Consider the following 55,928-nt stretch of genomic DNA (forward strand, 5'->3'; position numbering starts at 1 on the left):
GGCCTGCACACGGCGGCCGGGCTGCTGCCGGAGGGACGGCCGACCGAGCTGGTACGGGACCGGGTGGCGGCCCTGTGCCGTCTCACCGAGGACCTCCTGGAGGTCGCCCGGCTCGACGCGAAGGCCGAGCGTCCCGATCTCGACGTCCATCCGCTGGGGCTGCTGACCGACGGCATCCTGCGACGCGCCGGGTTCGCGGCGGGCGCCACACGGCCGCGGGCCGAGGGCATCCACGACGGCGTCGACGACGGCACGGGCGACAACGCGCCGGGAGAGCTCGTACGCACCGACGCCCGCCGACTGGAGCGCGTTCTCGTCAACCTCCTGGCCAACGCCCGCCGGCACGGCGGCGATCCGGTGGAGGTGGTGGAGGTGACGGTCACGGGGACCTCGCTGACGGTCCGCGACCACGGCCCCGGCTTCCCGGAGCATGTGCTGCGGGACGGTCCGCAGCGCTTCGTCACGGGAGCGGCGGAGCGCGGCCAGGGCACCGGGCTCGGGCTCACCATCGCGCTCGGCCAGGCCCGGGTGATCGGCGCGCAGATCGTGCTCCGCAACGCGGACGAAGGCGGCGCGATGGCCACCGTCGTCCTGCCGGGCGCCCACGACGAGAGGCCGTAGGGGCGCACCACGTGCCGCGCGAGCGTCGTCGTGCGGCGAGTGGCCCCACCGGGCCCGGCCCGATGTCCCGGCCGGGCCCGTCCCGCCGTCAGCCCGCGTAGGGGCGCCGGGACCTGGCGTCCCGCAGCGCGGTGCCCCACCAGGCGAGCTGGTCGAGCATCGTCTTGACGGCGGCCTCGGGCGCGGCCGGGTCCTTGTGCTGTCCGTCGGAGTCGAACTGGCCGCCGGCGTTCGGGAAGGCGACGGTGTCGCGCACGGTGACGGCGTGCAACTCGGCGAAGACCTGGCGCAGTTGTTCGACCGCGCGCAGTCCGCCGGAGATGCCGCCGTAGGAGATGAAGCCGACGGGCTTGGCCTGCCATTCGCCGTAGTGCCAGTCGATGAGGTTCTTCAGGGAGGCAGGGAAGGAGTGGTTGTACTCGGGAGTGAGGACGACGAACGCCTCCGCGTCGGCGAGCCTCGGGGAGACCTTGGCGAGTTCGGCGCGGACGGGGGCGGCGGGGCGGTAGGAGAGCGAGGTGGGCAGGTCCACCTCGGCGACGTCGACGACGTCGACGCTGAAGTCCTCGCGGACGGTCGCCCGGGCGAGGAACCAGTCGGCCACGACCGGTGCGAAGCGGCCCTCGCGGTCGCTGCCGATGACGACGGCGAGCTTCAGCGGATCCGGCGCGGGCGCGCTGCCGGATCCGCCGGATCCGTACGAGGGCGCGGACTCGTGCGTGTCGGCGGTCTTGTGCGTGGTGAGGTCCATACCGAGCAGCCTGATACTTAAACCATGGTTGAGGTCAACCGCTACGCTGGGCGGATGACGCATCTCGCCTGGGACGCCAAGGAAGCCACCGTCGGTGAGCTGGCAGAACGCAGCGGTGTCGCCCCCTCCGCGCTGCGCTTCTACGAGAGCGAGGGGCTGATCACGAGCCGCCGCACGGCCGGCAACCAGCGGCGGTACAGCCGGGACACCCTGCGGAGGGTCGCCTTCATCCGGACCTCGCAGCGGCTCGGCATCCCGCTCGCCACGATCCGTGACGTGCTCGGGCTGCTGCCGGAGGACCGTACGCCCACCCGGGAGGACTGGGCGCGCATCTCGGAGTGCTGGCGGGAGGACCTGGACAAGCGGATCCGTACGCTCCAGCGGCTGCGGGACCATCTCACGGACTGCATCGGCTGCGGCTGTCTCTCGCTGGACCGGTGCGTGCTGTCCAATCCGGGGGACGAGCTGTCCTCGCACGGGCCGGGTCCGCGCCGCCTGATCGAGGACTGAGCACGTCCTAGGCTGGGCGGATGACGACTGGGCCGAACGTGTACATCGAGATCGACGGCAGGCCGGCGACCGAGCTCGATCCGGAGCTGATCCCGGTGCTGCAGAGCGGCTACGGGCACTTCACCGCGATGCAGGTGCGCGACGGCCGCGCCCGTGGGCTCGCGCTGCACCTGGAGAGGCTGGACGCCTCGACGCGCGAGATGTTCGACGCGCCGCTGGACGGGGACCACGTCCGTGCGCTCGTACGCCGGGCCCTCGGCATGGCCGGCCGGCGCGACGCGTCGGTGCGGATCGCCGTGTACTGGGTGCCCGAGGCCGCGGAACCGACGCAGGTGGTGACCGTACGCGAGCCGCAGACCATGCCGGAGCAGCCGCGGAGCCTGATGTCCGTACCGTTCCAGCGGCCGCTCGCGCACCTCAAGCACGCGGGCGGCATCGGCCAGCCGTACTACGGCCGCGCCGCCGTCCGCGCCGGCTTCGACGACGCGCTGCTGACCGGCCCGAACGGGGTGATCTCGGAAGGGAGCATCACCAACGTCGCGTTCTGGGACGGCACTTCCGTCGTCTGGCCGGACGCGCCCGCGCTGTGCGGCATCACGATGGCGCTGCTGGAACCGCTGCTGTCCTCGGTGCGGCGCGAGGTGACGCTGGCGGATCTCGGCTCGTACGCGGCGGCGTTCCTCACGAACTCGCAGGGCTTCGCGCCCGTGCACCGGATCGACTCCACCGTGTTCGCGGTGGACGAGAAGCTGATGCGGCGGGTGCGGGAGGCGTACGCGACGGTGCCGTGGGACGCGATCTGAGGCGCGCTGACGAGGACATTCACCGGTGGCCGCGCGAGGGATCGTCACTCGTTCGGCGCGTCCGGTTCCACAGCCCGGCCAATGGCGCAATCGCACCCGCGTGACCTGCGATGACGCGCTCCGGACAAGGTGACACGCCGTGCGGTCCGAGCGAATCTGATCGCCCATCAGCAGGCGTGGGCGGCGGACTGCCTCTTACCTCTGAGATGTAGGAACGGCCGCCGCGCCCCGCGGTTCGGCCGGCGCAGTTCATCGCCCCGGAGGACGACATGCGCACCATCGCTCGCCTGCCGGCCGGCCCCGCGTCCCTCGCGGCCGTCTGTCTCGGCGTGCTTGCGGCACCCTCGGCGTACGCCCAGGACTCCGAGGCGCTGCAGCTGTCACCCTCGATCGCGGCTCCCGGCGCCACCGTCACCGTGAACACCACCGCCTGCGGCAAGGGCGGCCACGGCACCGGGGACGCCGAGTCGCTCGGCGCGGACGAGTTCGACCTGGCTCCCGGAGCCCGCAAGGAGGTGGCGGTCGGGACGTTCACGGTCCCGGACGACACCGGGCCGGGGAACTACGCGGTCGACGTGCTGTGCGACAACGGAAAAGAGGCCACCGGAGACCTCGTGGTGCAGACCCACGGGCAGTCACCGAGCGGCCATGTGAAGTCGGGTGTCGGCGGCAGCGTCGGCCCCGACACCACCCAGATCGCGGCGGGGGTGGCCGTTCTGGCCGCGGCCGCCGCCGGCGGGACCTGGCTCCTGCGCCGTCGGGCGAGCGGCGCGCAGGGCTGACGGAGAGCGGTATCGCTCGGCCTCCACCGTCCCTCGTACCGCCGTCCCCGCCCCCGTCATGCTTCGTACGGCTGACGGGGGCGGGGAGCAACACTCCCGGATCCCGGACCGGAAGGCTCCCGGCAGACTTCCGGAGGAGCTCATGAAGGCCAAGGGCTGGCTGATGGTCATGGCCGCGTGTGTCGGAATATGGCTGATACAGAACGGCTCGAAGCCCCTCACCCCGCCCGTGCCGTCCGCCGCCGAGGCCTTCGCGAGCGGACAGCACACGGACGCCGCCGCCCCTCCCCTGCCGCCGTCCGCGCCGGTCCGTCTGCGCATCCCGCGGATCGCCGTGGACGCTCCCGTGACCCGCCTCGGGCTGGACCGCGACAACAGCCTCGAAGTCCCGCCCGCCGGGAACGCCAACCTGGCCGGCTGGTACAAGGACGGCACCACGCCGGGCGCCAGGGGCACCGCCGTCGTCGCCGGCCATGTCGACAACTCCCGGGGGCCCGCCGTCTTCTACAAGCTGGGCACGCTGAAGAAGGGCAACCGCGTCGAGGTCCTGCGCGAGGACGGCCGCACCGCGGTCTTCACGGTCGACGCGGTCGAGGTGTACGAGAACGACGCCTTCCCCGACCGGAAGGTCTACGGCGACAGGGGCCGGGCCGAGCTGCGCGTGATCACCTGCGGCGGCCGCTTCGACCCCAGGACCGGGTACCGGGGGAACGTGGTGGCGTACGCGCACCTCGTCGGCGTACGCGGGCCCTCGGCGGCCTGAGCTCCCACTCGCCCCGGCACCCGCGTCAGCCCCGGCCCTGACCCCGGCCCTGACCCCGGCCCGGCGCTAGGCCGACCACTGGTCGAACGCGAGCTTCGCCACCAGCGAGAACACGACCACGAGCAGCACCCCGCGGACGAACTCCGCGCCCTTGCGCAGCGCCATCCGCGCCCCGAACATGCCGCCCGCCAGGTTGAACACCGCCATCACCGCGGCCAGCTGCCAGAGCACGGTGCCCTGGTAGGCGAACATCGCGAGGGCGCCGGCGTTGGTGCAGACGTTGACGATCTTGGCGGTGGCGGAGGCCGTCACCAGGTCCAGATGCAGCACGGCGGTGAGGGCGAGCACCAGGAAGGTGCCGGTGCCCGGTCCGAACAGGCCGTCGTAGAAGCCGATCCCGCCGCCGACCAGGACGATCGCGGTGACGATCCGGGCGCGCGTCACCGGCCCGCGGTCCTCGGCGGTGCCGAAGGACGGGCGCAGCATCACGAACGCCGCGACGCCCAGCAGCACCACCATGATCACCGGGCGGAGCACCTCGCTGCTGATGCCCGCCGCGAAGAAGGCCCCGCCCATGGAACCGGCGAGCGCGGCGAGCCCGATCCGTACCGCGGTCCCCACCTGGACCGGGGCCTTGCGGACGTAGGTCACCGCCGCGCCGGTGGTGCCGACGATGGCCACCGCCTTGTTGGTGCCGAGGATCTGCGCGGCCGGGACCTGCGGCATGCCCAGGAGCAGCGCGGGCAGGAGCAGCAGCCCGCCGCCCCCGACCACCGCGTCGATCCAGCCGGCCACCGCGGCGGCGCAGCAGAGGAGGACGAGTGTGGTGAGCGATATGTCAGGCATGATCGCGACCCTAAGGAGCAGATAGGTGCGCCGTCCATCAATCTCGTGAGAGTTGAGCTACGTCTGAGGTTCCGCCGACGGGTATCCGGTCGGGGGCGGGTGGGGCGGCCGGCTTGCCGGCCACGGTGAACAGGGTCGCGGTGAGCGCGCTCGCGCCGACGAGCGCGACGGCGAGCCGGCGCCGGGCCCCTTCGGGGTGACGCCTTCCGGGGGCGGGGCGGCGGGGTCTGCGATGGCGTGCCACGGGTACGGGCTCCTGGGGACTCGGGCGGGACTCGGGCGGGGCGGGGCGGGGCTGGGCTGGGCTGGACTGTCGGTGCTGCGCTGTCAGGTCGGTGCTGGGCTGTTCAGTGCTGTTCGGTGCTGTGCCGGGGGCTCACGCGAACGTGAAGCATTCGGTGTGGACGCGGCTCTCCGGCACCCCGGCCCGCAGCAGCGCCGCGGTCGCCGCGTCCGTCATTCCGGGCGGCCCGCACAGATACACGTCGTGCTCGACGAGATCGGGTACGAGACCCAGCAGCGCCTGCGGGGCCAGCGGGTCGAAGGCGGCGCCGGACGGGCCCAGCAGGTAGTGCAGCGCGGCGCCGCGCGCCCGGGCGATCTCCTCCAGCTCGGTTCGCAGCACCAGTTGGGCGGCGTTGCCCGCGCGGTAGAGGAGGGTGATGTCCCCCGGGCCGCCGGGCAGCGTCTCGAACAGGGCCCGCATCGGGGTGATCCCGACCCCTCCCGCCAGCAGCAGCACCTTGCGCCGGGTCCGGCGGTGCGCCGTCAGCGCGCCGAACGGCCCGGTCGCCAGCACCCGGGTGCCGGGCCGCAGACGGCGCATCCGGCGGGTGTGGTCACCGAGGGACTTGACCGTGATCCGCAGGGTGTCGTCACGTACCGGCGCGGACAGCGAGAACGGCAGGGCCGTGTGCCACAGCCGGCGGCGCAGGAACCGCCAGCGGAAGAACTGGCCGGCCTCCGCGTGGAGTTCGTCGAGCCCGGTGCCGCGCATCACGACGGAGACGACGTCCGGGCTCTCCCGGCGCACCTCCACGACGCGCAGGCCGTGCCGCAGCGCCTGCCGTACGGGCACGACGGCCCGGTACCAGAGCAGCAGTACGGCGACGGTGGTGTGCAGCATCGCCCACACCCACACGGCGAGGACGCTGCCCGCGATGTCGGGGCCGGACAGCTGGTGCCCGAAGGCGAGGGCCGCGCCGAGGTAGGTGAGCAGATGCACGGCCCGCCAGGTCTCGTGCCGTATCCGGCGCCGTACGGCACGGGCGGACACGGCCCCGACGGAGACGAGCAGGGCAGTGCCCGCGGTGGCGGCCGCGATCCCGCCGTAGCCGAGGAGTGCGGCGGTGGCGGTGAGCAGATCGGTGCCGGCGTGGGCGGCGTATCCGCACAGGGCGAGCAGGGCGTGGCCGAGGCACAGTCCGATGACGTGCCGTCCGCCGCGGGCGTGCAGCCGGGCGAGCCGGTCGGCGCCGACGCCGTGCTCGATCGCGGGCACCCGCGCCATCAGCAGCAGCATGACGAGGACGCCGTACCCGGCGAGCAGCCCGCTGAGATGGGCGCCGGTGGCGAAGAGCGCGTCCAGCCGGGCCGACGGCTCGACCTGTACGGCCCACAGCAGGACGACCAGGGCGGCACCGGCCGCGATCCCGTCCCTGAGGGCCCGGGGCGGGACACGCAGCGGTGGCAGTGGTGGCAGCGGCGCAGGGGTGCGGTGCTGGGCGGCATCGATCGTCACGCCGACAACCTAGGGCCGCCGCCGGCGGGAAAGGGGCTGGTCAGGGGCGTACCGGCGATCCTTAAGGCGGCCTTGAGCAAGCCCTGACCACGGGTTAAGCCTCACACGGCGGCGCGGTGCGCGCTGAGGGCAGTGTTCCGCACGGGAAACAACCGGGATGCCCTCGGGTAACACCCGCGCCGCACGCTGCGTACATGGACTCGAGGATCGTGGTGATCGGCGCCGGGATGGCGGGGGCGCGGCTGGCGCGCCGGCTGGGCCCGGCGTGCGACGTCACGCTGCTCGGCGAAGAGTCGCACGCCCCGTACAACAGGGTGCTGCTGGCCGAGGTGCTGGCGGGCCGGTACGGGCCGGAGGTGATCGCGCTGCCGCCGGTGCCGGGCGGCGCGGACACGGTACGGCGCGGGGTGCGGGCGGTGCGGATCGACCGCGAGGCGCGGACGGTGCACTGCGCGGACGGCTCGGCGGTCGGCTACGACCGGCTGGTGCTGGCGACCGGCTCGAACCCGGTGCTGCCGCCGCTGCGCGGCCTCGACGGGGGGCTGCCGGACGGGGTCCATCCGTTCCGCACCCTCGACGACTGTCTGGCCCTCGCGGCTCTGGCCCGGCGCGGCACCCGTGCCGTGGTCGTCGGCGGCGGACTGCTCGGTGTCTCGGCGTCGCGTGCCTTGGCGGAACGCGGCGCGGACGTGGTCCTGGCCCATCAGGGCCCCACCCCGATGGACCGTCACCTCGATCCGGAGGCGGGCGGCCTGGTCCGGCGCCATCTGGAGGATCTCGGCGTGGAGGTCCACACGGAGTGCCACGCCCGCGGGCTGCGCCACCGCGACGGTACGGTCACCGGCGTCGAACTGGCCGACGGCTTCGTCCTCGACGCCGACTGCGTCGTCCTCGCCTGCGGCGTCCGCCCCCGCACCGGCCTGGCCGCCGACGCGGGCCTGGAGGTCCGTCAGGGCGTCGTCGTCGACGACACCCTGCTGACGTCGGACCCGTACATCCACGCCATCGGCGACTGCGCCGAACACGCGGGCACGGTCTACGGCCTGGCGACGCCGGCCCTGGAACAGGCCGACGTGCTGGCGGCCCTCCTGACCACCGGTGAGCCCGAGGCTCCCCGCTACACCGGCACCCGCGCACTGACCCGCCTCACCCTCTCCGGCAGCGGCACCTTCGACGTCGCCGCCTTCGGGGAGCCCTCACCGCGGCCCGGCGACGACGTCGTGCGGCTCGCCGACGCCACCCGGGGCGCGTACCGGAAGGTCGTCGTCCGAGGGGACCGGCTCGTCGGGGGCGTGCTCCTCGGGGACCTCGGCACCGTCGGCGCGCTCGCCCGGGCCTGGGAGGGCGACGACCCGCTTCCGGACGCCCCGCTGCTCCACCTGCTCACCACCGATGGAGGACTCTGAGATGACCACCCCCACGATCGTGCTCGTCGGCCACGGGATGGTCGGCCAGCACTTCCTGGAGGCCCTCGCGGAGCGCGGCGTCACCGCTCGCGCCCGGGTCGTCGTGCTGTGCGAGGAGCCGCGCCCCGCCTACGACCGGGTCCAGCTCACCTCGTACTTCTCCGGCCGGACCCCCGACGAACTCTCCCTCGTCGAGGACGGCTTCATGGCGCGGCACGGCATCGAGCTCCATCTCGACGACCCGGCCGAGCACATCGACCGCGGCGCCCGCACGGTCACCTCACGCGCCGGGCGGACCTTCACGTACGACACGCTCGTGCTGGCCACCGGCTCGTACCCGTTCGTGCCGCCCGTGCCCGGCCGGGACGCCGAGGGCTGTTTCGTGTACCGCACCATCGAGGACCTCCTCGCGATCGAGGAGTACGCGAAGACCTCCCGCACCGGCGTCGTCGTCGGCGGCGGACTCCTCGGCCTGGAGGCGGCGGGCGCGCTCAAGGGCCTCGGGCTGGACACCCACATCGTGGAGTTCGCGCCCCGGCTGATGCCCGTGCAGGTCGACGACGGCGGCGGCGCGGCGCTGCTGCGCACCATCGAGCGCATGGGCCTGACCGTGCACACCGGCGTCGGCACCCAGGAGATCGTCAGCGCCGACTCCGTCGTCACCGGCATGAACCTCTCCGACGGCTCCTCCCTCGCCACCGACCTGGTCGTCTTCTCGGCCGGCGTGCGGCCCCGTGACCAGCTCGCCCGCGACACGGGCCTGGCGGTCGGCGAGCGCGGCGGCATCGTCGTCGACGAGCGGTGCCGCACGTCCGACCCGGACGTGTACGCGATCGGCGAGTGCGCGCTCGCCGCGGACGGCCGCGTGTACGGGCTCGTCGCGCCCGGCTACGAGATGGCGAAGACCGTCGCGGACGCCCTCGCGGGCGCCACGGAGAGCTCCTTCACCGGCGCCGACCTGTCCACCAAGCTCAAGCTCCTCGGCGTGGACGTGGCGTCCTTCGGCGACGCGCACGGCACGGCCGGCGACTGCCTCGACGTCGTCTACTCCGACTCGCGCTCCGGGATCTACAAGAAGCTCGTCGTCGCCCCGGACGGCACCCTCCTCGGCGGCGTCCTCGTCGGCGACGCCGAGACGTACGGCATGCTCCGCCCGCTCACCGGCTCCGTACCGCCCGTACCGCCCGAGCAGCTCGTGCTGCCCGCCGGCGCCGGCGCGCCCGTCGCGCTGGGCCCGTCCGCGCTCCCCGACGACGCGGTCGTCTGCTCGTGCCACAACGTCACCAAGGGGCAGATCTGCGAGCACACCACGCTCCCCGAGGTGAAGAAGTGCACCAAGGCGGGGACGGGCTGCGGCAGTTGCGTCAAGGTCATCGGCCAGCTGCTGCCGCAGGCCGCGGACAAGGGCCTGTGCGGCTGCTTCCCGTACACGCGCAGCGAGCTGTACGAGATCGTCCGCACCCTGCGGTTCACCTCGTACGCGGAACTGCTCGACTCCCACGGCCGCGAGGACGCACGCGGCGGCGACGGCTGCGAGGTCTGCAAGCCCGCCGTCGGCTCGATCCTGGCGTCCCTGGGCGGCGGCTACATCCTCGACGGCGAACAGGGCGCACTCCAGGACACCAACGACCACTTCCTCGCCAACCTGCAGCGCAACGGCTCGTACTCGATCGTGCCGCGCATCCCGGGCGGCGAGATCACCCCCGACAAGCTCATCGTGATCGGTGAGGTGGCCCGGGACTTCGGCCTCTACACGAAGATCACCGGCGGTCAGCGGATCGACATGTTCGGCGCCCGGGTGGAGCAGCTCCCGGCGATCTGGACACGGCTCGTGGACGCGGGCTTCGAGTCGGGGCACGCGTACGGAAAGGCGCTGCGCACGGTCAAGTCCTGTGTGGGGCAGACCTGGTGCCGCTACGGCGTCCAGGACAGCGTCCGCATGGCCATCGACCTGGAGCTTCGCTACCGGGGCCTGCGCGCCCCGCACAAGCTGAAGTCGGCGGTCTCCGGCTGCGCGCGGGAGTGCGCGGAGGCGCAGTCGAAGGACTTTGGTGTGATCGCCACGGCGAACGGCTGGAACCTGTACGTCGGCGGCAACGGCGGGGCCACTCCCCGGCACGCGGACCTGCTCGCCCAGGACCTCTCCGACGCCGAACTCGTCCGGCTCGTCGACCGGTTCCTGATGTTCTACATCCGCACCGCGGACCGGCTGGAGCGCACCTCGGTGTGGCTGGAGCGGCTGGAGGGCGGGCTCGACCATCTGCGGGACGTCGTGGTGCACGACTCGCTGGGGCTGTGCGACGAGCTGGAGGCGCTGATGGCCGGGCATGTGGCCGGCTACCGCGACGAGTGGGCCCAGACGCTGGACGACCCGGACCGGCTGCGCCGCTTCGTGTCGTTCGTGAACGCGCCCGACGCGCCGGATCCGTCCGTGAGGTTCGTCCCCGAGCGGGACCAGATCAAGCCGGACCTGACCGTGCTGACCACCCTGGAAACCCTGGAAGGGACTCTCACCCGATGACGCTCCAACTGCAGCTGCAGGAGACCTGGTTCCCGGTCTGCGAGGTGTCCCGGCTGACCCCGGGGCGCGGCATGGCCGCCCTGCTCCCCGACGGCCGGCAGGCCGCCGTCTTCCTCGACCGCGCGGGCCGGGCGTACGCGATCGACAACCGCGATCCGTTCACCGGCGCCCAGGTCCTGGCCCGGGGGCTGGTGGGCACGGCCGAGGGGCGGGTGTTCGTCGCCTCTCCGCTGCTGAAACAGCGCTTCGACCTGGAGACCGGCCGGTGCCTGGACGACGACGCGGTGTCGGTGCGCGCGTACCCGGTCCGGGAGGCCGTCTGACGGGGAGGGCCGCTCCGCTCGCGGGGGACGGAGGCCGCTCGACGGAGCCCGCCCGGCAGTCCGGGCGGGTCGCGGCGGGCCGCACGCCGCACGCTGCGCGCTACTCGCCCTCGACGGCCTTGGGGTCCATCCACATGATCTCCCACAGGTGGTGGTCCGGGTCCTGGAAGGAGCGGACGTACATGAAGCCGTGGTCCTGTGCCTCGTTCGCGGGCGACGCACCGGCGCCGAGCGCCGCGTCGACCAGCTCGTCCACCTTCTCCCGGCTCTCGGCGCTGAGCGCGGTGATCACCTCGGTGCTGGTGGCCGCGTCGGCGATCTCCTTCTTCGTGAACCCCTTGAAGTAGGGCTCGGTGAGCAGCATGGCGAAGATGGTGTCGCTGATGACGAGGCAGGCGGCGTTCTCGTCGGTGAACTGCGGGTTGAAGGAGTAGCCGACCGCTTCCCAGAAGGCTTTCGACGTGTCGAGGTCCTTCACCGGCAGGTTCACGAAGATCTGCGTCATTGCGGTTCCCTTGTCTCGTGGCTCGTCGTCGTACGCCGTGGCGTCGCTTGTCGTGGGGGTAGACCCGGGGGCCGCGCAGGACTCATCGCCCGCGGGCGAAGATCTTCCGCCGACCCCCCCGTACCGCAGAGGATGTCTCCAGGTCACCACGCGTTGACGCTATGTCAACTCCGCACTTCTATGGTCCGTTGGCGCGCGACCCCGCTCGCCGCCCGGCGGCGCGGGGAAGTCACGACTCCCCATGGAGTGACAGTGGAACGACGCAGCTTCCTGCGCGGAGCGGTCATCGGCACCTCGGCCGCCGCCTTCGGCGGCACGCTGTGGCAGGGTGCCGCCTCCGCGGCACCGGCACAGCCCGGCCCCGGGCCGTACGGGGCGCTCGGCTCGGCCGACGCGAACGGCATCCAGCTGCCCGCCGGGTTCACCAGCAGGGTGATCGCCCGGTCCGGACAGCAGGTCGGCTCCACCGGCTACGCCTGGCACAGCGCACCGGACGGCGGCGCCTGCTTCGCCGACGGCACGGGCTGGATCTACGTGTCCAACTCGGAGATCAACCCGTCGGGCGGGGCGAGCGCGGTCAGGTTCTCCTCGGCCGGCGCGATCACCGGCGCGTACCGGATCCTGTCGGGCACCCGCACCAACTGCGCGGGCGGAAAGACCCCGTGGAACACCTGGCTGTCCTGTGAGGAGGTCAGCCTCGGCTACGTCTACGAGACCGACCCGTGGGGGGTGAACGCGGCCGTCCGCCGGGACGCCATGGGCCGGTTCAAGCACGAGGCCGCGGCCGCCGACCCCGTCCGCAAGGTCGTCTATCTGACCGAGGACGAGACCAACGGCTGTCTCTACCGCTTCGTCCCCACCACCTGGGGCAGCCTCTCGTCGGGCACGCTCCAGGTCCTGGTCGCCGGAACCGCCACCTCCGGCTCCTTCACCTGGGCGAACGTCCCGGACCCGGACGGGTCCCCGACCGCGACCCGCAGCCAGGTGTCCGGCGCGAAGAAGTTCAACGGCGGCGAGGGCTGCCACTACGCCAATGACACCGTCTGGTTCACCACCAAGGGCGACAACCGCCTGTGGCAGCTCAACCTCACCGCCGGCACCTACGAGCTGGCGTACGACGACTCCCTGGTGACGGGCGGCTCGGCCCCGCTGACCGGGGTGGACAACGTCACCGGCTCGTCCTCCGGCGACCTGTTCGTCGCGGAGGACGGCGGCAACATGGAGATCTGCGTCATCACCCCGGACGACGTCATCGCGCCGTTCCTGCGGATCGGCGGCCAGTCCGGTTCGGAGATCACCGGACCGGCGTTCTCGCCGGACGGGAAGCGGCTGTACTTCTCCAGCCAGCGCGGCACGAGCGGCAGTTCCTCGGGCGGCATCACCTACGAGGTGACGGGGCCGTTCCGGGCGTAGGCACCCCCGGCGGTTCCGGATCCCGCTGGGCACGGCCCCTGAGCAGGGCGGTGCCCAGCGGCGTCATCGTGTGCAGCACCGCGTTGCCGTTGCGCAGGGTGACCACCAGCCCGGCCTCCCGCAGCACGCAGGCGTGCTGACTGGCCGAGGCCAGCGACACCCCGGCCCTGCGGGCCAGTTCGCTCGTCGTGCAGCCGCTGCCGATGGACTGCAGCACCGCCGAGCGGGTGTGACCGACGAGCCGGCCGAGCGACAGCCCGTCCCGCTCGCAGGTGACCGGGGAGCCCGTGTGCGTCACGGGATAGACCAGGGCGGGCGGCAGCTCCGGGTCCCGGCGGACCACGGGGGCGCCCCGGCAGAAGTACGACGGCTGCAGCAGCAGCCCGCGTCCTTCCAGCCGCACCTCCCGGTCGACCGGATAGTCCGCCTCCAGCACCGGGGCCCGCCAGCGCAGCATCGGCGGCAGCGAGGCGAGCAGCTCGTCCGCGCCGCCGTCGAGCAGCGCCCGGCCGCGGACGGCCCGGTCGGCCTCCACGGCGGCCTGGACGTGCGGCCAGTGCGGCTCCACGGCCGCCCGATGGTAGCTGCGCAGCGCCCCGACGAGCCGGTCCATCGACTCCGCCGCGCCGTCGGCGAGCCCGGCAAGCCGTCCGGACAGCACGCTGTGCGGGCGGTCGCCGGCGAGCAGCGCCAGCTCGGCGCGCAGTCTGCGCGCCGGGGTCGCCCGCACCGCTTCGAGGCCCTCCTCCAGACCGTCCAGCGCCTCGGGCGGGGTCAGAAAGTCGGGGAAATATCCGCGCGAGGGGACGAGCGCGGCCAGCAGACGCGTTTCACCGTTCAACCGGGCGCGGGTTAGCGTCCGCCATTCACCGAAGACGTTGGCGCCACGACGGTCCCGTAAACGATGAAAGCTCAGAATCGTTTCCCACAAAACGTCCGGTCTGGCCGCCATCCGAACCCTGGCGAGGTCATCACCGGTGAAGTGGATACGCAGCACGGAACCCCCACTGTTGCATCCGCAATCGCCCCCGTCATTGAGTATGCATGCAATCACAGCACGTTACCACGGTGTTTCGGCCACAGTTGAAACGCATCGCGAAAGGGTGGGGCGAACCGAAAAGCTGTACGACGTCGGGCACGAAACCTTCGGGTACCGAGGGACGAGGCAAAGACCGTGGGGGGCTTTCCCCGTCTGGCGGCGGTCGGCGGAGGTTGCGGCTCCGTGTCCGGCATCGGTAATGGGGCGCGGCCGGCGGGTGGGGATCCGTCGACCGCGCCCCGCCTGTTCTTTGCTCAACGAATGGCGAAAATCAAGCTTCCGTTAAAGCCCGCTACTGGTCCGCCGTTCAACAGGATTCACCGAACCCGGACGCGCTCTCGGCAACAGGACTCAGCAAAAGGAAACGAGCGGGACAGACACCTCCGCACAAGGTGTCCGTCCCGCTCGCTTCTCGGTGCGCCGGGGCCGCCGGCCGGTCGGTGAGGGTCGGGGACCTACCGACGGCCCCGGGGTCTCAACGGCTGTCGCTGCCGGAGGACTGCGCCGCCGCGCGGCCGGCCTCCAGACGCGCCACCGGGATCCGGAACGGCGAGCAGGAGACGTAGTCCAGGCCCACCTCGTGGAAGAAGTGCACCGACTCCGGGTCGCCGCCGTGCTCGCCGCAGACGCCGAGCTTCAGGTCCGGACGGGTGGCCCGGCCGGCCGCCACGGCATTGCGTACGAGCGACCCGACGCCGTCCTTGTCGATGGTCTCGAACGGGCTGACGCCGAAGATGCCCTTCTCCAGGTAGGCCGTGAAGAACGAGGCCTCCACGTCGTCCCGGCTGAAGCCCCACACGGTCTGGGTGAGGTCGTTCGTACCGAAGGAGAAGAACTCGGCGGCCTCGGCGATCTGACCGGCGGTCAGCGCGGCCCGCGGCAGCTCGATCATCGTGCCGAGCGCCAGCTTCAGCTCGATGCCGGTCCTCGCCTCGACCTCGGCGATGACCTGCTCGGCCTCCTCGCGGACGATCTCCAGCTCCTGGACGGTGCCGACGAGCGGGATCATGATCTCGGCACGCGGGTCGCCCTTGGCGTTCTTGCGCTCGGCAGCGGCCTCGGCGATCGCCCGCACCTGCATCGTGAACAGACCGGGGATGACCAGGCCGAGACGGACACCGCGCAGACCCAGCATCGGGTTCTGCTCGTGCAGCCGGTGCACGGCCTGCAGCAGCCGCAGATCGTTCTCGTTGGCGTCCTTGCGGGCCTCGGCGAGGGCGACGCGCACCGACAGCTCGGTGATGTCCGGCAGGAACTCGTGCAGCGGCGGGTCGAGCAGCCGCACCGTCACCGGCAGCCCGTCCATCGCCTCGAACAGCTCGACGAAGTCCTTCTTCTGCAGCGGCAGCAGCGCCTCGAGCGCGGTCTCGCGCTCGTCGTCGGTGTCGGCGAGGATCAGCTTCTCGACCATCTCGCGGCGCTCACCGAGGAACATGTGCTCGGTGCGGCACAGGCCGATGCCCTGCGCACCGAAGCGCCGCGCCCGCAGCGCGTCCTCGGCGTTGTCGGCGTTGGCCCGCACCCGCAGCCGGCGCACCCGGTCCGCGTACGCCATGATCCGGTGCACGGCCGCGACCAGCTCGTCGGCGTCGTCGGCGCCCGCGTGCATCCGGCCCTCGAAGTACTCGACGACCGGGGACGGCACGACCGGGACCTCACCGAGGTACACCTTGCCGGTGGAGCCGTCGATGGAGACGACGTCGCCCTCCTCGACGACGGTGCCGTTCACCGTCATCCGGCGCCGCTTGGTGTCGACCTCCAGCTCCTCGGCGCCACAGACACAGGTCTTGCCCATGCCGCGGGCGACGACGGCGGCGTGCGAGGTCTTGCCGCCGCGGGAGGTCAGGATGCCCTCGGCCGCGATCATGCCGTCGAGGTCGTCCGGGTTGGTCTCACGGCGGATCAGGATGACCTTCTCACCGGAGCGGGACCACTTGACCGCCGTGTACGAGTCGAAGACGGCCTTGCCGACCGCCGCGCCCGGGGAGGCGGCGATACCGCGGCCGATCTTCTCGACCTTCGCCGACTCGTCGAAGCGCGGGAACATCAGCTGCGCGAGCTGGGCGCCGGTGACGCGCTGGAGCGCCTCGGCCTCGTCGATGAGGCCCTGGTCCACGAGCTGGGTCGCGATCCGGAAGGCGGCCCCGGCGGTGCGCTTGCCGACACGGGTCTGCAGCATCCACAGCTGCCCGCGCTCGATGGTGAACTCGATGTCGCACAGGTCCTTGTAGTGCGTCTCCAGCGTCTCCATGATCTGCATCAGCTGGTCGTACGACTTCTTGTCGATCGACTCCAGCTCGGCGAGCGGCACGGTGTTGCGGATACCGGCGACGACGTCCTCGCCCTGCGCGTTCTGCAGGTAGTCGCCGTAGACGCCCTGGTGGCCCGAGGCGGGGTCACGGGTGAAGGCGACACCGGTACCCGAGTCCGGGCCGAGGTTGCCGAAGACCATGGAACAGACGTTGACGGCCGTACCCAGGTCGCCGGGGATGCGCTCCTGGCGGCGGTAGAGCTTGGCGCGGTCGGTGTTCCAGGAGTCGAAGACGGCGCGGACGGCGAGGTCCATCTGCTCGCGCGGGTCCTGCGGGAAGTCCCGGCCCGTCTCGCCCTTGACGATCTTCTTGAACTGCTTGACCAGCTTCTTCCAGTCGGCCGCGTCCAGGTCGGTGTCGACGCTGACCTTCTTGGCGTCCTTGGCCGCCTCCAGGGCGTCCTCGAACAGCTCGCCGTCCACACCGAGGACCGTCTTGCCGAACATCTGGATGAGCCGGCGGTAGGAGTCCCACGCGAAGCGCTCGTCGCCGGCCTGCTTGGCCAGACCCTCCACGGAGACGTCGGAGAGGCCGATGTTCAGGACGGTGTCCATCATGCCCGGCATGGAGAACTTGGCGCCGGAGCGTACGGACACCAGCAGCGGGTTGTCGGCCTGGCCGAGCTTCTTGCCCATGCCCTGCTCCAGCGCGTCGAGGTGCGCACTCACCTCGTCACGCAGTGCCGCGGGCTCCTCGCCGCTGTCGAGGTAGACCTTGCAGGCCTCGGTGGTGATGGTGAAGCCCGGAGGGACGGGCAGACCCAGGTTGGTCATCTCGGCGAGGTTGGCACCCTTGCCACCGAGGAGGTCCTTGAGGTCCTTGTTGCCCTCGGTGAAGTCGTAGACGAACTTCTGATCTTTGTTTTCCGACACGGGTCTCGACTCCTCGAGGACTCGGTGGCTGCCCTGACGGCGAGGAACATACCCAGATCGAAGGCACCTGGGTACGTCCACTTGTCCGTCATTCGGCCGTAACCACCCGTCCGCCAGCAGATCGCAGGTTACCGATGCGTAAAGCAATGTGCCCCAGCATCTTCATCCCTCGAAGGGCGCTTGACTCAAAACAGGGAATCCCTGCTCAGATGAGCGCCCCACGAGGCATCTGAGTTCACTTATTGAACACAGAAGGGGTGGCACTGAGTGCCACCCCTTCTGAAGTCACAGCCACCCCGAGACCGCTCATCTGAGCGCAACCCTTATCAAGGGTGGCGAGAATCACGCCGCTTCCAGGGGCCGAATTCCAGTATCCGGACCCGCGCCTGCCCGGATCCGGACCCTGCCCCGCAGGACCCGGAACCGCCGCCGGGAGCGCCGGCGACCGGTCAGCCCCCCGAAGTGTCCAGCTCCGCATCCTCGCCCACACCTGCACAGTCGTACGGGTCCTTCAGCCAGCCGTCCGGCAGAACGACCCGGTTGTTCCCCGACGTACGCCCACGCGGCCCGTCCGCGCCCACCGGCCACGGCTGGTCCAGGTCCAGCTCGCTCAGCTGAGCACCCAGCTCCTCCAGCGACGAGGTCACCGCCAGCCTCTTGCGCATCTCGGAACCGACCGCGAAACCCTTCAGGTACCAGGCCACGTGCTTACGGAAGTCGATCACGCCACGGGACTCGTCCCCGATCCACTCCCCCAGCAACCGGGCATGCCGCACCATCACGTCCGCGACCTCACGCAGCGACGGACGCGCATAGCCCCCGCCGCCCTCGAAGGCCGCCACGAGATCCCCGAACAGCCACGGCCGCCCCAGGCAGCCACGCCCCACGACCACCCCGTCACAGCCCGTCTCCCGCATCATCCGCAGAGCGTCGTCCGCCGACCAGATGTCGCCGTTGCCGAGCACCGGGATCTCCGGCACATGCTCCTTGAGCCGCGCGATCGCGTCCCAGTCCGCCGTGCCGCCGTAGTGCTGCGCCGCCGTACGCCCGTGCAGCGCGATCGCTGTGACGCCCGCCTGGACCGCGATCCGGCCGGCGTCGAGATACGTGATGTGGTCGTCGTCGATGCCCTTGCGCATCTTCATCGTCACCGGCAGATCCCCGGCGTTGCCGACGGCCTCGTCGAGGATGGCCCGCAACAGGTTCCGCTTGTACGGGAGCGCCGAACCACCGCCCTTGCGGGTCACCTTGGGCACCGGGCAGCCGAAGTTCAGATCGATGTGGTCGGCCAGATCCTCGTCCACGATCATGCGGACCGCCTTGCCGACGGTGACCGGGTCCACTCCGTACAACTGGATCGAGCGCGGCGTCTCGGTCTCGTCGAAATGGATGAGCTGCATCGTCTTCTCATTGCGCTCGACCAGCGCCCGCGTCGTGATCATCTCGCTGACGAACAGCCCCTTGCCGCCCGAGAACTCACGACAAAGGGTGCGGAACGGGGCGTTCGTGATGCCGGCCATGGGCGCGAGCACCACCGGGGGCTGCACGGTGTGCGGACCGATGGACAGCATGGAGGGCTGGGCGAGCGTGGTCATTGGCCCATTGTCGCGCATTCCCCAAGTCGTTAGTTAGACGTACTATGCATGCATGCCAGCGTCAGAGCCCACGCCCGAGCCGAGCCGCCGACGAAGGCTGCTGATCCTGGCCATCTGCTGCATGAGCCTGCTGATCGTCAGCCTGGACAACACCGTCCTCAACGTCGCCCTGCCCTCCATGCGCAGCGATCTGAACGCCACCGTCGCCGGCATGCAGTGGACCATCGACGCCTACACCCTCGTCCTCGCCTCCCTCCTCATGCTCGCCGGATCCACCGCCGACCGCATCGGCCGCCGCAAGGTCTTCAAGACCGGACTCGTCCTCTTCAGCCTCGGCTCCGTCCTCTGCTCCCTCGCGCCGAACCTCGAATCCCTCGTCGCCTTCCGCATGATCCAGGCCATCGGCGGCTCCATGCTCAACCCCGTCGCCATGTCGATCATCACTAACACCTTCACCGACCCCCGCGAACGCGCCCGCGCCATCGGCGCCTGGGGCGCCGTCGTCGGCATATCCATGGCCGCGGGACCGGTCGTCGGCGGCCTCCTCGTCGACACCGTCGGCTGGCGCTCCATCTTCTGGATCAACGTCCCGGTCGGCCTCACCGCCCTGCTCCTCACCTGGCGCTACGTCACCGAGTCCCGCGCCCCCAAGCCACGCCGCCCCGACCCCGTCGGCCAGCTCCTCGTCATCACCCTCCTCGGCTCGGTCACCTACGCGATCATCGAAGCGCCCACCGAAGGACCCGGCGCCGTCCTCCCCTTCACCGCCCTCGCCGCCCTCGCCCTCGCCGCACTCCTCGCCTACGAGCCCCGACGCCCCGAACCCCTCATCGACCTGCGCTTCTTCCGCTCCGCCCCGTTCAGCGGCGCAACCGTCATAGCGATCAGCGCATTCGCCGCACTCAGCGGCTTCCTCTTCCTCAACACCCTCTACCTGCAGGACGTACGCGGACTCTCCGCCCTCCAGGCCGGCCTCTACATGCTCCCCATGGCCGCACTCACCTTCATCTGCGCCCCGCTGTCGGGCCGCATCGTGGGCAACCGCGGCCCACGACTGCCACTGATCGTCGCCGGAATCTCCATGGCCGCGTGCGGACTGCTCTTCGCCGCCTTCGAGGCCGAGACCTCCACCCCGCTCCTCTTCACGGGATACGTCCTCTTCGGCCTCGGCTTCGGCATGGTCAACGCCCCCATCACCAACACCGCCGTCTCCGGCATGCCCCGCTCCCAGGCCGGCGTCGCCGCGGCGGTCGCCTCCACCAGCCGCCAGACCGGCGCGACCCTCGGCGTCGCCGTCATCGGCTCCGTCCTGGCCGCCGGCACGAGCACCGCGAACCCCACGGCCGGCTTCGTCGAGGCCGGCCGCCCCGCCTGGTGGATCATCATGGCCTGCGGCCTGTCCGTCCTGGTCGTGGGCCTCGCGACGAGCGGCCGCTGGGCACGCGAAACGGCACGCCGGACGGCGCAGCGCCTGGAGGCGGTCACTCCACGCACTCCGGCGGACAGCCACGCGTCGTCCTGATCCCTGTCCCGCAGCCCTGCTGAATCCCGCCGACGCCGAGTGCACGTCCGCGACTTTCGCTACTCTGAGTGTCCAGCACAACACGCGTGGCTGTCTGGCCCGCACGGGTGGGGAAGGCGCATCATGACCCTGATGCTTGAGCGACCGACGACGATAGAGGCTGCGGACGGCCCACCGCCCTTCCAGGCGATGTGCCAGACCTTGCTGACCATGGAGGTGCCCGACGGCTACCGGGCAGAGATCGTCGGGGGAAACATCGTCATGTCGCCGTGGTCCAGGGGTTTCTACCTGCCCGTAATGCGCTCGATCCGCGCACAACTGGAGCCGCACGCACGCAAGGACCACGTCGTCGACCACGCCCCGTTCCTGTTCACCTTTCCGGGGGAAGAGCGAGCCTACGGTCCCGACATCTACGCCGCGGCGGCATCCGCCTTCCGGACCGATGCCCGGCACCTCGACGGCGAGGCCCTCTCGTTCGCCTGCGAGCTGACGTCACCCGCCACCCGCCTGGTGGACTGGCAGGACAAGGCCCCTGTCTACGGCAGGGCAGGCGTCCCCGTGTACCTGCTCATCGACATGGAAGAGGCAGCCGCCACGGTCTTCTGGAGCCCGTCCGAGAAGGGCTATCTCTCGCGTACGACGGTTCCGTTCGGCGGCAAGCTCGAGATTCCCGACCCGTTCGGCTGTGAACTCGACACCTCCGGTTTCGAGGTACCCAGCAGGACCACCACCGAGAGCTGAGGCCCGTCCCTCAGCAGCCGTCGGCCCCACGCGCGCGGGCGCCGGCCCTGGTGCGGGAGGCCGAGGTGGCGCGCTGGGGGTGGCGGCGGACGTACTCCGCCTCCAGGGCAGCCATCCGGGCGGTGTGCGTCTCCAGGGCGTCGTCCGATCCATAGAGCAGCGTCTCGTGACGCGTGCGGTGGATGGCCTCCAATTCCTTCAGCAGCAGCCCTTCGTCCAACTGCTCCGGTGCCACTCCGCGGTCCCGCTCGGCCATGACTCACACCTCCGGATCGATACTTCCCTCCATCATGGACCGGATCCGCCGACGGCAGCGGGAAGCAGATCGGGCCCGGATCACGAGAAGTGATCCGGGCCCGACCGAGGTGAGTGAGCGTCAGCTCTGGGCGTCCGTCCCGCTCTGGGACGGCTCGGCGGTCTCGCCGTTCTCGCCCTGCTCGGCACCCTGCGCGCGCTCGCGCATCTTGCGCAGGAGTTCCTGCTTCTGGTCGGCGGTCGCCTGGCGGTCGGCCTGGCGCGCCGGACCGTTGTCGTGCTGGTCGGCGCGGGACAGCTTCTTGCGCTGTCCGCCCACGCCGAGGAGGTTGTTACGGCTCTTGGCCACGGTGTTCTCCCATCGTGGTGAGAAGTGATCCGGATGTCAGCTGGTGGGGGCGGTACGTGGCCGCCGCACTCTCACTCGTAGATCTGGAAGAAGGAGGACATGCGAGTGACGGTACCGCCCGGCGCAGGGCCGGACACCTGATTTTCCCGGTGCGTCGAGGGAGGCGGGACACGGGAGAACAGATGACGACTGACAGATATTGAAATCTGTCAGCTGTCCTGCCATAGTCGTTATCACAACGTCCGCTTTCCCCTCCCCCGAGGAGCTCTTCGCATGACCATCCCCACCCGCCCGCTCGGCACCACCGGCCCCCGCGTCTCCGCCCTGGGTCTCGGCGCCATGGGCATGTCCGCGCTGTACGGCGACGCCGACCGTTCGGAGTCCATCGCGACGGTCCATGCCGCGCTCGACGCCGGCGTCACGTTGATCGACACGGGCGACTTCTACGGCATGGGCCACAACGAGCTGCTGATCGGCGAGGCGCTCCGCGCCGCTCCGGCGGCCGCCCGCGAGAAGGCGCTGATCAGCGTGAAGTTCGGTGCGCTGCGTGATCCGGACGGCGGCTGGTCCGGGTATGACGGCCGCCCTGCCGCGGTGAAGAACTTCGCGGCGTATTCGCTGCAGCGTCTCGGCACCGACCACATCGACGTCTACCGGATCGCCCGGGTCGACCCCGGCGTACCGGTCGAGGAGACGGTCGGGGCCATCGCCGAGCTGGTCGAGGCGGGGCACGTGCGGCACATCGGTATGTCCGAGGTCGGTGCGGAGACCCTGCGCCGGGCGGCCTCGGTCGCGCCGATCTCCGACCTGCAGATCGAGTACTCGCTGATCTCGCGCGGCATCGAGGACGCCATCCTGCCCACGGCCCGTGAGCTGGGCATCGGCGTCACGGCGTACGGCGTGCTGTCGCGCGGCCTGATCAGTGGCCACTTCACCGGCGACCGGAAGCTGGCGGCGAACGACTTCCGTGGCATGAGCCCGCGTTTCCAGGGTGAGAATCTGCGGCACAACCTCGACCTCGTCGAGCAGCTCCGCAAGATCGCCGAGCAGAAGGGTGTCTCGGTCGCCCAGATCGCGATCGCCTGGGTGCTGTCCCGGGGCGAGGACGTCGTGCCGCTGGTCGGTGCCCGTCGCAGGGACCGGCTCTCCGAGGCGCTGGGTGCGCTGGACGTCACGCTCGACGCGGCCGATCTGGAGGCGATCGAGCGGGCCGTGCCGCGTGGCGCGGCGGCCGGTGAGCGCTACCCGGAGGGGCAGATGGCGCATCTCGACAGCGAGCACTGAGAGTGGTCGTCGAGGGGGCGGCGGCCGGCACCGGGTCGTGTCGGTCGTGTCAGTCGTGAAGGGTAACGTCACTGCCATGTCCACCACCGAGGCCTTGACCGCCGACCGCATCCTCGAAGCGACCGAGGAGGTGCTGCGCCGGTTCGGCCCGTCGAAGGCGACGGTCGTCGATGTGGCGCGCGCTCTCGGGGTCAGTCACGGCAGTGTGTACCGGCATTTCCGTACGAAGGCGGCGCTGCGTGAGGCGGTGACGGCGCGCTGGCTCGGCCGGACCGAGGAGCTGCTGTCGGAGATCACGGAGGGGCGGGCCCGGTCGGCGGAGGAGAAGCTGCGTGCGTGGCTGGCGGGTCTCTTCGAGACGAAGCGTCACAAGGCGGGGGACGATCCCGAGCTGTTCGCCACGTACATGGTGTTGATCACCGAGGCGAGCGGGGTCGTGGACGAGCATCTGGTGGTGCTGGTGAGCCAGTTGACGCGGATCGTCGAAGAGGGTGTGCGCAGCGGGGAGTTCGCGGCCGCGTCGCCGGTGTCGGTGGCGCAGGCGGTGTTCGACGCGACGGCGCGTTTCCATGATCCGGTGCATGCGCCGGAGTGGCGGAGGCCGTCGATCGACGACGAGTTCCGTGCGGTGTGCGAGTTGTTGCTGCGCGGTCTGCGGGCCTGAACTGCGCGGGTGGCTCCGGCGCGTTCGGGGTTCAGTCCGTTCAGTCCGTTCAGCCGGTCGGTTCAGTCGTTCAGTCCGTTCAGTCCGTTCAGTCCGCGCGGTCACGGGTGGGGTCGACGGTTGCCTGGTGTGCGTCGGCGAGGTGTTCCTCGGCCTTGAGCCAGGGCAGGAATTGTGCGCCTTTGCGCCAGCCGCAGGTGTCGCAGGTCAACGACCTTTGTACGCCTGCTTTCTGGACCCGGACGATGTGTTCTCGTCCGTGCTGGTCCCATCTGCTGACCTTGCTGCTGGTGGTGGACGGCATGGCGGGGCTCCCCTGTCGAGGGTCGACGAGTGGGCCCAGTGTGCAACGAAGCCCCCGGTTCCGTACCCGGAACCGGGGGCCTTTTGTCGTCGTCCTGGTGAACGTCCTGGTGAAGGTCGTGAGGACGTCAGCAGCCGATGAGGCGGGTGGCGAGGTAGCCCTGGATCTGGTCCAGGGAGACGCGCTCCTGCTTCATGGTGTCGCGCTCGCGCACGGTGACGGCGTTGTCGTCGAGGGTGTCGAAGTCGACGGTGACGCAGAAGGGGGTGCCGATCTCGTCCTGGCGGCGGTAGCGGCGGCCGATGGCGCCGGCGTCGTCGAACTCGATGTTCCAGTTCTGCCGGAGGTCGGCGGCGAGGCCCTTGGCCTTCGGGGAGAGCTGGGGGTTGCGGGAGAGCGGCAGGACGGCGACCTTGACGGGCGCGATGCGCGGGTCGAGGCGCATGACGGTGCGCTTCTCCATGACGCCCTTGGCGTTGGGGGCCTCGTCCTCGTTGTACGCGTCGAGCATGAAGGCGAGCATGGTGCGGCCGACGCCGGCGGCGGGCTCGATGACGTACGGGGTCCAGCGTTCGCCGGCTTCCTGGTCGAAGTACGACAGGTCCTGGCCGGAGGCCTTGGAGTGGGCGTTCAGGTCGTAGTCGGTGCGGTTGGCGACGCCTTCGAGCTCGCCCCATTCGCTGCCGCCGAACTGGAAGCGGTACTCGATGTCGGCGGTGCGCTTGGAGTAGTGGGAGAGCTTCTCCTTGGGGTGCTCGTACCAGCGCATGTTCTCCTCACGCAGGCCCAGGCCGGTGTACCAGTTCCAGCGCTGCTCCATCCAGTACTCGTGCCACTGCTCGTCCTCGCCGGGCTTGACGAAGAACTCCATCTCCATCTGCTCGAACTCGCGGGTGCGGAAGATGAAGTTGCCCGGCGTGATCTCGTTGCGGAAGGACTTGCCGACCTGGGCGATGCCGAACGGGGGCTTCTTGCGCGAGGTCTGCTGGACCTGGCCGAAGTTGGTGAAGATGCCCTGGGCGGTCTCCGGGCGCAGGTAGGCGACGGAGCCGGAGTCCTGGGTGGGGCCGAGGTGGGTGGAGAGCAGGCCGGAGAACTGCTTGGGCTCGGTGAACTGGCCCTTGTTGCCGCAGTGGGGGCAGTTGATGTCGGCGAGGCCGTTCGCGGGAGCGTGGCCGTGCTTCTCCTCGTACGCCTCCTCCAGGTGGTCGGCGCGGAAGCGCTTGTGGCAGGAGGTGCACTCGGTGAGGGGGTCGGTGAAGGTCGCGACGTGGCCGGAGGCTTCCCAGACCTCGGTGGCGAGGATCACCGAGGAGTCGAGTCCGACGACGTCCTCGCGGGCGGTGACCATGTAGCGCCACCACTGGCGCTTGATGTTCTCCTTGAGCTCGGTTCCCAGCGGCCCGTAGTCCCAGGCGGCGCGCTGTCCGCCGTAGATCTCGCTGCACGGGTAGACAAAGCCACGGCGCTTGCTCAGGTTGACGATCGTGTCGATCTTGTCGGCGGCCACGGTGCTCTCTTCACTACGACGACGAATTGGGATGAGGTGGCGCGAAGCGCCTTGGTGAGGGGGGTGATCGGATGACGGGCGGGGCGAATGCTTCAGATTACCGGCGGGCGCACCCCCGGGATCAAATCGGTCCCGGGTACGGGCGCACGCGACCCTTTGTTGACAATCGTTTCCACTTTCATTGAAAATGACTGTCATGAACGTACGACGCCTCATACCCGCCACCGCCGTCGCCGGAGCGAGCGCTCTGGCCCTTGTCACCCTCTCCGCGTGCTCGGGCTCCGAGGCCGCGGGCGGCGGCAAGAACGACGGCAAGGTGGATGTGGTGGCGTCCTTCTACCCCATGCAGTATCTCGCCGAGCAGATCGGCGGTGAACACGTGGCGGTCACCTCTCTCACGAAGCCCGGCGTGGAGCCGCACGACCTGGAGCTGAAGCCCAGGCAGACCTCGGAGCTCCGCCAGGCCGACTACGTCCTGTATCTGAAGGGCATCCAGCCCGCGGTCGACGACGCGATCGCGCAGGCCGGTGTGGAGAACACGGTCGACGCGGCCACGCTGACGCGGCTGGAGAGCCATGGGACCGGCGTCGGCCACGACCACGGCCACGGTCACGAGGGCGAGGAGCACGCGGGCGAGGAGCACGGCGCGCACGAGGGCGAGGAGCACGCGGCCGAGGAGCACGGCGCGCACGAGGGCGAGGAGCACGCGGCCGAGGAGCACGGCGAGGAAGGCGCCGGCGCCGATCCGCACGTCTGGCTCGACCCGGTCAAGTACGCGGAGGTCGCCAAGGGCGTCGGCGCCTCCCTGGCGAAGGCGGACCCGGCCCACGCCGCGGACTACAGGAAGAACACGGACACGCTGGTCGCCAAGCTGAAGGCGCTCGACACCAGGTTCGCCGAGGGCCTGAAGAACACCGGCACCAGGACCTTCATCACCACCCACTCCGCCTTCGGCTATCTCGCCGAGCGCTACGGCCTGGAGCAGGAGGGCGTCGCCGGCATCGACCCCGAGTCCGAGCCCAGCCCCGCCCGGATCAAGGAGCTGCAGGCGGTCGCGAAGAAGGACAAGGTCACCACCGTCTTCTTCGAGACCCTGGCCAGCGACAGGACGGCGAAGACGCTCGCCGGGGACACGGGCCTGAAGACGGACGTCCTGGACCCGCTGGAGGGAATCACGGACAGGTCCAAGGGCGATGACTACATCGAGGTGATGGAGTCCAACCTCGCCGCGCTGCAGAAGGCGCTCGGCGCGAAGTGACACCAGCAGCTGGAGCAACAGCGGAAGCAGCATCGGAGGCGCAGTCCATGGAGCCCGTCATATCCGTCCGCGGAGCCAGGGCCACGCTCGGCTCGCGCCCCGTGCTGCGTGGCGTCGACCTCACCGTGCACCGCGGTGAGGTCGTCGCGCTGCTCGGTGCGAACGGCTCGGGCAAGTCGACGGCCGTGCGGTCGGTGATCGGTCAGGTGCCGCTCACGGACGGTTCGGTGTCGCTGTTCGGTACGGAGCTGCGGCGTTTCCGTCAGTGGTCGCGGGTGGGTTACGTACCGCAGCGGACGACCGCGACGAGTGGTGTGCCCGCGACGGTCCGCGAGGTGGTGGCTTCCGGCCGGCTGTCGCGTACGAAGCTGAGGTGGCCGTCCGGGGAGGACAGGGCCGCCGTGCGGCGGGCGATCGAGCTGGTCGGGCTGGCCGACCGGGCGAAGGACTCGGTGAGCGCCCTGTCCGGCGGCCAGCACCAGCGGGTGCTGATCGCCCGTGCGCTGGCCGCCGACCCCGAACTGCTGATCATGGACGAGCCGATGGCGGGCGTGGACCTCGCCAGCCAGCAGATCCTGGCCGGGACGCTGCGCGAGCAGGTGGCGGCCGGGGCGACGGTGCTGCTCGTGCTCCATGAACTGGGCCCGCTGGAGCCGCTGATCGACCGCGCGGTGGTGCTGCGCGACGGCTGTGTCGTCCATGACGGTCCGCCGCCCGAGGCGGTCGGCCAGCATGCGCTGCCGGGCCACGACCATGTACATCCGCACGCGGCCGACGAGCCGCTCCGCACGGGACTGCTGACCTGATCATGGAACTGCTCCAGGACCCCTTCATGCAGCGGGCGCTGCTGGCCGCCGTGCTGGTCGGCATCACGGCGCCCGCCGTGGGCATTCATCTGGTCCAGCGCCGGCAGGCGCTGATGGGCGACGGCATCGGCCATGTCGCGATGACGGGTGTCGGTCTCGGCTTCCTGCTGTCCACCAACCCGGTGTGGGTGGCGACGCTGGTCGCGGTCGCCGGTTCCGTCGCGATGGAGCTGATCCGGGCCTACGGTCGTACGCGCGGGGACATCGCGCTGGCGATGCTGTTCTACGGCGGCATGGCGGGCGGCGTCCTGCTGATGAACCTCAGCGACACCGGCTCGACGGCCAAGCTCACCTCGTATCTCTTCGGCTCGCTGTCGACGGTCTCGGACGAGGACGTCGTCGCGATCTGTGTGCTGGCGGCCTTCGTGCTGCTGGTGACGGTCGGTCTGCGGCGGCAACTGTTCGCGATCAGCCAGGACGAGGAGTTCGCACGGGTCACGGGTCTTCCGGTGCGGGCGATGAACCTCCTGGTGGCGGTGACGGCCGCGGTGACGGTGACGGTGGCGATGCGTGTGGTGGGTCTGCTGCTGGTGAGCGCGCTGATGGTGGTGCCGGTGGCGGCGGCGCAGCAGATCACCCGGTCGTTCGCGGTGACGTTCGTCGTGGCCGTGGCGATCGGTGTCGCGGTCACGCTGACGGGTACGGTCGCCACGTACTACCAGGATGTGCCGCCGGGTGCGACGATCGTGCTGCTGGCGATCGGGGTCTTCGGGCTGCTGACGGTGCTGGCGGCGCCGCTGGCCAGGCGGCGGGCGAGATCGGCGGAGAGCGCGGCCGGGGCGGCCGGGGCGGAGTGCGATGTGGACGTTCCGTCCGCGGGCCGTGTGACCGGTGATGTCGCGACTGTCCGGTCGGTGGCCGAAAAAGGCTGATCGGCGCTCCGGTCCGGGCCTGGCAGAATGTCCGGCGGAGAGCGGCGCAACGTTAGGAGGCACCTGTGGCGACGGCTGGACCCCCCGTGCGCGGCCGGTCGACCCGTCAGCGGGCCGCGGTGGCGGCGGCGCTGGACGAGGTGGACGAGTTCCGCAGTGCGCAGGAGCTGCACGACATGCTCAAGCACCGCGGCGATTCGGTCGGCCTGACGACGGTCTACCGGACGCTGCAGTCCCTCGCCGACGCCGGTGAGGTGGATGTGCTGCGCACGAGCGACGGTGAGGCGGTGTACCGGCGTTGTGAGTCCGGTGAGCACCACCATCACCTGGTGTGCCGGATGTGCGGCAAGGCGGTCGAGGTCGAGGGCCCCGCGGTGGAGCAGTGGGCGGAGACGATTGCCGCGCAGCACGGTTATGTGAACGTGGCACACACCGTGGAGATCTTCGGTACGTGCGCGGAGTGCGCGCGCAAGTGAATCGACGTCGTCGAGTGAGTCGACGTAGGTGAAAGGGCCTGCACCCGGCGCCGGGTGCAGGCCCTTTCCCGTGCGCCGGGTCAGCCGGCGGGGTCCGGGGCCGGAGCGGGGGCCGGGTCCTTGCCCTGCATGGCGAGGAGTTCCTCGTTGGGGATCGCACCGCCGAAGCGGCGGTCGCGTGAGGCGAACTCCAGGCAGGCCCGCCACAGGTCACGGCGGTCGAAGTCGGGCCAGAGCACGTCCTGGAAGACCATCTCGGCGTAGGCGCTCTGCCAGATCAGGTAGTTGGAGGTGCGCTGCTCGCCGCTCGGCCGCAGGAAGAGGTCGACGTCCGGCATGTCCGGGTAGTACAGGTACTTCTGGAGGGTCTTCTCGTTGACCTTGGACGGGTCGAGCCGCCCGGCCTTCACATCCGCCGCCAGCGCCTGCGCCGCGTCCGCGATCTCCGCGCGCCCGCCGTAGTTCATGCAGAAGTACAGCGTGAGCCTGTCGTTGTCCTTGGTCTGCTCCTGGGCGATCTGGAGCTCCTTGGCGACCGACTTCCACAGCTTGGGCATCCGGCCCACCCAGCGGACCCGGATGCCGAGTGCGTCGAGCTGGTCGCGGGTCTTGCGGATGAAGTCGCGGTTGAAGTTCATCAGGAAGCGCACCTCGTCCGGCGAGCGCTTCCAGTTCTCGGTGGAGAAGGCGTAGAGGGAGATGCTTCCGACGCCCATCTCGATCGCGCCCTGCAGCACGTCCAGCACGCGCTCGGCGCCGACCTTGTGCCCCTCGGTGCGGGGCAGGCCGCGCTCCTTGGCCCAGCGGCCGTTGCCGTCCATGACGATCGCCACGTGCTTCGGCACGAGCTCGCCGGGGATCTTCGGCGGGCGGGCACCGGAGGGGTGCGGTTCGGGGACCTCGTACTCGCGGCGGGAACGTCCCAGGAATCCGCGTCGTGCCATGGGGTCACACTCTCCTAGTTCTTCTCTACGTACCGCAGCGATCGCAGGCCGCGCTCCAGGTGCCAGTGCAGATAGGCGGACACCAGTCCGCCGCCCTCCCTGACGTGGCGCTCCTCGCACGCCTCCGCGGCGTCCCAGTCTCCGGTCAGCAGCGCGCTGAGCAGTGCGACGGCCTCCGCAGAGGGTACGACGCTGCCGGGTACCCGGCAGTCGGCGCATATGACTCCGCCGGCCGCGACGGAGAAGAATCGGTTCGGCCCGTGGATGCCGCACTTCGCGCAGTCCTCGAACGACGGCGCGTAGCCGTTCACGGCGAGGGAGCGCAGCAGGAACGCGTCGAGGATGAGGTGCGGCGGGTGCTCGCCGCGGGAGAGGGAGCGCAGCCCGCCGACGAGCAGCAGGTACTGCTGCACGGCCGGCTCGCCCTCGTGGTCGGTGAACCGCTCCGCGGTCTCCAGCATGGCGGTGCCGGCGGTGTAGCGGGCGTAGTCGGTGACGATCCCGCTGCCGTACGGAGCGATGGTCTCGCTCTGTGTGCACAGCGGGAGCCCGCGGCCGACGAGATCGCTGCCCCGTGCGAAGAACTGCACGTCCACGTGCGAGAACGGTTCGAGCCGCGCCCCGAACTTCGACTTGGTACGGCGCACCCCACGGGCGACGGCGCGGACGCGCCCGTGGGCGCGGGTGAGGATCGTGATGATCCGGTCCGCCTCACCCAGCTTCTGGGTGCGCAGCACGATGCCGTCGTCGCGGAACAGACTCATGGGGTCATTGTCCCGTACGGAGAGGGGCCGCCGGCCCCGGACCCGACAGGCACACCCCAGACGTGATGCACACACTCCGAGGTATACTGATATACGCATGCGTATATCACGAGGAGGGGTTCTCTTGAGCAGAACCGTCATCGACCTGGACGACGAGGCTCTGGAGGCGGCCGCGAAGGAGCTCGGCACCACCACCAAGCGCGACACCGTCAACGCGGCCCTGCGCGAGGTGACAGCGCGGTACCGGCGCCTGCGCTCGCTCGAGAACGCTCGCCGGCTCGTCGCCCAGGGTGCCCTGGATGTGGACATCCTCCTGGACAAGCGCAAGTACCGGGGCGGAGCAGGGGACGAGGAGATCGACGACGTGCCGAGGACCGCGTAAGTGAACGTCGCCGACTACCTCATCGACACCTCGGCCCTCGTCCGGGTACTCCTCGGCAGGACGACGGAAGAGTGGGACAAGAGGATCAGTGCGGGTCTCGTCGCGATCTGCGACTTCACTGAACTGGAGGTTCTGTGTTCGGCCCGTTCCTCCGCGCACCGGGACGAAGTGAAACGCGAGATCAACACGCACTACGCCTGGTGCCCGCTCCCCGACGGCGTCTACCGCCGCGCACGCGTGGTCCAGGACGAGCTCACCGCCAAGGGTGAGCACCGCAGCGCCGGACCGGTCGACCTCCTCGTGGCCGCCGTCGCCGAAGAGGCCGGGCTCACACTCCTCCACTACGACCGGGACTTCGAAACGATTGCCCGCACCACGGGCCAGCCGACCAAAATGATCGACCTCCGGAACTGACTTACGGCACCTCACCGCGGCTGCGGGCGTTCGCGTACGCCGTGGCCGCGCGGAGGCGCTCCATGGCGGTGGCGGCGCGCACCACCTCCGGGGCGCAGTCCCATTCGCGGCCGCCGCCGATCGGTCTGAGCTGTACGTACGGCCCCTCGTACCCCATGACTCTGCCCATCCGGCCGGTGCTCGTGTCGATCACGTACGACCCCACCGCCGGCGGCTTCATCGGTCCGTCTCCGGCCCGGGCAGCGCAGCGGCCATCCTCCGCGCGGTCTCGACATTGCACCGGCCCAGCTCGACCAGGACGCGCGTCTCGCGTCCGTCGTACGACAGGGGGTCGATCCCGAGCGACGGCAACGTCACGCCGATACGTGCGAGCGCGCCCCGCAATTCCGCCACGACCGCTTCCGCGTCCTGGAGGTGTTCCCTTTCCGCCACAGCGCTCCTCTCCTCGTGCTTCCCGTGCTTCCGGATGTCTTGTGTCTTTCCCATCTCGAGTGTGAAGACACGGACCTAGAATCGGCAGACATACGCGCGCTACAACTGCACGGCAGCACAAAGGAGTTAATCCATGGCCAACGCAGGTATGGGGCGGGGAGCCTGGGCACGGCAGGCGGCCTGGGAGTTCTTCGGCCTGGAGCTGAAGCGGAGGCGGGAGGCGGCCGGGCTGACGCAGGGGGAACTGGGGCGGCGGGTATTCGTCTCCGGCGGGTACATCGGCCAATTCGAACAGGCGATTAGGAAGCCGCAGAAGGACGTGGCGGGACGGATCGACGAGGCGCTACAAACCGACGGCTTTTTCGAACGGATGTGGAGGAAGCTGATCGCGGATTCGCCGTACGCGGATTACTTCGCGGCGGTGGCGGAGCTGGAAGTGCCGGCGACGAGGATCTGTCAGTTCGCACCCACGGTCGTGCCGGGCCTGTTGCAGACAGCCGAGTACGCGCGGGCCGTCACGCTCGCGACCAACCCGTTCGTCTCCGAGGACTACGTCGAGGAGAAGGTCACGTCCCGGATGGAACGGGCGCGCATCCTCAAGGACGCTACAAGGCCCGAGTATTGGGCCATCCTGCATGAGAACGTGTTGCGTGTGCCCGTGGGCGGACCGGCCGTGATGGCCTGGCAGCTCGACCACATAGCCGCACTGGCCCGTGAGCGCACAGTGCTTCTGACGGTGGTTCCGTGCGAGGTGGGCGCGTACGCCTCCATGGCCGGGATGCTGCAGCTCATGGAGTTCGACGACGCGCCGCCAACCGCCTATACGGAGACGTCGTTTTCGGGCACCTTGCTGGACGATCCGGCGGTGGTGAAGCGGGTACAACGCGCCTACGATCTGCTCAGGGTCGCCGCGCTGTCGCCGGAGGCGTCCCTCGCCATGGTCGAGTCGGCGGCTGAGGACTACAGACGATGCCCGAGTACGACCTGAGCAACGCCCGCTGGCGCACGAGCAGCTACAGCAACGGCGAGGGCGGCGAGTGCGTCGAAGTAGCGTACGACTTCCCCGGCGCCGCCCCGTGGCGCAAGAGCACCTACAGCAACGGCGAAGGCGGCGACTGCGTCGAGGTCCTCGACGCCCTCCCCGGTGTCGTCCCCGTCAGGGACAGCAAAGTCCCTGACGGGCCCGTCATCGTGCTCCCCGCCGCAGCCTGGGCCGCCTTCGTCGACGGCGTCGTCAGGCGCTGAACGTGCCCTTGCCGCCGGCCAGTGGCCATTCGCGGTGGAGGCTGCCCAGCGGGATGCGGTGCTGGAGGATCGGCGTGCCGAAGACCGCCAGCTGGAGTTGGAGGTTTCCGCTGAGGTCGAAGCCGCCGTGCAGCGCCCAGGTGCCGGACACCTTCGCCGTGCCGTCCGAGGACGCGTCCGCGCGGGCTTCGGCCTCCGCCCGCAGGTAGGGGGCGAAGTCGGCGGTGAGGCCGACCATGCCGTACAAGCCGACGGACGCCTCGGCGCCGAGGGTGGTCTTCGCGTGGCCCGCGGCGGTGACGGTGGTGGTGACCGGGGTGCTCTTCACGTCGGAGGTGCTGACGGGCGTCCAGCCGTCGCCCGGTGCGTAGCTGCCGCCGACGCGGAAGTCGCCTCGTACGTTCTGCCGGACGTCGAGGGTGATGCGGCCGTCGGCCTCGACCTGGAGGTAGCAGGTCAGGTCGAGGTTGACGACGACGGGCACGGGGCCGACCTGGATGACCGGATCGGCGTGGAGCTTGGCGAAGGGGATGCGCTGGGTGGCCTTCGCGGAGGCGCGGCCCTTGAGGGCCCACTGGGCGCTCCAGTCGCCGGTCATGCCGAGGAAGGCGGAGCCGGGCGCGGGGCGGCCGGACTGGCCGTTGGCGCTGCCGTCGTAGGAGAACTCCACCTGCGGCGCGAGCTGGACGAAGCCGGAGACGGAGGCGGCCGCGGACACGGGTGCGTCGTCGGCGGTGGCGAGGGCGGCGCCGACGTCGAGGCGCAGGCTGCCGAGGGGGAGCTTCGCTCCGCTGGGGCCGAAGGTGGCGCCGCCGTTCTTGGCCCAGGAGACCTTGACGCCCTTGACGAGGGGTTCGACGTCGAAGGTCGAGGGGTCGACGGGGACTCGGCCGTCGGCCTTGTCGTCGGCGAGGAGGGTGTTGAGGGTCGCGGGCCCGGTGCGGACCTCGGTGCCCTTGTCGGTGGTGCCGACGACCTCGGTGACCTGGGCCAGCAGTCCGTCGGGGGCGCCGGGCGCGGGGGCGCTGGCGATGACGTCGCCGGTCTTGACCGGGGCGTCGGCCGTCGGGGACGCGGTGGGTGTGGCCGACGGGGTCTCGTCCCGGGGCGGGGTGGCTATGACGGCACGTCGGGTGCGCTTGTCGTAGGAGGCGACCTTCAGGGTGCTTTTCTTCGCGCTGTCGCCGCCGTCGGAGCTGCGGCGGGCCACGGCCGTCGGGGTGGGCTTTCCTTCGGGTGCGGCTTCGACGTCGAGTTGTTCGCTTCCGTCGCCCGCTGTCGCCGTGGCGGCGGCGGGGGTGGGTCCGGCGGCCGAGTGGTCGGCGGTGTCGGGGCCGGCCGAGCAGCCGCTCGCGGCGATCGTGATCGCGAGCGCGGTCAGCGCGGGGGCCAGGAGTCTCCTGGTGGAATGACGCACGGGGGTGTCCTCCGGCGAATGAAGGGTGAGGGGGGTGGTTGCCGCCACTCGTCCTTACTCGCGAGTAACAGCGGAGGCATCATGCCACGCGCGCACGGGCCGTTCACAATCGCCGTAGCCTCAACGCCCCTGTGAAGAAGGATGGTTGAGGGATTGATCAAGTGGTGAGCTTGCGCCGTGTCTCGGCCGCGCGGACGTGGTCGCCGAGTGCGGTGTGGACCGCGGCCGCCCGCCGGTACCACGTGTCGGCGCCCACCTGCTCGCCCTGTGCGAGCAGGTTGTCGCCGATCGCCTCCGCCGCGGCCGCCACGCCCATGGCGTGGCCCGCGCGTTCGAAGGCGGCCAGGGCCGCGTGGTGCAGTTCGGCACCGGCTCCGTACGCGCCGCGGTGCTCCTCCAGGAAGCCCAGCTCGCGCAGGGTCCACCCCTCCCCCACCGCGTCACGGTCGTTGCGCGGCCGGGTGCGGTGGACGGCGAGGGCGGAGTGCAGATGGCGCTCGGCGGGGACGAGACTGCCGGCCTGGACGTAGGCCGAGCCGAGATGCCGTCGGGCGTCGGCGACGTACCCGGGGTCGTCGCCGCGCTGGGCGAGCAGGGGCAGCGCCCGCTCCAGACAGTCGATCGCCTCGTCGGGGCGGCGCCGGTCGAGATGGAGCGCGCCGAGGCCGCACAGGACCTCCGCCTCGCCCGTCGTGTCGCCCGCCTCGCGGCAGCCGTCCAGGGCGGTGCGCAACTCCCGCAGCGCCTCCTCGTATCGGCCCGCGCTGCGCAGGGCGCTGCCCAGGAGGCGGCGGGTCCGGATCTGTTCGGCCCGCTCCGCGCGGGTGGCTGCGCGGCGCTGTACGGCGAGCGCCATCCGCAGATGGTCCACGGCCTGGTCGAGCCGTCCTTCGTGCGCGTACGCGGCGCCCAGGCCGCGCAGGGCGTCGGCCGTCCAGCCCTGTTCGCCGGAGCGGCGGGCGGCGTCCAGGACGGCGGCCCACATGGCGATGCGCGGGAGCTGACCGGGGTGGTCCCCCAGCCGGCGGTCGGCGGCGACGGCGAGCCGGCGGGCGGGGCGGTGCAGGCCTTCGCGGACGCCCGCCCGTACGAGGAGGGAAACGGTGGACTGTTCGGCGCAGCCCCACGGGCGGGCGCCGGGGTCGGAGGCGTCGTCGGTGTACGCGTCCAGGATGCGTTCGAGGGCGGCGCGGCGGTCGCCGGGAGCGGTGTCGTGTTCGAGGCGTTCGGCGGCGAACCGGCGGATCAGGTCGTGCAAGCGGTAGCCGTCCGGGCCTGCGGGGAGGACGAGTTGGGCACCGGTGAGGCGCTCGAGTCCCGTGTGGGCGGCGGGCAGGTCCCAGGCCGCGGCGGCGGCGGCGATGCGCGCGGTGAACCGGGCGCCGGGGTGGGCGCCGAGGCTCCGCAGCAGATGGCGGTCGGCGGTGCCGAGCGCGTCGAAGCCGGTGTCGAAGGCGGCGCGGACGGCGACGTCACCGATGTGCAGCGCGTCGAGGCGGGCGCGTTCGCGGACGATCCGGACGGCCGCTTCGTGCGGCCGGCCGCCTGCCGCGGCGGCGATGCGCAGGGCGAGGGGCACCGCTCCACACGCGCGAACGAGAGCGTCGGCCCGGTGCGGTCCGGGGGCCGGGATCCGCCCGCCACCGCCCCGACTGCGCCCGGGTGAAGCCGCGTTGCCCTGCGGAGCGGCTGTCCGGTCCTCTCCGGCCACGCTCGCGAGGAGGGCGGCCGCGTCCGGCTCGGCGAGGGCGCCCAGGCGGACCGGGATCGCTTCGGGAAGGCCGGTGAGGGCGTCTCGGCTGGTGATCAGGGCGAGGCAGTGCTCCCCGCCGGGAAGCAGCGGGCGGACCTGTGCGGCGTCGGCGGCGTCGTCGAGGAGCAGCAGGACGCGGCGGCCGGCGGTGCGGCTGCGGAGGCGGGCGGCCAGGGCGGCGGGGTCGCCGGTGCGCTCCTCCGCGGGCGCGCCGAGGGCACCGAGGAGGCGGGCCAGTACGGCGGCGGGCGCGGCCGGTTCGCCGCAGCCTGCGCCGAGGTCGGCGTACACCTGGCCGTCCGGGAAGAGGGGCCGCAACTCGTGCGCGAAACGGATCGCGAGCGTGGACTTGCCGAGGCCGGGCGCGCCGGTCACGGCGATGGCGCGCCGGCCTTCGTGGACGAGACGCAGAAGGCTGTCGATCTCGGCGAGGCGGCCGGCGAAGTCGTCTATGGGCATGGGGAGTCGGAACGGTTCGGGCTCCGGGCCCGACGGGCCGGGCACGCTCACCGCCGGGGCCCTCGAGCGCCGTTGCCGTACGGCGACGAGCGTGGTGACGGCGGCGGCGAGCAGCACCGGCAGCAGCGTCGATCCGGTGACCATCGCGGCAGTCGCGTGAGTACGCAGCACAGTTCCCCCGTCCCGGTCCCGCTTCCCCGTTCGCCCTTCCCGCCCGCTCGGCGCCCTGGTCCTCGCTCACGCCGTACGTGTGCGCCCATTCTGCCCCCGCCCCGGGCCCGCGCACCCCGATCGGCAGCCCGGGATCGAAGACCGCGACCCGAAGACCGCGACCCGAAGACCGCGACCCGGAGCGCGGGGCCGGACGACCGGGGCCGGGCGACCGGAGAGCGGCCGGGACCGGGGACCGGGGGCCGGGAGGTCAGGCCAGTGCCGCCGCCAGCAGCTCGGCGGTCCTGGCCACGAGCGGGTCGTCCGCCGGAGCGTCGGGGACGTGCTTGGTCGTCAGGACGGCCAGCACGATCGGCGCGCGGTCCGGGGTCCAGGCGATGCCCACATCGTTGTTGGTGCCGTACGAGCCGCCGCCGGTCTTGTCCGCGAGGGTCCAGTCCTTGGGGAGCCCGGCACGGAAACGTGCCCCGCTGGTCGTGTTGTTCAGCAGCCATCCGGTCAGCCGCTGCCGGTCCCGCCGTACGAGAGCGTCGCCGAGGACGAGACGCGTGTACGTACCGGCGATATGACGCGGGTCGGTGGTGTCCTCGACGCGCCACGGCTCGGCCGAGTTCAGCTCGGGCTCCCACCGGTCGAGCCGGGTCACGCCGTCGCCGAGCGAGCGGGAGAAGCGGGTGATCGCCCTCGGGCCGCCGAGCTCGCGGAGCAGCAGGTTGGCGGCGGCGTTGTCGCTGTAGCGGATGGCGGCGTCGCACAGTGCGTCGACGGTCATGCCGTGGGCGAGGTTCTCGCTCCTGCCGGTGATCGGGGCGTAGCCCGACTTCTCGGTCTCCTCGGCGGTGTACCGCAGGCGCTTGCCGAGGAACTCGCCGTCGCGGTCGAGGTCGCGCAGGACGGCCGCGACGGCGAGCGTCTTGAACACCGAGCACATCGGGAAGCGTTCGTCGGCGCGATGGAGCACGGTCGCGCCCGTTCTCAGGTTGCGCGCGAACACCCCGAGCCGGGCGGAGTGCTCCCGTTCGAGCGCGGACAACTGCTCGCTCAACTGCTCGCTCAGCCCCTCGGTCCGCCCCTCTGTCCGCCCCTCGCCCTGCCGCCGGGAGGCGCCTGCCCGGGCAGCCGCGTCGTCGCCGCGCGCGGACGGGGCCGCCGTCGCGCCCGGAGGCAGCGCGACGGCCAGTGCCGCCCCGGCGCCGGCGGCCAGCAGCGCTCGACGGGTCCGCCGTGCGCGGAGGGCTCGTACGGATTCCATGGGTGTGTTCCCCTTCCCCATTCGTTCTCCTTCCGACGACCTGGTCACTGTTCAGGATGCGGCTGCGGCCCGATCGGTTACACGCCGGGAACGATCAGGCCGGACTCGTAGGCGACGATGACGAGCTGGGCCCTGTCGCGGGCGCCGAGCTTGCCCATGATGCGGCTGACGTGGGTCTTCGCGGTGAGCGGGCTGAGGCCGAGGGACTCGGCGATCTCCGTGTTGCCGAGACCGCGGGCGACCAGGGCGAGGACCTGGCGTTCCCGTCCGGACAGACCGTCCGGGCCGCCCGCCCCCAGGGCGGCCGGGGTGGCCGGGGCGGCGAGGACACGGGCGATGAGACGGGCGGTGGGGCCCGGCGAGAGCAGGGCCTCGCCCGCGGCGACGGTCCGGATCGCGGCGAGCAGATCGGCCGGTCTGATGTCCTTCACGAGGAAGCCGGAGGCGCCCGCGCGCAGGGCCTCCAGGATGTGGTCGTCGGTGTCGTACGTGGTGAGGACGAGGACCTTGACGCCGGCGAGGTCGTCGTCGGCGGCGACGAGGCGGGTGGCCTCGATACCGTCGAGGTCCGGCATGCGGATGTCCATGACGATGACGTCGGCCCGTGCGGAGCGGGCGAGTTCGACGGCCTCGCGGCCGGTCCCGGCCTGGCCGACGACCTCCATGCCGGGGTCGGAGTCGACGAGCATGGCGAACGAGGCGCGGACGAGGTTCTGGTCGTCGGCGAGCAGGACGCGGATCGGGCCGGTCACGCCAGGGCCTCCCGTGCGGTGAGCGGCAGGTCCGCCGCGACCTCGAACCCGCCTCCGTCGCGCGGGCCCGCCGACAGTGTGCCTCCCGCGCTGCGGGCACGCTCCCGCATGCCGGGTACGCCGAAGCCCGAACCGGCGGTGCCGCCCGGCGCGTTGCCGTCGTCGGTGACGCGGACGAGGAGACGGCCGCCGGCCGGGTCCGGTGCGAGGGTGACCGTGACGTTCGCGCCCGGGCCCGCGTGGCGTACGGCGTTGGTGAGGGACTCCTGGACGATGCGGTAGACGGCGGCGCCGGTGGCGGGCGGGACGCCGATGTCCGTGGCGGGCATGGCGAGTTCGGCTCCGGCGGCCCGTACGAGCGCGGGCAGCGCGTCCAGTCCGGGCAGCGGACCGTGCGACGGGTCCTCGTCCTCGTCACCGTCCTCGTTCGCCCGGAGCACCTGGAGTGTGGCGCGCAGTTCACCGCGCGCGGTACGGCAGGTCTCCGCGATCTCGTCGAGCGCGGCGGCGACGGCGTCGCGGTCGAGCCGTTCCGGGTCGACGGTGAGGATGTGCGCGGCGACGGACATGCGCACGCCGATGACGGTGATGCTGTGGGCGAGGAGGTCGTGCAGGTCGCGTGCGATGCGGAGGCGTTCCTCGGCGACGCGGCGGGCGGCCTCCTCCTCACGGGTGCGTTCCGCTCGTTCGGCGCGTTCGACGACGGAGGCGATGTAGCGGCGGTAGACGCGGACGTCCACGCCGAAGATCAGCACGGCGAGGATCCAGCCGGTGGTGCGCAGCGCTTCCAGGCCCTCGTGGGCGCCGACGCCGAACATCACCGTCAGGGTGGTGCCGATGACCGCGGTCCCGACGAGGAACGTGTGCCGGGGGCGGGCGGTGGAGGCGACGGTGTAGAGGGCCAGCAGTGATCCGGGAACGGGTGCGGCATGGGTGTTGTCGAGCGCGTGGTACGGCACGATGCACGCGATCACGGCGAACAGGACGAGCAGCGGACGGCTGCGGCGCCACGCCAGCGGCACGACGCTGCCGGCGAGGAGGGCCCAGCCGAGGGCGTCGGGGGCCCGGCCGTCGCGGACGGCCGGCACGAGCGCGACGGCGAGGGCGCCGGTGGCCGCGGCGATGAGGGCGTCGTTGCGGAGCCGGTGCGGGGCGGTGAGCGGGTCACGGCTGACGGCGGTGAGCACGCGGTACCCGAGCCTCGGTGGGGTGCTCTTCTCGTGCTGGTCCACGGGGTCATCCTCCGGGATGGGGACAGGGGGCGGCTCCGGCGGGGGTGGGCGGCGGCGCGGGCGGGCACGGCCCCCGCCGGAGGCGTTCGTCGTTCCCGGGACGGCTCTGCTTCCGGGACGGCCCTACTTGCGGGACAGCCTTCCCGGCCACCACACCGCGCGGCCGAGCAGCAGGCTCGCGCTCGTCACCAGATAGGTCCGTACGAGGAAGGTGTCCAGCAGGACGCCCACGGCGACGATGAAGCCCATCTCGACGAGCGCGACCAGGGGCAGGTTCATCAGGACGGCGAAGGTGGCCGCGAGCACGAGGCCGGCCGAGGCGATGACGCCGCCCGTCGTCCGCAGCGCGGTCAGGGCCGCGGCCGTGGGGTCCGCGCCGGCGAGGGCTTCCTCCCGCATCCGGTGCATCAGGAAGATGCCGTAGTCGACACCGAGGGCGACGAGGAACACGAAGGACAGCAGCGGCAGGCTGGGGTCGAAGCCCTCGAACCCGAGGAGCGGCCCGAAGACCAGCCCGCCGAGGCCCATGGCCGCGCCCCAGACGGCGACGACCGCGACGATGAGGACCAGCGGGGCGACGATGCTGCGCAGCAGGGCGACGAGGACGATCAGGACGGCCGCGAGGACCAGCGGGACGACGACGATCCGGTCACGCGCGTTGGTGTCCTCCAGATCGAGCTGCTGGGCGCTCGTCCCGCCGACGTACGCGCCGTCCAGTGCGGCCCGCAGGGCCTTGATCGTCGCCGTCTCGCCGGCGGTCTCCGGCGCGTCCTCGGCGAAGACGGACAGCTCCGTCCAGCCTTCGGCGCTGCGTCCGCGCTCGGCCGTCGCCACCCCCTCGGTCGCGCGGGCCTCGGCGAGTGCCCGGTCGGCGGTGCCGGTGGGTGTGACGACGCTGATCGGCTGGCTGCTGCGGTCGGGGAAGGCGCCGGCCAGCTTCTGCATGGCGGAGACGGACTCGGGACGGTCGGTGAAGCCGTCCTCGTTCTTGAGGGTGCCGGGCAGGTTGAACGCGCCGAGCGAGAGTGCCCCGAGGAGCGCCGCGCCGGCGACGAGGACGGCGACCGGGCGGCGGCCGGCGGAGCTGCCCATCACGGCGAACAGGCTGCGGCGCCGCGTGGCCTCGCTCCCGTGGCGAGGGATCAGCGGCCAGAACACCCGGCGGCCGAGGAGGACGAGGACGGCGGGCAGCAGCGTCAGCATCGCGGCGAGCGCGCACACCACACCGACCGCGCCGACGGGACCGAGTCCGCGGGCGCTGTTGAGGTCGGCGGCGAGCAGGCACAGCAGGCCCGCGACGACGGTTCCGCAGGAGGCGAGGACGGCGGGGCCGCAGCCGCGCAGCGCGGCGCGCATGGCGTCGTAGGGGTGGGGGACGCGCCGGAGTTCCTCGCGGTAGCGGGCGACCAGCAGCAGCGCGTAGTCGGTGCCCGCGCCGAAGACGAGGACGGTCATGATGCCGCCGCTCTGGCTGGTGACGGTGAGGCCGAAGCCCTGGACGAGTCCGTGGACGACGGCCCGGCTGGTGACGGCGGCGGCGCCGACGACGAGCAGCGGGACGAGCCACAGGAACGGGCTGCGGTAGGTGAGGACCAGCAGGACGGCGACGACGAGGACGGTCGCGATCATCAGGGTGCCGTCGATGGTCTCGAAGACGTCCTCCATGTCGGTCTGCAGGGCGCTCGGTCCGCCGACCTCGACGGTCAGTCCTGCACCACCGGAGACCTGCGCCCGTACGTCCTCGACGAACGCGGCCCGGGCCTTCTCGTCGTTGCCCGGCTCGGTCGAGGACACGGGGAACATCAGGGTGGCGCCGTCGGCCGCGGGTACGCCCCTGGGTTCGGCCGTCAGTTCGTGCGCCGCGGCGATCCTGGCGGCCTGGTTCCGCGCGGTCCTGCGGTCGGCGTCGGTCAGGCCGCCCTCGCGCTGGTAGACGAGGACGAGTTGGGTGCTCTCGCCGCCGGGCAGGTCCTGCTGGACCCTGGCGACCTGGGTGGAGTCGGCGCCCGCCGGCAGGTAGTCCACGATGTTGTCGCGCTGCACGTCGCCGAGCTTGCCCGCGAAGGGTGCCGCGACGGCGAGGACCGCGATCCACAGGGCGAGGACGGCCCAGGGCAGCACCGGGCGGCCGCGGCGGCGCTCCACCGTCCCGGGAGCGGGCGGCGGCGGCGCGTCGTGCGTGGTGGTCGGGGCCCCCATCTCGGGCCTCCCTCCGGCGAGGTGGTCTGGACGGATCCAGACTCCCGTCGCGGGAGGGGCGAAGCGTCGCGCTGAGGTGCGAGTCGTGCGCTACTGCCGGGGTGGGTGGTGGCGGGCCGTTGCTCCCCGGGGAGTAGCGGCGTACTGCGGCGGTACTACGGCGACGGCGTACGCGCCGCCGCCAGCAGCCGGGCCGTGTCGTCGGCGCGCAGCCGCAGCGCGTTCCCCACCGTGATCAGTACGTCCCGTTCCGCCGGGATGTAGGGCCCGTCGGCCAGCGCGATACCCGCTCCCTGCAGCAGGATCGACTCCCGTCCTGCGGGGGCGAGATGGGGGGTGAGCGGCTCCAGCGCCTCGTGGAGTTCGATGGCGAGGGCGGCGCCGCACGGGCCGGCGTCGGTGATGAAGCGGCCGGTGTCGGCGGCGAGGGCCTCGACCATCGTGGTCAACTGGTCCTCGGTGCAGTCGCTGAACCCGGCGGCGCGGACCGTGGCGACCGCGGTCTGGCGGACCGTACGGGAGGAGGTGCCGCCGGCGGCGAGGACGGCGAGGGCGACCGTGTGCACCGCGTCGCGGAGCATCGCGGAGAAGCGGGCGGTGGTGGGGTGGTCGAGGGCCTCGGTGCCGAAGTGGGTGTGGCAGGCGGCGCATTCGACGACCGGGCCGGCGTGGCCGCGCGGGAGGACGGGGACGCCGAGGAAGGTGAAGCGGCGGCGGCCGGTGCGGCGGCGGTAGTTGCGGTCGCCTCCGCAGTCGGGGCAGAAGAACTCGCCGTCACCGATCGTGCTCCATGACGTGCGTACACCGAAGACACGACGGCGACGATGGCCGTGGATGCGCGGTTTTCGGCCGCTCTGTCCTCGGACTGGCCGCACTTCGCACCTCCGTAGCCTTCGGCACCATTGCCGCGTTGACGTGATGTTAGCCACATCGGTGAGGTGACGTCAGTACCCCGGCGGTACATCACCCGGACATGGCCGAACCCCGCCCCTCGGCAGGGGCGGGGTTCGGTGCCGCGGGCGGCGCGGTCGTCAGCGGGCGGCGCGGTTGACGGCCGAGATGACCGCCTTCAGCGAGGCGCGAGTGGTGTTGGCGTCGATGCCGATGCCCCACAGGACCTTTCCGTCGATGGCGCACTCGATGTACGAGGCGGCCTGCGCGGACGCGCCCTCGCTCATCGTGTGCTCCTGGTAGTCCAGCAGCCGGGCGTCGACGCCGATGGCGTTCAGCGCGTCGAAGAAGGCCGAGATCGGTCCGTTGCCGGAGCCGGTCAGGACGGTGTCGCTGCCGTCGACGACCGCCTCGACGGTCAGTGTGTCGGTGCCGTCGGTGTCGGACGTGGTCTGGCCGGAACGCAGCTGGATGCGGCCCCACGCGTTGTCCGGGTTGGGGAGGTACTCGTCGCGGAAGACCGACCAGATCTCCTTCGGCGTGACCTCGCCGCCCTCGGCGTCGGTCTTGGCCTGAATGATGCGGGAGAACTCGATCTGCATCCGGCGCGGCAGGTCCAGCTTGTGGTCGTTCTTCAGGACGTAGGCGATTCCGCCCTTGCCGGACTGCGAGTTGACGCGGATGACCGCCTCGTAGGAGCGGCCGACGTCCTTGGGGTCGATCGGCAGGTACGGGACGGCCCACTCGATGTCGTCGACCGTCCGGCCCTGGGCGGCCGCGTCGGCCTCCATGGCGTCGAAGCCCTTCTTGATGGCGTCCTGGTGGGAGCCGGAGAAGGAGGTGTAGACCAGATCGCCCGCGTAGGGGTGGCGCGGGTGGATCTCCATCTGGTTGCAGTACTCGCTGGTGCGACGGATCTCGTCGATCTGCGAGAAGTCGATCTGCGGGTCGACGCCCTGGGAGAACAGGTTCATGCCCAGGGTGACCAGGTCGACGTTGCCGGTGCGCTCGCCCTGGCCGAACAGGCAGCCCTCGATACGGTCGGCGCCCGCCATGATCGCCAGCTCGGCGGCGGCCACGGCCGTGCCGCGGTCGTTGTGCGGGTGCACGGACAGGCAGACGTACTCGCGGCGGGTCAGGTTGCGGGCCATCCACTCGAAGCGGTCCGCGTGGGTGGACGGCGTCGAACGCTCCACGGTGGCGGGCAGGTTCAGGATGATCTCGCGGCCGGGTCCGGGCTGCCACACGTCACAGACGGCCTCGCAGACCTCCAGGGCGAAGTCCAGCTCGGTGTCGGTGAAGATCTCCGGGCTGTACTGGTAGCCGAAGACCGTCTCCTCGCCCAGCAGTTTGTCCGCGTACTCCATCACCAGCCGGGTGCCGTCGACGGCGATCTGCTTGATGTCGTCCTTGGAGCCGCGGAAGACGACGCGGCGGAATGTCGGGGCCGTCGCGTTGTACAGGTGCACGGTGGCGCGCTTGGCGCCGACGATCGCCTCGACGGTCCGCTCGATCAGGTCCTCACGGGCCTGGGTCAGCACGGAGATGGTCACGTCGTCCGGGATCGCGCCCTCTTCGATGATCGAGCGGACGAAGGCGAAGTCCGTGTCGCCGGAGGAGGGGAAGCCGACCTCGATCTCCTTGTAGCCCATGCGGACCAGCAGGTCGAACATCTCGCGCTTGCGGGCGGGCGACATGGGGTCGATGAGGGCCTGGTTGCCGTCACGCAGGTCGGTGGACAGCCAGCGCGGCGCACTGGTGATCCGCTTCTCGGGCCAGGTGCGGTCCGCGATGTCCACGGCCTCGTACCTGCCGTACTTGTGGACCGGCATGCCGGACGGCTTCTGGGTGTGCGTCGTGTTCGTGATCGGCGTGGGCCGGCCGATCCACTGCGACTGAGACATTGCGTAGGGCTCCTCGGGGTCCTCTGTGGGGACGGCCGACTGGGTCGCTCTGTGTCGAAGCAGCAGCTGACTCCGCGGGGAGGGGGTCGGCCTACGACTACAGGCCCTCGCCGCGGCAGCTAAGAAGAAGCAGCCCGAAACGCATGATGCGGACGAGCCTAGCTGAGCTTCGGCGTGAGCGCCGGTCCCGTTTCAGTATGCGGGATGACCGATCAGTAACGGTCAAATGTGACAGATCACCCAATTTACCTAATCATCGTCGCTTCCAGTGACAGCCGTATGACTCGGTGCCACATTGCCAGACATGGATTCCTTCATGCCCGTCTTCTGCGGCATCGTGCCTCCGCACCTGCTCGACAAGCTCGCCCGGGCCGGTGATCCGGCCGTCGCCGCCGCGGCCCGCCGCACCCTGGTCGCGGACGCCGCCCACCGCACCGGCCGCCGGCTGACCACCGTCGTCGGCGCCCCCGCCCCCGCGCAGGCCGTCGAGGAGGGGCCGCAGCGGACCGTCTACGACGCACGGCACAGGACGGTGCTGCCCGGCACCAAGGTGCGCTCCGAAGGCGGCGAGCCGGTCCGGGACGCCACGGTCAACCGCGCGTACGCGGGCCTCGGCGCGACGTTCGAGCTCCTGCTGACCGCGTACGGACACGACTCGATCGACGGCAGCGGGCTGCCGCTCGACGCGACCGTCCACTACGACGAGAACTACGGCAACGCCTTCTGGAACGGCGAGCAGATGGTGTTCGGCGACGGGGACGGGGAGATCTTCCTCGACTTCACCGTGGCGGTCGACGTCATCGCCCACGAGCTGGCACACGGCTTCACCCAGTACTCGGCGAACCTCACCTACTTCGGCCAGCCGGGCGCCCTGAACGAGTCCGTCTCCGACGTCTTCGGCTCACTGGTGAAGCAGTACACCCTCGACCAGACCGCCGACGAGGCCGACTGGCTGATCGGCGCCGGGCTGCTCGCACCCCGGGTCAGCGGGGTGGCGCTGCGGTCGATGAAGGCACCGGGCACGGCGTACGACGACGATGTGCTCGGCAAGGACCCGCAGCCCGCGACGATGGACGACTACGTCCGCACCGGCCGGGACAACGGAGGCGTCCACATCAACTCCGGCATCCCCAACCACGCCTTCCACCTGCTCGCCACCCAGCTCGGCGGCAAGGCGTGGGAGCGGGCCGGGCAGATCTGGTACGACACGATGACCTCGGGGAACCTGCAGGTCGACGCGTCGTTCACGGACTTCGCCAAGGAGACGGTCACGGCCGCGGCGGCCCGCTACGGTCAGGGCACGGAGCACGAGGCGGTCGTCAAGGCCTGGTCCCAGGTGGGCGTGGCGACCGGCTGAGGCGGATCGGCCCGGAAGGGGCTGGACAGGACGCATGCGTATTCACGTACGACGCACCGGTGGATTCGCCGGCATCGAGAAGGTCGCCGAGGTGGACACCGCGGACCGGCCCGACGCCCAGGAGTGGCACGCCCTGGCCGAACAGGCCGTGAAGAGCGGCCGGGACACGCCCCCGGTGGGGGTGCCGGACGGATTCCAGTACCAGCTGACGGTCGACGGGAGGACGGTGTACTGCGCCGATCCACGGCTCACCGAGGAGCAGCGCACGCTGATCTCGATGGTGCTGAAGCAGGGCGCGTAGCGGCCCGCCGGGACCCGCGACGCAGCGGTGCCGCCGGGCGGGCCCGGCGGCACCGTGAGGGACGCGGAGAGGGTCAGAAACCGAGCTTGCGCAGCTGCTTCGGGTCCCGCTGCCAGTCCTTCGCTACCTTCACGTGCAGATCGAGGAAGACGGGCGTACCGAGCAGCGCCTCGATGTGCTTGCGGGACTTGGTGCCGACCTCCTTGAGGCGGCTGCCCTTCGGGCCGATGATGATGCCCTTCTGGCTGGGGCGCTCGATGTAGACGTTGGCGTGGATGTCGAGGAGCGGCTTGTCCGCCGGGCGGTCCTCGCGCGGCAGCATCTCCTCGACGACGACCGCGATGGAGTGCGGCAGTTCGTCCCGTACGCCTTCGAGCGCGGCCTCGCGGATCAGCTCGGCGACCATGACCTGCTCGGGCTCGTCGGTGAGATCGCCCTCCGGGTAGAGCGGCGGGCTCTCGGGCATCAGCGGGACGAGGAGGTCAGCGAGCAGCGCGACCTGCTTGTCGCCGACCGCCGAGACCGGGACGATCTCCGCCCATTCGATGCCGACCTCCTTGCCGAGCTGGTCGATGGCGATCAGCTGCTCGGCGAGGGTCTTGGAGTCCACCAGGTCGGTCTTCGTCACGATCGCGACCTTCGGGGTCTTCTTGATCCCCGCCAGCTCCTTGGCGATGAAACGATCCCCCGGGCCGACCTTCTCGTCGGCCGGCAGGCAGAAGCCGATCACGTCGACCTCGGCCCAGGTGGTCCGTACGACGTCGTTGAGCCGCTCACCGAGCAGGGTGCGCGGCTTGTGCAGACCGGGCGTGTCCACGAGCACGAGCTGGGCGTTGAGATCGGGGCGGTGCACGATGCCCCGGACGGTGTGGCGCGTGGTCTGGGGCTTCTTCGAGGTGATCGCCACCTTCTGCCCGACCAGAGCGTTCGTGAGGGTGGACTTGCCCGCGTTGGGACGGCCGACGAAGCAGGCGAAGCCGGCGCGGTGCGGGGCCTCGGATCCAGGGGTGTGAACGCTCATGCGGGACATTCTCCCCGATCCGCGGGGCTCTCACGTACCGCGTGCCGTCCGGGCCCGTAGCCGCAGCCACACGAACGCGCCCGCACCCCCTGTGAGCAGGACGACCGCGACCAGCCAGGGCAGGGCGAAGAAGGACACCGCACCGGATTCGCGGACGTCGCGTGCGCTCGCCGTCAGGGTCACCTCGCCCCAGTCGAGCTGCGGTGCGCCCGCCCATCTCTCGGTGAGCCGGATCTTCTGGCGCGGCAGCAGTTCGCCGGGGATCCGCTTCAGCTCGCGGGCCAGGAGGGTGCGGCCGAACAGGCCTTCGGCGCGGAGGGCGACCTTCGGGTTGAGGGTGACGTTCCCGCGATTGTGCAGCGTGTACGAGACGAGCGCGCTGCTGTCGCCGGCGCCGGGCACGAGCGGTGTGTCCGGGGCGTAGGTCACGTCCTCGACCGACAGTGCGGCCATGGTCGGGCCGTTCACCCGGAGGTAGACGCGCGCGCCGACCGCCCGCCGGACGCCGACCGCGACGGATCCGGATCCCGCCGCGACGCGCTCGTCGAGGGCGACCAGGGCGCCCGGGTGGTCGCCGGGCTCGGCGTTCTCGGGGACGGTGAGGGTGTAGGGGACGGTGACGGAGGAGCGCGCGGGGACGGTGACCCGGTCGCGTTCCGGCTTCGCCCAGGCGCCGACGCCGCGCTGGCGCTCGTCCTGGGTGCGTACGGCGAAGCCGCCGTCCCGTGCCGTGTTGTACGCGTCGGCGGCGTAGAGCAGGAAGGTGAGCGGGGCGGCGGTCTTGTTGGTGACGGTGACCTTGTCGGTGAGCCTGGTGCCGGGGTCGGCGGAGAGATAGAAGTACGGGCGGCCGCCGAGCGCGGAGGCGGCGGGCTCGACGGACCACTCGCCGTTGTCGGCGGCGTGGGAGGTGCCCGGTGCGGCGTACAGGAGCAGGAGCGCGATCACGGCCAGGAGCGGTGCGGACAGTCTGCGCACGGTGCGGAACCCCCGGGGTAGGGGCGGGTCGGCCGGGTGCGGGCCGACCCGCCGTGGCTGTCAGGTGAGGGTGAGGGTCAACACACCGGTGTAGGCGCCGGGGGCCGTGAACGCCGGGACGTCCAGTGCCACCTTCGCGCCGACGGTGAACTCACCGCCGGTCATCGCCCCGTTGGGCGTGGCCGCCAGGGTCGCTCCTGCGCTGCCGACGACGCCCGCGGAGCCCGCCGCGCAGGTGCTGGGACTGCCCGCCTTGGTGCTGCAGGAGGGGGTCCAGCTCAGCTTGCCGGCGTCGATCTTCCCGCCGGGCCCGCTGAAGTCGGTGACCCTGCCGGTCAGGGACCAGCCCGCGGGGCCGCCGCGGAAGTCCTTGACCGTGACCGCGTTCAGGTCCCCGGTCGAGGAGCCGCCCTGGCCGAAGTCGACGGGTGTCAGCTGAACGCTGTCGCCGGCCTGGGTCATGGACAGGGTGCCGCTCGCCACGAGGGTGTTGAGCTGCTGGCTGAGCGGGGGCACGTCCCCGACGAGGGTGTACGCGGCCGGGCCCGCGCCCTTCGCCGGATCCCAGCCCGAGCCCTCGAACGCCACGATGCCGACGGTCGCCGGATCGTTGATCTTCGGCCGGAAGGTGAAGCCGCCCGTGGCCGTCGACTTGGAGGTGAGCTTGTCGGCGGTCGGCGCGGAGCCGTTCCAGCCGGCGACGGTGACATCGGTGTTCGGTGTGAACCCGGCGCCGGTGACGGTCACCCGGTCACCGGGCTTCCCGGAGGCCGTGCCGAGCGTGATGGTGCGCTCGTTCACCGGGCCGCCGTCGTCCGTCGCGACGACCGTCTCGGAGACGGGCGCGGGCGGATTCGTCACCGTGCAGGGGGTGTCCAGCTCGAGGACGTAGCTGGTGTGGATGTTGTAGTCGCCGGGCGACAGCTTGATCTCGCCGGGCGCGGTGACCGTGAAGGTGCCGGTCATGTCGAACGGCGGGAACTCGCCCAGGCCCGGCACGGGCGGGTTCTTCTTGGGCCCGGTGACCGTGACGGAGCCGGACTGGGCGCCGGTCAGGGTCACTTTGCCGGTCGGGGTCATGATGTCGGCGGGCAGCGCGATGTTGACGGGGTTGCCGGCCGCCGGCTTGGTGACCTTGTACGTCACCGTGACGGTGTCGCCCACCTTGGGGGCGGCGTTGTCGACGGTGATCTGGGCGGTGGTGGTGCCGTCGATCGGCGGGATGCCGGCGATGGGCGGCGGCACGCAGTGCGTGGGGAAGTCCACCGACACGGATGCCGTCGCGGACGCCGTCGCCTGGGCGCCGGCCGACGGTGCCGTCACTCCTGCGCCGGCGACCGCGAGCGCGGTCACCCCCAGAGCTGCGGCCCAGCGGCGTCTTCGCCCGGCGGATCCTCGGTCGGCAGATCTTCGGCTCGACGGACCTGCGGTTGCCATGGTTACCCCCTCCTGAAGGTGTGGGCGCGGCGGCTCTTCGGTACGTCCGCGCCTACGGGCGGCCATTGACGGCCGGTGGGCGGAAGAAGTCAATGGAATCGAAATGTCCCAACTGATGGCCCATCAGATACTGTTAACTTCGCCGCGCCTGCGGGACGATGACACTCACCGGATGACAGAAAACCGGCGCGGGGCCGCTGCCGCCGATTGGTGCGGCGGCAGCGGCCGTTGCGTGCCGGCTGTGGATCAGTCGGCGACGAACGGGCCGGGCGACTGCGAGGTGACCGCCTCGCAGGGGACCGTCGTACCGAAGATCTCCAGCGTGAGGCCGGGACCGCCGAAGTACGAGTCCAGGGAGTCACCGGGAGCGAAGCTCGCGGTGCTCGTCAGGGGCCCGCTGTTGAACGGGCTGAACGCCGGGATCGCCGGGTTGGAGCTGCCCGAGAACGTGGCGGTTCCCGAGCCGTTGAGGGACAGGACGAGTGTGGTGGTCGCGTCGCCCGCCCCGATGGGCAGCGGTGTGACGACGGACGTGGCCACGGTGATGGTGATGCTGCCGCCCGACTGCACGGCGTGGAGGTTGGCGTCGCCGCCGCCGAAGCCACCGCAGTCGTATTCCGCCGTGGCGTCCGCCGGCTGCACCGCCATCGCCGCCGGGGCGAACGCCAGGCCGCTCACGGCCAGGGCCCCCACGGCCAGCGCCGTACCGATACCGAACCTGCTGCGTCTCATTCGGATCCCCTTCCCTTGTCAGGGAGTTGTCGTATGCCGCACGAGGGCGCACGGATCCGCGCAGTGGGGTCCCACCGGACCCGCCGACCGGTCGTACGGGCATGCGGGCACGGCTCTGCAGGGGCTGCGTGGAAGGTGTGCGCGGACCGTCCGTGAGCGGGGGTGCGCCGCACGGAGGGGAGGACGGCCGAGGCGGTACGGGACTGCGGCTCGCGCCCCGCACCCGGCCGCCCGGCATATCTGACGGTCCGTCGGATAACTGCTGTTCATTGATACGCAGCTGAGCAGCGATTGCAAGGGAAAGTCCCCTGGTTTCTTCAGGGACTTGAGAGACGTTTGCTACTGACCGGTGGGTAGGCGGGCGCGTCCCGACCGCACCGGCGGCGGCCCGTCAGCCGGCCTGGACCGAGAGCCGCACCGTGCCGTCCGGGCCCGCCAGCACGACCGGGGTGTCCGCGCCGCCCAGGTCGCGCACCGCCGCTCGGTCCGCCTCCGACACGGCCTCGGCCTCGGTGACGACCGCCGCGGCCTCCAGGAACTTCGCGCCGCTCGCCACCGCCATCGCGACCGCGGTCTGCAGGGCGCTGAGCTTCAGCGAGCTGAGGTCCACGGTGCCCGCGACGTACGTACGACCCGTCTCGTCGCGCACGGCGGCGCCCTCGGGCACGCCGTTGCGGGCCCTGGCGGAACGGGCCAGGGTGACGATCTTGCGGTCCTCGGGGCCGAGTCCGGCGCTCTGGGGGTCGGTGCTCTGCGTCATGGCCCGAGCATAGGCCAGGGCACCGGCCCCGCCGCCGGTCAGGGCCGGTCGGCGCCGGTCACCGGCCGCAGGTCAGGGGCGGTCGAGACGGAGCCGCTGGGCCTTCGTCAGGCCCGCCACGACCAGGTCGTACGAGTCCTCGATGAGCTCGCGGACCATACGGGCCGGGAGCTCGCCCACCGTCACCGTGTTCCAGTGGCGCTTGTTGAGGTGGTAGCCGGGGACGATCGCCGGGTGCTCCGCGCGCAGCCGTACCGCCTCGTCCGGATCGCACTTGAGCGAGACCGTCAGCGGCGTGGCCTGAAGGTCGGTGATGGCGAACAGCTTCCCCTCGACCTTGAAGACCGAGTACTCGGGCCCGAACGGGAACTCCTCCACCGCCGCGTTCTGTGCGAGACACAGGGCCTTGAGCCGGTCGGGCCTCACGCGGGCTCCACCAGCACCGTGACGATCTTGTTCCGCCGGCCGGCCGGTGACTCGGCGGTCAGCCGAAGGGTGCGGCCGTCGGGCAGGTCGACCACCGCGCTCGCGCCGGCGATCGGGACGCGGCCGAGGAACTTGGCGAGCAGTCCGCCGACGGTCTCGACGTCCTCGTCGTCGAAGGCGTCGAGACCGAACAGCTCTCCGAGGTCGCCGATGTCGAGCCGGGCGGTGACGCGGTAGCGGGAGTCGCCGAGCTCCTCGACGGGAGGCAGTTCGCGGTCGTACTCGTCGGTGATCTCGCCGACGATCTCCTCCAGGATGTCCTCGATGGTGACGATGCCCGCCGTGCCGCCGTACTCGTCGATGACGACCGCGACATGGTTGCGTTCCTGCTGCATCTCGCGGAGGAGATCGCCCGCGTTCTTGGTGTCGGGGACGAAGGTGGCCGGGCGCATGGCCGTGGAGACCAGCTCGGCCTCGGCGTCCCGCTTGATGTGCGTCTTGCGGACGAGGTCCTTGAGATACACCATGCCGACGATGTCGTCCTCGTTCTCCCCGGTGACGGGGATGCGGGAGAAGCCGGAGCGCAGGGCGAGGGTGAGGGCCTGGCGGATGGTCTTGTAGCGCTCGATGCAGACGAGGTCCGTCCGCGGCACCATGACCTCCCGCACGAGGGTGTCGCCGAGTTCGAAGATGGAGTGCACCATCTTGCGCTCCTCGGCCTCGATCAGCGACTCCTGCTCGGCGAGGTCGACCATGGCGCGCAGCTCGGCCTCGCTCGCGAACGGGCCCTTGGCGAAGCCCTTGCCCGGCGTCAGCGCGTTACCGATGAGGATCAGCAGCTGCGGGACCGGGCCCATGATCCGGGCGAGCGGCAGCAGGACGTACGCGGCGGCGGTCGCCGTGTTCAGCGGGTGCTGGCGGCCGATGGTGCGCGGGGAGACACCCACGGCGACGAAGGACACGAGGACCATCACGCCGATGGCGACGGCCAGCGCCTCCCAGGTCTCGGGGAACTCCTGGAGACAGGCGTAGGTGACGAGCACGCCGGCCGCCATCTCGCAGGAGACCCGCACCAGCAGGGCCACGTTGAGATAGCGGGTGGGGTCGGAGGCGACCTGCACGAGCCGGTCCGCGCCGCGCCGTCCGGAGCGCACCGCCTCGGCGGCGCGGAAGCTGGAGACCCTGGCGATACCGGCCTCGGCGCACGCCGCCAGCCAGGCGACGATGACGAGCGCGACCGCGCCGACGAGGAGTGGGGCGCTCATGAGACGGTCGGCGCCGGGGACGGACCCGTCAGGCCCTTCTCCGCCCGCCAGCCGTCGACGATCGCGGCCTGCAGACCGAACATCTCGGCGCGCTCGTCGGTCTCCTCGTGGTCGTAACCGAGCAGGTGCAGCACTCCATGGACGGTGAGGAGCTGGAGCTCCTCGTCCATGGAGTGCTGGGTGGGTGCTTCCTCGCCCTGCTTCTGGGCCACCTCGGGGCACAGGACGATGTCGCCGAGGAGCCCCTGCGGGGGCTCCTCGTCGTCCTTGACCGGCGGGCGCAGCTCGTCCATGGGAAAGGACATGACATCCGTGGGGCCCGGCAGGTCCATCCACTGGATGTGGAGCTGCTCCATGGCGTCGGTGTCCACAACGATCACCGAGAGCTCGGACAGCGGGTGAATACGCATCCTGGCGAGCGCATAGCGGGCGATGTCGAGGATCGCCCGCTCGTCGATCTCGGTGCCGGACTCGTTGTTGACGTCGATCGACATGGTGCTGACCGGTTCACTTCCCGTTGGTGCCGTTACGGCTGTCGTACTGCTCGTACGCGTCGACGATACGGCCGACGAGCCTGTGCCGGACGACATCCTGTGACGTCAGCAGGGAGAAGTGCACGTCCGGGACCCCGTCCAGGATCTCCCGGACCTGGCGCAGACCGCTCTTGGTGCCGCCGGGCAGGTCGACCTGGGTGACGTCACCGGTGATGACGATCTTCGACTCGAAGCCGAGACGGGTCAGGAACATCTTCATCTGTTCCGGATTCGTGTTCTGCGCCTCGTCGAGGATGATGAACGCGTCGTTGAGCGTGCGGCCTCGCATGTACGCCAGCGGCGCGACCTCGATCGTGCCCGCCGCCATGAGGCGGGGGATCGAGTCCGGGTCGATCATGTCGTGCAGTGCGTCGTAGAGCGGCCGCAGATACGGGTCGATCTTCTCGTAGAGCGTGCCGGGCAGGAAGCCGAGGCGCTCACCGGCCTCGACGGCGGGCCGGGTCAGGATGATCCGGTTGACCTGCTTGGACTGGAGCGCCTGGACGGCCTTGGCCATCGCGAGGTACGTCTTGCCCGTACCGGCGGGGCCGATGCCGAAGACGACGGTGTGCTTGTCGATCGCGTCGACATAGCGCTTCTGGTTGAGGGTCTTGGGGCGGATGGTGCGGCCGCGGCTGGAGAGGATGTTCTGCGTGAGAACTTCGGCCGGGGTCTCGTCCGGCCCGGTCCCGTTCTCGCTCGCCCTGAGCATGGCGATCGAGCGTTCCACTGCGTCCTCCGTCATCGGCTGTCCGGTGCGGAGCACCAGCATCATCTCGTCGAACAGGCGCTGGATGAGGGCGACTTCCCGCTCGTCGCCGACCGCGCTGACCTCATTGCCCCGGACATGGATGTCGGCCGCCGGGAAGGCCTTCTCGATCACGCGCAGCAGGGCGTCGCCCGAACCGAGAACGGTCACCATCGGATGCTTGGCGGGGACGGTGAACTGGGCTCGTGCCTGCCCCGGCGCTGGGGTGGCCTCCACGCCCGCGGGGCGTAGGGGGCGGGTCTGGGCGTTGGGTGTCTGAGTCATGGGCCGGCTCTGTGGCCTGCACATACCTCCCGTTGCAGGGTTCTCGCTGCTCGACAACCTCTGGATACCAGCGTACGACCCCGCACTGACAGTCCTGAAGCGCTTTTCCTCACGCACTCGGGCCCGGGGCCCCCGGGGGTCAGGCGGGGCGGCGGAAGCCGATGGTGGGGAGGGCGCGGCGCAGCGGCCAGGGGCGGTCCGGGGCGGGCAGGAGGCGGGCCAGGAAGCCGTAGCGGGCCAGCGCCTCCGGGTCCTGGTCCGCGCAGGTCCGCACGTACTGCCACCAGGTCGCCACCTCGGACCAGCCGGGCGCGGACAGGGAGCCGCCGAATTCCTGCACGGAGAGCGCGGCGGTCAGCCCGGCGAAGGCGAGCCGGTCCGCGAGGGGCCAGCCGGCGAGGGTGCCCATGACGAAACCGGCCATGAAGACGTCTCCCGCCCCCGTCGGATCCAGCGCCTCCACCTCGATCGCCGGGACCTCCGCGGTCTCGCCGGTGGCGCCGTCCACGGCGTACGCGCCCTCCGCACCGAGCGTGACGACGACGACCGGCACCCGGTCCGCCAGCGCCCGGGCGGCCGCGCGCGGGCAGTCGGTGCGGGTGTAGCGCATCGCCTCCTGCGCATTGGGCAGGAACGCCTCGCACAGCCCCAGGTCGTGCAGCGCCGCAAGATCCCAGCGGCCGGTTTCGTCCCAGCCGACGTCGGCGAAGATCCGGGCGCCGCGGCCCGCGGCCTCCGCGATCCAGGTCTCGCTGCGGTCGGGCACGAGGGAGGCGACGGCGGCCCGGGCGCGCGGCGTTCCCGCCGGGAGCCGGTCGGCGGGCGGCGCCTCGTGGCCGTGCGAGATCATCGTCCGCTCGCCCTCGTACGCCATCGAGACCGTCACCGGGGAGTGCCAGCCCGGTACGGTCCGCGACCGGGACAGGTCGATGCCCTCGCCCTGTTCCAGGGCGTCCCAGCAGTAGTCGCC

At 71.2% G+C, this 55,928-nt stretch carries 56 protein-coding genes (2 of these 56 running past the window's edge); 23 read left to right on the forward strand and 33 right to left on the reverse strand.

The genetic code is table 11. From position 1 onward, the window contains the following. Positions 1 to 621, forward strand: the 3' portion of a protein-coding gene (locus OG766_RS11060) for a sensor histidine kinase (protein WP_328727465.1). Its footprint begins 240 nt before the window's first position; only the last 621 of its 861 coding nucleotides appear in the window; the start codon falls outside the window, past its left edge; its stop codon occupies positions 619 to 621. An 88-nt stretch (positions 622 to 709) separates the two neighbouring features. On the opposite strand, the gene OG766_RS11065 is transcribed toward OG766_RS11060, so the two are convergent. Then, positions 710 to 1,372 carry an NADPH-dependent FMN reductase gene (locus tag OG766_RS11065; RefSeq protein WP_266374354.1) on the reverse strand — a complete coding sequence of 221 codons (663 nt, stop codon included), beginning with the start codon at positions 1,370 to 1,372 and terminating at the stop codon, positions 710 to 712. 54 nt (positions 1,373 to 1,426) lie between these two features. Between OG766_RS11065 and soxR the strand changes: the two genes are divergently transcribed. The 4 genes from soxR to OG766_RS11085 all read left to right on the forward strand — a co-directional run bounded on the left by soxR (position 1,427) and on the right by OG766_RS11085 (position 4,230). Then, positions 1,427 to 1,882 (forward strand): redox-sensitive transcriptional activator SoxR, encoded by a 456-nt coding sequence (gene soxR, locus OG766_RS11070; protein WP_266374353.1) that lies wholly within the window; start codon positions 1,427 to 1,429, stop codon positions 1,880 to 1,882. 20 nt (positions 1,883 to 1,902) lie between these two features. Further along, positions 1,903 to 2,685 carry an aminotransferase class IV gene (locus OG766_RS11075; RefSeq protein ID WP_266374351.1) on the forward strand — a complete coding sequence of 261 codons (783 nt, stop codon included), beginning with the start codon at positions 1,903 to 1,905 and terminating at the stop codon, positions 2,683 to 2,685. Positions 2,686 to 2,954: 269 nt separating this feature from the next. Then, positions 2,955 to 3,467: a hypothetical protein gene (locus tag OG766_RS11080; RefSeq protein ID WP_266374350.1), complete on the forward strand. Its 513-nt coding sequence runs from the start codon at positions 2,955 to 2,957 to the stop codon at positions 3,465 to 3,467. A 142-nt stretch (positions 3,468 to 3,609) separates the two neighbouring features. After that, a complete protein-coding gene (locus OG766_RS11085; RefSeq protein ID WP_328725185.1) occupies positions 3,610 to 4,230 on the forward strand; it encodes a class F sortase in 621 nt (206 codons plus the stop codon). 66 nt (positions 4,231 to 4,296) lie between these two features. On the opposite strand, the gene OG766_RS11090 is transcribed toward OG766_RS11085, so the two are convergent. Together OG766_RS11090 and OG766_RS11095 are read right to left on the reverse strand one after the other, a co-directional pair. Then, positions 4,297 to 5,076, reverse strand: coding sequence for a sulfite exporter TauE/SafE family protein (locus OG766_RS11090; RefSeq protein ID WP_328725186.1), 780 nt, complete (start codon positions 5,074 to 5,076; stop codon positions 4,297 to 4,299). A 376-nt stretch (positions 5,077 to 5,452) separates the two neighbouring features. Then, a complete protein-coding gene (locus OG766_RS11095) occupies positions 5,453 to 6,817 on the reverse strand; it encodes a ferredoxin reductase family protein (RefSeq protein ID WP_328725187.1) in 1,365 nt (454 codons plus the stop codon). A 194-nt stretch (positions 6,818 to 7,011) separates the two neighbouring features. Between OG766_RS11095 and OG766_RS11100 the strand changes: the two genes are divergently transcribed. From OG766_RS11100 to nirD, 3 genes are read left to right on the forward strand one after another with little or no spacing between them, the layout of a single operon-like run. Further along, positions 7,012 to 8,223, forward strand: coding sequence for an NAD(P)/FAD-dependent oxidoreductase (locus tag OG766_RS11100; RefSeq protein WP_266374346.1), 1,212 nt, complete (start codon positions 7,012 to 7,014; stop codon positions 8,221 to 8,223). Between the two features lies 1 nt (position 8,224). Next, the gene (gene nirB / locus OG766_RS11105) at positions 8,225 to 10,744 is read left to right on the forward strand and encodes a nitrite reductase large subunit NirB (RefSeq protein ID WP_328725188.1); all 2,520 of its coding nucleotides are present in this window, start codon (positions 8,225 to 8,227) and stop codon (positions 10,742 to 10,744) included. After that, positions 10,741 to 11,067 (forward strand): nitrite reductase small subunit NirD, encoded by a 327-nt coding sequence (gene nirD, locus OG766_RS11110; RefSeq protein WP_266374344.1) that lies wholly within the window; start codon positions 10,741 to 10,743, stop codon positions 11,065 to 11,067. Before nirB ends, nirD begins: the two co-directional genes overlap by 4 nt. 100 nt (positions 11,068 to 11,167) lie before the next feature. Here the strand turns inward: nirD and OG766_RS11115 are convergent, their stop codons facing one another. Continuing rightward, positions 11,168 to 11,572 (reverse strand): VOC family protein, encoded by a 405-nt coding sequence (locus tag OG766_RS11115; protein WP_266374343.1) that lies wholly within the window; start codon positions 11,570 to 11,572, stop codon positions 11,168 to 11,170. Positions 11,573 to 11,824: 252 nt separating this feature from the next. Here OG766_RS11115 and OG766_RS11120 point away from each other — a divergent pair, with 252 nt between their 5' ends. Further along, complete coding sequence (locus tag OG766_RS11120) at positions 11,825 to 12,985, forward strand: PhoX family protein (RefSeq protein ID WP_328725189.1); 1,161 nt, start codon at positions 11,825 to 11,827, stop codon at positions 12,983 to 12,985. On the opposite strand, the gene OG766_RS11125 is transcribed toward OG766_RS11120, so the two are convergent. From OG766_RS11125 to dusB, 3 genes are all read right to left on the reverse strand, one after another. Continuing rightward, complete coding sequence (locus OG766_RS11125; protein ID WP_266374340.1) at positions 12,951 to 13,982, reverse strand: ArsR/SmtB family transcription factor; 1,032 nt, start codon at positions 13,980 to 13,982, stop codon at positions 12,951 to 12,953. The genes OG766_RS11120 and OG766_RS11125 overlap by 35 nt on opposite strands. Positions 13,983 to 14,499: 517 nt before the next feature. Then, a complete protein-coding gene (gene ppdK / locus OG766_RS11130) occupies positions 14,500 to 17,208 on the reverse strand; it encodes a pyruvate, phosphate dikinase (RefSeq protein ID WP_266374339.1) in 2,709 nt (902 codons plus the stop codon). Positions 17,209 to 17,657: 449 nt separating this feature from the next. After that, positions 17,658 to 18,803, reverse strand: coding sequence for a tRNA dihydrouridine synthase DusB (gene dusB / locus OG766_RS11135; RefSeq protein WP_266374337.1), 1,146 nt, complete (start codon positions 18,801 to 18,803; stop codon positions 17,658 to 17,660). A gap of 52 nt (positions 18,804 to 18,855) precedes the next feature. Between dusB and OG766_RS11140 the strand changes: the two genes are divergently transcribed. Beyond that, entirely contained in the window at positions 18,856 to 20,325 is a 1,470-nt protein-coding gene (locus OG766_RS11140; protein ID WP_328725191.1) for an MFS transporter, read from the forward strand. Between the two features lie 123 nt (positions 20,326 to 20,448). Then, complete coding sequence (locus OG766_RS11145; RefSeq protein WP_328725193.1) at positions 20,449 to 21,066, forward strand: Uma2 family endonuclease; 618 nt, start codon at positions 20,449 to 20,451, stop codon at positions 21,064 to 21,066. Between the two features lie 10 nt (positions 21,067 to 21,076). On the opposite strand, the gene OG766_RS11150 is transcribed toward OG766_RS11145, so the two are convergent. Together OG766_RS11150 and OG766_RS11155 are read right to left on the reverse strand one after the other, a co-directional pair. Then, positions 21,077 to 21,322, reverse strand: a complete 246-nt coding sequence (locus tag OG766_RS11150; protein WP_266374332.1) for a DUF6158 family protein — start codon at positions 21,320 to 21,322, stop codon at positions 21,077 to 21,079. Positions 21,323 to 21,442: 120 nt separating this feature from the next. After that, positions 21,443 to 21,670 carry a DUF6243 family protein gene (locus tag OG766_RS11155; protein ID WP_328725195.1) on the reverse strand — a complete coding sequence of 76 codons (228 nt, stop codon included), beginning with the start codon at positions 21,668 to 21,670 and terminating at the stop codon, positions 21,443 to 21,445. Between the two features lie 279 nt (positions 21,671 to 21,949). On the opposite strand from OG766_RS11155, the gene OG766_RS11160 reads away from it, so the two are divergent. Then, positions 21,950 to 22,954, forward strand: coding sequence for an aldo/keto reductase (locus OG766_RS11160; RefSeq protein ID WP_266378011.1), 1,005 nt, complete (start codon positions 21,950 to 21,952; stop codon positions 22,952 to 22,954). A 76-nt stretch (positions 22,955 to 23,030) separates the two neighbouring features. Further along, on the forward strand, positions 23,031 to 23,618 hold the full coding sequence (locus OG766_RS11165; RefSeq protein ID WP_266374329.1) for a TetR family transcriptional regulator: 588 nt from the start codon (positions 23,031 to 23,033) through the stop codon (positions 23,616 to 23,618). Positions 23,619 to 23,706: 88 nt separating this feature from the next. Here the strand turns inward: OG766_RS11165 and OG766_RS11170 are convergent, their stop codons facing one another. Then, on the reverse strand, positions 23,707 to 23,922 hold the full coding sequence (locus OG766_RS11170) for a hypothetical protein (RefSeq protein WP_328725197.1): 216 nt from the start codon (positions 23,920 to 23,922) through the stop codon (positions 23,707 to 23,709). A gap of 127 nt (positions 23,923 to 24,049) precedes the next feature. Then, positions 24,050 to 25,432, reverse strand: a complete 1,383-nt coding sequence (locus OG766_RS11175; RefSeq protein ID WP_266374327.1) for a glycine--tRNA ligase — start codon at positions 25,430 to 25,432, stop codon at positions 24,050 to 24,052. A 196-nt stretch (positions 25,433 to 25,628) separates the two neighbouring features. Between OG766_RS11175 and OG766_RS11180 the strand changes: the two genes are divergently transcribed. The 4 genes from OG766_RS11180 (at position 25,629) to OG766_RS11195 (ending at position 28,904) form a co-directional block, all read left to right on the forward strand. Continuing rightward, the gene (locus OG766_RS11180; RefSeq protein WP_328725198.1) at positions 25,629 to 26,690 is read left to right on the forward strand and encodes a metal ABC transporter substrate-binding protein; all 1,062 of its coding nucleotides are present in this window, start codon (positions 25,629 to 25,631) and stop codon (positions 26,688 to 26,690) included. A gap of 47 nt (positions 26,691 to 26,737) precedes the next feature. Beyond that, the gene (locus OG766_RS11185) at positions 26,738 to 27,496 is read left to right on the forward strand and encodes a metal ABC transporter ATP-binding protein (RefSeq protein ID WP_266374325.1); all 759 of its coding nucleotides are present in this window, start codon (positions 26,738 to 26,740) and stop codon (positions 27,494 to 27,496) included. Between the two features lie 2 nt (positions 27,497 to 27,498). Continuing rightward, entirely contained in the window at positions 27,499 to 28,428 is a 930-nt protein-coding gene (locus OG766_RS11190; RefSeq protein WP_266374324.1) for a metal ABC transporter permease, read from the forward strand. A gap of 65 nt (positions 28,429 to 28,493) precedes the next feature. Then, positions 28,494 to 28,904: a Fur family transcriptional regulator gene (locus tag OG766_RS11195; protein ID WP_266374322.1), complete on the forward strand. Its 411-nt coding sequence runs from the start codon at positions 28,494 to 28,496 to the stop codon at positions 28,902 to 28,904. An 80-nt stretch (positions 28,905 to 28,984) separates the two neighbouring features. Here OG766_RS11195 and OG766_RS11200 read toward each other — a convergent pair whose 3' ends face one another. Then, a complete protein-coding gene (locus OG766_RS11200) occupies positions 28,985 to 29,848 on the reverse strand; it encodes an isoprenyl transferase (RefSeq protein WP_266374321.1) in 864 nt (287 codons plus the stop codon). Between the two features lie 14 nt (positions 29,849 to 29,862). Beyond that, entirely contained in the window at positions 29,863 to 30,612 is a 750-nt protein-coding gene (recO, locus tag OG766_RS11205) for a DNA repair protein RecO (protein WP_266374320.1), read from the reverse strand. Positions 30,613 to 30,736: 124 nt separating this feature from the next. Between recO and OG766_RS11210 the strand changes: the two genes are divergently transcribed. Further along, on the forward strand, positions 30,737 to 30,994 hold the full coding sequence (locus OG766_RS11210) for a type II toxin-antitoxin system VapB family antitoxin (protein ID WP_328725200.1): 258 nt from the start codon (positions 30,737 to 30,739) through the stop codon (positions 30,992 to 30,994). Then, entirely contained in the window at positions 30,995 to 31,408 is a 414-nt protein-coding gene (locus OG766_RS11215) for a PIN domain nuclease (RefSeq protein WP_266374318.1), read from the forward strand. It abuts the gene before it with no gap. Position 31,409: 1 nt separating this feature from the next. Here OG766_RS11215 and OG766_RS11220 read toward each other — a convergent pair whose 3' ends face one another. Together OG766_RS11220 and OG766_RS11225 are read right to left on the reverse strand one after the other, a co-directional pair. Then, complete coding sequence (locus tag OG766_RS11220) at positions 31,410 to 31,628, reverse strand: hypothetical protein (RefSeq protein ID WP_328725201.1); 219 nt, start codon at positions 31,626 to 31,628, stop codon at positions 31,410 to 31,412. Then, the gene (locus OG766_RS11225; RefSeq protein WP_266374316.1) at positions 31,625 to 31,840 is read right to left on the reverse strand and encodes a hypothetical protein; all 216 of its coding nucleotides are present in this window, start codon (positions 31,838 to 31,840) and stop codon (positions 31,625 to 31,627) included. The genes OG766_RS11220 and OG766_RS11225 overlap by 4 nt, the downstream gene beginning before the upstream one ends. A gap of 133 nt (positions 31,841 to 31,973) precedes the next feature. Here OG766_RS11225 and OG766_RS11230 point away from each other — a divergent pair, with 133 nt between their 5' ends. Both OG766_RS11230 and OG766_RS11235 read left to right on the forward strand, forming a co-directional pair. Further along, entirely contained in the window at positions 31,974 to 32,828 is an 855-nt protein-coding gene (locus tag OG766_RS11230) for a helix-turn-helix domain-containing protein (RefSeq protein ID WP_443045475.1), read from the forward strand. Continuing rightward, positions 32,810 to 33,085 carry a DUF397 domain-containing protein gene (locus tag OG766_RS11235; protein WP_328725202.1) on the forward strand — a complete coding sequence of 92 codons (276 nt, stop codon included), beginning with the start codon at positions 32,810 to 32,812 and terminating at the stop codon, positions 33,083 to 33,085. The genes OG766_RS11230 and OG766_RS11235 overlap by 19 nt, the downstream gene beginning before the upstream one ends. Here OG766_RS11235 and OG766_RS11240 read toward each other — a convergent pair. From OG766_RS11240 to leuA, 8 genes are all read right to left on the reverse strand, one after another. Next, entirely contained in the window at positions 33,075 to 34,502 is a 1,428-nt protein-coding gene (locus OG766_RS11240; RefSeq protein WP_328725203.1) for a hypothetical protein, read from the reverse strand. The genes OG766_RS11235 and OG766_RS11240 overlap by 11 nt on opposite strands. A gap of 157 nt (positions 34,503 to 34,659) precedes the next feature. Continuing rightward, entirely contained in the window at positions 34,660 to 36,885 is a 2,226-nt protein-coding gene (locus OG766_RS11245) for a tetratricopeptide repeat protein (RefSeq protein WP_266374313.1), read from the reverse strand. Positions 36,886 to 37,135: 250 nt separating this feature from the next. Then, a complete protein-coding gene (gene bla / locus OG766_RS11250) occupies positions 37,136 to 38,137 on the reverse strand; it encodes a class A beta-lactamase (protein WP_266374311.1) in 1,002 nt (333 codons plus the stop codon). A gap of 77 nt (positions 38,138 to 38,214) precedes the next feature. Continuing rightward, positions 38,215 to 38,889, reverse strand: a complete 675-nt coding sequence (locus OG766_RS11255; RefSeq protein ID WP_266374309.1) for a response regulator transcription factor — start codon at positions 38,887 to 38,889, stop codon at positions 38,215 to 38,217. Continuing rightward, positions 38,886 to 40,121 carry a sensor histidine kinase gene (locus tag OG766_RS11260; RefSeq protein ID WP_328725205.1) on the reverse strand — a complete coding sequence of 412 codons (1,236 nt, stop codon included), beginning with the start codon at positions 40,119 to 40,121 and terminating at the stop codon, positions 38,886 to 38,888. The genes OG766_RS11255 and OG766_RS11260 overlap by 4 nt, the downstream gene beginning before the upstream one ends. A 123-nt stretch (positions 40,122 to 40,244) precedes the next feature. Continuing rightward, the gene (locus tag OG766_RS11265) at positions 40,245 to 42,320 is read right to left on the reverse strand and encodes an MMPL family transporter (protein WP_266374306.1); all 2,076 of its coding nucleotides are present in this window, start codon (positions 42,318 to 42,320) and stop codon (positions 40,245 to 40,247) included. 155 nt (positions 42,321 to 42,475) lie between these two features. Continuing rightward, positions 42,476 to 43,195, reverse strand: a complete 720-nt coding sequence (locus OG766_RS11270) for a TerB family tellurite resistance protein (RefSeq protein ID WP_423247032.1) — start codon at positions 43,193 to 43,195, stop codon at positions 42,476 to 42,478. 156 nt (positions 43,196 to 43,351) lie between these two features. After that, positions 43,352 to 45,115, reverse strand: coding sequence for a 2-isopropylmalate synthase (gene leuA / locus OG766_RS11275; protein ID WP_266374305.1), 1,764 nt, complete (start codon positions 45,113 to 45,115; stop codon positions 43,352 to 43,354). A 304-nt stretch (positions 45,116 to 45,419) separates the two neighbouring features. On the opposite strand from leuA, the gene OG766_RS11280 reads away from it, so the two are divergent. Further along, entirely contained in the window at positions 45,420 to 46,472 is a 1,053-nt protein-coding gene (locus OG766_RS11280; RefSeq protein WP_266374304.1) for a M4 family metallopeptidase, read from the forward strand. A gap of 34 nt (positions 46,473 to 46,506) precedes the next feature. Beyond that, positions 46,507 to 46,773 carry a protealysin inhibitor emfourin gene (locus OG766_RS11285; RefSeq protein WP_266374302.1) on the forward strand — a complete coding sequence of 89 codons (267 nt, stop codon included), beginning with the start codon at positions 46,507 to 46,509 and terminating at the stop codon, positions 46,771 to 46,773. Positions 46,774 to 46,846: 73 nt separating this feature from the next. Here the strand turns inward: OG766_RS11285 and era are convergent, their stop codons facing one another. The 10 genes from era to OG766_RS11335 form a co-directional block, all read right to left on the reverse strand. Beyond that, the gene (gene era / locus OG766_RS11290) at positions 46,847 to 47,803 is read right to left on the reverse strand and encodes a GTPase Era (RefSeq protein ID WP_266374300.1); all 957 of its coding nucleotides are present in this window, start codon (positions 47,801 to 47,803) and stop codon (positions 46,847 to 46,849) included. A 21-nt stretch (positions 47,804 to 47,824) separates the two neighbouring features. Beyond that, positions 47,825 to 48,772: a WxL protein peptidoglycan domain-containing protein gene (locus tag OG766_RS11295; protein WP_423247033.1), complete on the reverse strand. Its 948-nt coding sequence runs from the start codon at positions 48,770 to 48,772 to the stop codon at positions 47,825 to 47,827. Between the two features lie 60 nt (positions 48,773 to 48,832). Next, positions 48,833 to 50,209 (reverse strand): beta-xylosidase, encoded by a 1,377-nt coding sequence (locus tag OG766_RS11300; protein ID WP_328725207.1) that lies wholly within the window; start codon positions 50,207 to 50,209, stop codon positions 48,833 to 48,835. Positions 50,210 to 50,455: 246 nt separating this feature from the next. Continuing rightward, positions 50,456 to 50,941, reverse strand: coding sequence for a hypothetical protein (locus OG766_RS11305; RefSeq protein WP_266374298.1), 486 nt, complete (start codon positions 50,939 to 50,941; stop codon positions 50,456 to 50,458). Between the two features lie 391 nt (positions 50,942 to 51,332). Beyond that, positions 51,333 to 51,701: a cytidine deaminase gene (locus OG766_RS11310; protein WP_328725208.1), complete on the reverse strand. Its 369-nt coding sequence runs from the start codon at positions 51,699 to 51,701 to the stop codon at positions 51,333 to 51,335. Positions 51,702 to 51,773: 72 nt separating this feature from the next. Beyond that, positions 51,774 to 52,127, reverse strand: a complete 354-nt coding sequence (locus OG766_RS11315) for an MmcQ/YjbR family DNA-binding protein (protein WP_328725209.1) — start codon at positions 52,125 to 52,127, stop codon at positions 51,774 to 51,776. Continuing rightward, positions 52,124 to 53,392 carry a hemolysin family protein gene (locus OG766_RS11320; RefSeq protein WP_328725210.1) on the reverse strand — a complete coding sequence of 423 codons (1,269 nt, stop codon included), beginning with the start codon at positions 53,390 to 53,392 and terminating at the stop codon, positions 52,124 to 52,126. Before OG766_RS11320 ends, OG766_RS11315 begins: the two co-directional genes overlap by 4 nt. Next, complete coding sequence (gene ybeY, locus OG766_RS11325) at positions 53,389 to 53,886, reverse strand: rRNA maturation RNase YbeY (protein WP_266374294.1); 498 nt, start codon at positions 53,884 to 53,886, stop codon at positions 53,389 to 53,391. Before ybeY ends, OG766_RS11320 begins: the two co-directional genes overlap by 4 nt. A gap of 13 nt (positions 53,887 to 53,899) precedes the next feature. After that, the gene (locus tag OG766_RS11330) at positions 53,900 to 54,958 is read right to left on the reverse strand and encodes a PhoH family protein (protein WP_266374293.1); all 1,059 of its coding nucleotides are present in this window, start codon (positions 54,956 to 54,958) and stop codon (positions 53,900 to 53,902) included. A gap of 139 nt (positions 54,959 to 55,097) precedes the next feature. Beyond that, positions 55,098 to 55,928: the 3' portion of a carbohydrate kinase family protein gene (locus OG766_RS11335; RefSeq protein WP_266377998.1), read on the reverse strand. Its footprint extends 228 nt past the window's final position; the window shows 831 of its 1,059 coding nt (coding positions 229–1,059); the start codon falls outside the window, past its right edge; its stop codon occupies positions 55,098 to 55,100.

Origin of the sequence: Streptomyces sp. NBC_00259, assembly GCF_036181745.1 — a bacterium.
In the GTDB taxonomy this organism is placed as follows: Bacteria; Actinomycetota; Actinomycetes; order Streptomycetales; family Streptomycetaceae; genus Streptomyces; species Streptomyces pratisoli.

Bases quoted from the DNA above. Each gene is read 5' to 3' on its own strand.
- OG766_RS11320 (WP_328725210.1), bottom strand. From the start codon at position 53,392: ATGAGCGCCCCACTCCTCGTCGGCGCGGTCGCGCTCGTCATCGTCGCC.
- OG766_RS11065 (WP_266374354.1), bottom strand. From the start codon at position 1,372: ATGGACCTCACCACGCACAAGACCGCCGACACGCACGAGTCCGCGCCC.
- OG766_RS11200 (WP_266374321.1), bottom strand. From the start codon at position 29,848: ATGGCACGACGCGGATTCCTGGGACGTTCCCGCCGCGAGTACGAGGTC.
- OG766_RS11265 (WP_266374306.1), bottom strand. From the start codon at position 42,320: ATGGGGGCCCCGACCACCACGCACGACGCGCCGCCGCCGCCCGCTCCC.
- ybeY (WP_266374294.1), bottom strand. From the start codon at position 53,886: ATGTCGATCGACGTCAACAACGAGTCCGGCACCGAGATCGACGAGCGG.
- OG766_RS11075 (WP_266374351.1), top strand. From the start codon at position 1,903: ATGACGACTGGGCCGAACGTGTACATCGAGATCGACGGCAGGCCGGCG.
- OG766_RS11145 (WP_328725193.1), top strand. From the start codon at position 20,449: ATGACCCTGATGCTTGAGCGACCGACGACGATAGAGGCTGCGGACGGC.
- OG766_RS11285 (WP_266374302.1), top strand. From the start codon at position 46,507: ATGCGTATTCACGTACGACGCACCGGTGGATTCGCCGGCATCGAGAAG.
- OG766_RS11140 (WP_328725191.1), top strand. From the start codon at position 18,856: ATGCCAGCGTCAGAGCCCACGCCCGAGCCGAGCCGCCGACGAAGGCTG.
- OG766_RS11180 (WP_328725198.1), top strand. From the start codon at position 25,629: ATGAACGTACGACGCCTCATACCCGCCACCGCCGTCGCCGGAGCGAGC.
- OG766_RS11170 (WP_328725197.1), bottom strand. From the start codon at position 23,922: ATGCCGTCCACCACCAGCAGCAAGGTCAGCAGATGGGACCAGCACGGA.
- OG766_RS11235 (WP_328725202.1), top strand. From the start codon at position 32,810: ATGCCCGAGTACGACCTGAGCAACGCCCGCTGGCGCACGAGCAGCTAC.
- nirD (WP_266374344.1), top strand. From the start codon at position 10,741: ATGACGCTCCAACTGCAGCTGCAGGAGACCTGGTTCCCGGTCTGCGAG.
- OG766_RS11330 (WP_266374293.1), bottom strand. From the start codon at position 54,958: ATGACTCAGACACCCAACGCCCAGACCCGCCCCCTACGCCCCGCGGGC.
- OG766_RS11185 (WP_266374325.1), top strand. From the start codon at position 26,738: ATGGAGCCCGTCATATCCGTCCGCGGAGCCAGGGCCACGCTCGGCTCG.
- OG766_RS11300 (WP_328725207.1), bottom strand. From the start codon at position 50,209: ATGGCAACCGCAGGTCCGTCGAGCCGAAGATCTGCCGACCGAGGATCC.
- OG766_RS11190 (WP_266374324.1), top strand. From the start codon at position 27,499: ATGGAACTGCTCCAGGACCCCTTCATGCAGCGGGCGCTGCTGGCCGCC.
- nirB (WP_328725188.1), top strand. From the start codon at position 8,225: ATGACCACCCCCACGATCGTGCTCGTCGGCCACGGGATGGTCGGCCAG.
- OG766_RS11150 (WP_266374332.1), bottom strand. From the start codon at position 21,322: ATGGCCGAGCGGGACCGCGGAGTGGCACCGGAGCAGTTGGACGAAGGG.
- OG766_RS11230 (WP_443045475.1), top strand. From the start codon at position 31,974: ATGGCCAACGCAGGTATGGGGCGGGGAGCCTGGGCACGGCAGGCGGCC.
- OG766_RS11310 (WP_328725208.1), bottom strand. From the start codon at position 51,701: ATGACGCAGAGCACCGACCCCCAGAGCGCCGGACTCGGCCCCGAGGAC.
- OG766_RS11280 (WP_266374304.1), top strand. From the start codon at position 45,420: ATGGATTCCTTCATGCCCGTCTTCTGCGGCATCGTGCCTCCGCACCTG.
- OG766_RS11085 (WP_328725185.1), top strand. From the start codon at position 3,610: ATGAAGGCCAAGGGCTGGCTGATGGTCATGGCCGCGTGTGTCGGAATA.
- recO (WP_266374320.1), bottom strand. From the start codon at position 30,612: ATGAGTCTGTTCCGCGACGACGGCATCGTGCTGCGCACCCAGAAGCTG.
- era (WP_266374300.1), bottom strand. From the start codon at position 47,803: ATGTCCCGCATGAGCGTTCACACCCCTGGATCCGAGGCCCCGCACCGC.
- OG766_RS11080 (WP_266374350.1), top strand. From the start codon at position 2,955: ATGCGCACCATCGCTCGCCTGCCGGCCGGCCCCGCGTCCCTCGCGGCC.
- soxR (WP_266374353.1), top strand. From the start codon at position 1,427: ATGACGCATCTCGCCTGGGACGCCAAGGAAGCCACCGTCGGTGAGCTG.
- bla (WP_266374311.1), bottom strand. From the start codon at position 38,137: ATGGAATCCGTACGAGCCCTCCGCGCACGGCGGACCCGTCGAGCGCTG.
- OG766_RS11220 (WP_328725201.1), bottom strand. From the start codon at position 31,628: ATGAAGCCGCCGGCGGTGGGGTCGTACGTGATCGACACGAGCACCGGC.
- OG766_RS11090 (WP_328725186.1), bottom strand. From the start codon at position 5,076: ATGCCTGACATATCGCTCACCACACTCGTCCTCCTCTGCTGCGCCGCC.
- dusB (WP_266374337.1), bottom strand. From the start codon at position 18,803: ATGACCACGCTCGCCCAGCCCTCCATGCTGTCCATCGGTCCGCACACC.
- OG766_RS11165 (WP_266374329.1), top strand. From the start codon at position 23,031: ATGTCCACCACCGAGGCCTTGACCGCCGACCGCATCCTCGAAGCGACC.
- OG766_RS11115 (WP_266374343.1), bottom strand. From the start codon at position 11,572: ATGACGCAGATCTTCGTGAACCTGCCGGTGAAGGACCTCGACACGTCG.
- leuA (WP_266374305.1), bottom strand. From the start codon at position 45,115: ATGTCTCAGTCGCAGTGGATCGGCCGGCCCACGCCGATCACGAACACG.
- OG766_RS11305 (WP_266374298.1), bottom strand. From the start codon at position 50,941: ATGAGACGCAGCAGGTTCGGTATCGGTACGGCGCTGGCCGTGGGGGCC.
- OG766_RS11100 (WP_266374346.1), top strand. From the start codon at position 7,012: ATGGACTCGAGGATCGTGGTGATCGGCGCCGGGATGGCGGGGGCGCGG.